A 57,671-nucleotide genomic window follows, 5' to 3' on the forward strand; every position below is an offset into this window, starting at 1 on the left:
CCATCGGCACGATGAGCGTCGGCGCGCGCGGCGTCTTCAACGCCGCTTACGAACCGCTGTTGTTTCAGGTCGATACCATCCCCTTCCCGGCCGCGGGCCACGAGCAGGAAACACTCGACGCCTTCGAACGGCTGGCGCGTAACGACGAGGTTGCCGCGCTGATCGTCGAGCCGCTGGTGCTTGGCGCCGGTGGCATGCTGATGTACCCGGCCTCAGTTCTCGCCGAACTCAAGCGCATTGCCGAGCGCTCGGGGACGCTTTTCATCGCCGACGAGGTCATGACCGGCTGGGGCCGCACCGGCACCATGTTCGCCTGCGAACAGGCGGCGGTCGCGCCCGATATTCTGTGCACCTCCAAGGGTCTGACGGGCGGCTCGCTGCCGCTTGCGGCGACGCTTGCCACCGATGCGATCTTCCGCGCGCATTACTCCAGCGACCGGGCCAGGACCTTCTTCCATTCGAGCTCCTACACTGCAAACCCGATCGCCTGCGCGGCAGCACTGGCGAATGTTGGTATCTGGAACGACGAGCCGGTGGCGGACCGCGTGGCTGCGCTCTCACGGATGCAGGCTGAGAAAATTGCGCGGTTCAACGGAGATTCGCGCTTCGAGAATGTGCGCACGGCCGGCACCATCGCCGCGCTCGACCTCAGCGTCGGCAATGCGGGCTATCTCGCCGAGGTCGGCCCCAGGCTGCGCGCCTTCTTCCTCGATCGAGGCTTGCTGGTGCGACCGCTCGGCAATGTCATCTACCTGCTGCCGCCCTATTGCGTCACATCGGGCGAACTCGACCGGCTCTACGATGCCGTCGACGAGGCGGCCGGACTTGCGACCGACAAAAGATGAACCGCACAGCGCGCATCATAGGCCTTGGCCATCACGTCCCGGCCCGAAAAGTCGCCAATGCCGAGATCGAGACAAGCCTCGGGCTGGAAGCAGGCTGGATCGAAGGGCGCACCGGCATCCGCACGCGTTTCTGGGCAGAGCCCGACGACACGCTTTCCGGACTGGCGGCCAAGGCCGGTGACATGGCGCTTCAGGCCGCCGGCATCGACCGCAAGGAGATCGGCCTGCTGCTGCTCGCCACCTCGACGCCGGACCATCTGCTACCACCGAGCGCGCCGCTGGTGGCGCACAGGCTCGGCCTCGAAAAGGCCGGTGGGGTTGACCTGGCGGGCGCCTGCGCCGGGTTCATCTACGCCATGGCCTTCGCCGACGGCTTCGTGCGCCTGCACAGCAAGCCGGCCATCGTCATCGCCGCCAACATTTTGAGCCGCCGGATCAACCCGGCCGAGCGGGCGAGCGCCGTGCTGTTCGCCGATGCCGCCGGCGCGGTGGTGCTGGCCCCGTCAAATGATCCCAGCCACGGCATACTCGGTGCCTCGGTTGCCTCGGATGGGTCCGCTTATGGCCTGATCCATATCGCGGCGGGCGGCAGCAAGCGTCCCTTCGCGGAAGACATCGACATCGCCGAAACCCGCATGACCATCGCTGACGGCCGCGAGATCTTCGTCAAGGCCGTGGAGATGATGAGCCGCTGCTCCGTCGAGGCGCTGGCAGCGGCCGGCCTTTCAGCGCCGGAGATCGCCCGATTCGTGCCGCATCAAGCAAATGCCCGCATCTTCAACGCCGTCGGCAAGTCGCTTGGCATTGAGGACGGACGCATCGTCAAGACCATCGCCGACTATGGCAACTCGTCGGCCGCGACGATCCCCCTGTCGCTGTCGGTTGCCCACGGCGCCAACCCCTTGCGACCGGGTGAGAAGCTGCTGCTGGCCGCCGCGGGAGCAGGTCTTGTCGGTGGGGCGCTTGTGGTCGGTTTCTAACCCGGCTGATCCCACCCGATGCAAAGCAGCGCCTAAAAAAATAAGTTCCAAGCTCGACGTTTGAGGTCTCATTGCGCTCATAATAGAGGTGACGGGGCAATGTGCGCAGGCAAGCAGTATATCGCCAGGTCCTCTGGATTCAGGCAGCGGCTTGACGCAACGCTTCAGGACGCGGCAGCGCCACCTCGAGATTGTCGATTAGCCGCGTTTCGCCAAGCCACGCAGCGACAAGCAGCCGCGCTGGTCGATCTAACGTGAGCATTGGGGCAAGATCACTATCCGCGCGCAATTCGAGGTAATCGACCTGTGAGAAACCGGCGGCGAGGATCGCCTCGCGCCCGACACTCAGCGTGCGAGGTACAGATTCTCCTGAACTCAGCTGCCCGGCGGTTTGGACCAGGACTTCAGCCAGCCGAGGCGCCCTGTTGCGCTCAGCCAAAGTGAGCCGCGCGTTGCGCGACGACATTGCCAGGCCATCGGCTTCGCGCACCATCGGACCCAGCGATGATCTCAATTGGAATATCGAGGTCACGGACAAGCTGGCGCACGACGTGGAGCTGCTGAAAATCCTTCTCCCCGAAAAACGCCAGGTCGGCCCCAGTCTACGGAAGCAGCTTCGTGACCACCGTTGCCACGCCATCGAAGTGGCCGGGCCGAAACGTGCCGCAAAGCCCGTCGCTCATACCACCGACCGAAACGCTGGTCGCGAAGCCTGGCGGATACATGTCGGCGGCGTTGGGAGCGTAAAGGATATGGGTGCCGACAGATGCGAGCTTCGCCGCGTCATCATGTTCGGTGCGCGGATAGGCGGCCAGATCGGCCGCATTGTTGAATTGCGTCGGGTTGACGAACAGCGTCACGATCACCCGATCAGCCTTGGCCAACGCGGCTCGCACGAGGCTGAGATGCCCCTCATGCAGGGCGCCCATCGTTGGCACAACGGCAATCCTTAGGCCCTCGCGGCGCCAGGCGGCAACGATGCTGCGAAGTTCGGAGACGATGCGGACGATCGGGGTGCTCATAGGGCCTCTCCTCCACTGACTGGGCCCGGTTCATGGCCGAAGACGTGATCCGCGGTCGGAAAGCTGCGGTCGCGCACCTCCTTTGCGTATGCCGCAATCGCTGCCTCGGCGTCGCTTCCCAGCTCTGCGTAGCGCTTGACGAATCTTGGCCGAAAAGCGCCAAACAAGCCCAGCATGTCATCGACAACAAGGATCTGACCGTCGCAGGCCGGCGATGCACCGATACCGATTGTTGGGATCGCCACTTGCTCTGTAATCAGCCGAGCCAAAGCCTCCGGTATCTTCTCAAGAACGACGGCGAAATGCGCCGGCCTCGGCCACCCCGTCGCATCGCGCAGGATCCATCTCCGACGCATAGGCGCGACGATAGCGACCGCTGATTTGGTGGTGGGTTCCGATCTCGGGCGGCGAAGGCGCGAGAAAAAGCTTTCGGCCTGATTGGTGCAGGCGCCGTCGTCTGAATAGGCGTGCTGGTGGTTGATGCGCTCGACGGCGGTCGTTGCCCTACGAAATCGCAGGACTTGCATACCTTCCCATTTGCTTCGGATCCTTAGGTCGATGAACCTACCTCATGGCCGACGTTCGGCGCTCGTGATTGAGCCTGTGCCAAGCGGCGCGAAGAAGCACGTCCATCTCATCTTGTATCTGCCGACGCGAAATGTCGGAAACAAAGACTCACAGATATGATACCGCTCATCCGGCGCGGCCTGGACGCGGTCCCTCGGGATAAACCACTCTCCCGTCGGCGGATCATTCCGAGAGGATGGTTCAGGTTGCTTGACGTAGTAGCCATCCTTAGTAGGTCTCACGTCGCTGGACTCGATTGGATGGCAATCTCGATTGCCGCAGCACCTAAAATGAAGAACAGGGTCCGTCTTGCCTGCGTACCAATCATGGGCGTTGGCATTGCCAGCCAAGATAACCCACACGAACGCAATACCCCCTGGCAACCGCGTCATGGCATGGGCTCTCGCACCTACTAATACCATATTAGTGATAGCCAAACCGCAGGCCTGAAGCCGTATTGACGGGCGCAGAGGTCCCAAGAGCGAAGCGCCACTGACCGACCAGCCCGGCTACGGATAGGCCCGCTAGACGACCTTGTCACACGCAGAGTGGCGTTCTGCGAATGCTGCTGACGCCCGCTGATACCGACAGGCTGCCCTCCGAACAGGTCATCGTCGCAGCCCGATCTTGGATTTTCTGTAGTTCATCGGGATCGGCCATGCTCACCCGTTGATCAACAAACGCCGTCTCAAGCGTGAGCCTTTCGAATAGGTCTCCCTTGCGTTGATCATAAGTCTTAGCAAGCCGCGCACCATCGAACCCCCGGTCATCTCAGCCCTCTTCTCTTTGTCTCGGAAGTACTCTTCTGCAACCGCTTGGTGCATTCGAAAAGAGATCGACTGCACAGGGATGCAGATAAGTTCACGTCATGTGGTCACTTCAGCGCCCGAGGGACTCTCTTGCGGTGGCGCGAATTACTCACTGACAAACTTGACCATTCCGGACTTCACGCAAGCACATGAAGTCCGGAATGATGTAATTGCCACAAAATAAGGTTGCCACCTTTTGCTTTGTTTATTCGGTACTTGACTCTCTGGTTACAGATCCGCTGTGAGCCAACGCTTATTAAACATATCTAACTTATCGCGCGAGCCTGTTTGCGATTTTCCCGTTTATCCTTCGCTGCGATGCTTGCATTTTCGTCTACGCCGGGGTTATGGCAATCACGGGTTGTTAAGTCAAGCTTGTCCTGAACAAGAGAATGTGAGAGTTGTGCGCCGCTCAAATTGTCGCTCAGGCATTACTGTTATCGGTAAAAAACAAAGGAGAGCCGGCCAGTATTACAATTGCGCTTCACGGGTGAATTAGTTGTTTTTGTCGATTCTGCGCTGGGCGGCCCAGAGGGGGGTTATTGACAATGGTTGAATCGATTGAAATGACACTGGAAATATGGGCCTCGGCGCTGCGCGAGGTGAAGTCCCGGATCAGGAGACTTTTCCCTCAGGAACGTGTGGCGATTTCGGCCGGACTTTTCCTTGAAGGTCTGCTCCGGGATGCGCATCGCAAAACCGGGTGGATGCGCGCCGAGGCTGCGGGTGACCCTGGACCGTGGCGTCAACAGGCCATTCTCGGAAGGGGCAGGTGGGACGCAGACGCCCTGCGCGACATTGTGCGCGAATATGCCCTCGAAACGTTGGCTGACGCCGAAGCGGTCCTGGTGATCGATGAGACGGGTTTCGTCAAGCAAGGCAAGACGTCCTGTGGGGTAGCGCGGCAGGTCAATGTCTCGACAGGCAAGATGGCCAACTGCCAGATCGGCGTGTTCGCCGCCTATGCATCCAAGCACGGGAATGCTTTCGTCGATCGTGTGCTGTATCTGCCGAGGGCCTGGACGGAAGACCCTGCCCGCCTGGCGCGGGCCCACGTGCCTGCGGGCAAGGACTTTCGCGACAAAGTCCCGCCTAGCACTTGATATGATCGCGCGTATTGTCTCAGCCGACGTACCCTTCAGTTGGGTAGCCGTCGACTTGGTCTACAGTGGCGTCGACATCGAGATGGCCCTACGACGCTGGTCCAAGGGATACGTGCTCGCCGTTAGCGCAGACCATCATTTCGCTTTCCGAAATCGCCTTTTTCCGGAAGGAGGAACGGCCGAAGATATCGCACGGAACCTCGATCTCTCCGTTTGGTGGAGCTTCCCCCCAGGAGAGGCGCTCCAGGCCTCTAAATCATGGGCTTACTGCCCGTTCACGGACACGGACGTCGCGCAGTTCGATAAAACCCGCTCAGGCCTCTGGACCGCTGGGCTCTTGATCCGACGCGATGCGAACCAGGCTCTCAGCTACTTTTCAACATGGTCTCCAGTGGGAACCGAGATCGAAACCTTTGTCGCAGTGCACCAATGCTGCAGGATTGTCGAGGAAGGCCTACGCACGGCGAAGAACGAGCTGGGTCTCGACCATAACGAAACCCGTTCTTGGCACGGATGGCATCGCCACGTCTCGCTCGTCATGCTTGCATTCGCGATGGTGTCGACCGTTCGCCACAAGGCGAGCCTCGACCCCTCGGGAGCGGTTGGAAGGCTCATGGAAACGAGCCGCCGCTTCGAACGCTTACCGAGGCCTCCCAGGAAACCGAAGCCGGGATCGCTCGGCGCCGCGGCCGCCGTCCCATGGCAAGATCAATCCCGCGAACGTAGCCGCAAGCCCTTGCCGGTCAAAACGCAATAGTAGCGTGAGGTTTCCATCATGAATTTGTCCGTGAAACGAGGTTCACCCCTCTTCCGAGACAGGGCCGACCAGGCCGCCGGATACGCTTGGATTGGGAGAAATGAGGTGGCCATGCGACAAAATGCCATCATCGGTGACTGTATGTGGATCGAGACATCCGACCCTGAGCAAGGGCGTAGCGCGAAGCTCTGAGAGGGTACGGGTTTCGGGTTGGAGCGAGTTTCAGTTGTCTTTGGGGAGAACGCCGTTTGGAAGCCGGGATTCCAGTGAAACAGTCCAGAAAGTTGCAGAACTTGCACCATGCCCAGGCAATGTTGAGACAAATTCGTCAGACGGCGCAGGCAGATGGTGAGAGCCTCCTGACCTATTTGGTCGAGATGGCTTACCTAGAAGCCAGCGATCGAATTCGGGCAATTTGGCATGCTACCCGGGCGGATTCCGGGGGCGGGCGCACTGGCGAAGACAATGGCCCACCGATCTAGGCCCTCCCCTTACTTGGACAAGCACGTAATCTTCGTTGAGAGGTTAGGCTCGATCCTCAATCGACCGGTACTCGAAGTAAAAAAAACGAGATGCAATCCCTTCGATGGCTGCAATGAGACCTAGTGGGAATGTGCAGTTTGCGCCTTTTGAGATGATGCCTCAATTTGCACCGCGCGTTTGGACCACCAGAACGTCTCGAATAGGAAGGCTTACAGAAAGCAAGGAGCATGATTATGATTGACGACAATACCGAGCGCACAAGCGCAGAAGACAACAATACAGAACAGACGGGCGTGATTGAGGAGAATACTGAACACATTAACGTGGATGAGGAGATTGCTGAGGAGCCAGGCGTGGATTTACTGGCCCTTACGGCAGATATTGTCGCGGCTTACGTCCGGATGAATGCGACCCCTGTTGCCGGGCTTCCGGACTTGATCGCTAGTGTCAATTCTGCGTTGAGGGGGATTGTCGTGCTGCCGCCTGATTCAGAAGGCCCCGGGCTCGTTCCGGCAGTCAACCCCAAGCGGTCCGTGTTTCCCGACTATATCATCTGCCTAGAGGACGGAAAAAAATACAAGTCCCTTAAACGGCATCTCAAAGCCCATTTCGGCCTGACACCCGAGGATTATAGAGCAAAATGGGGACTTGCCCCTGACTATCCGATGGTGGCGCCCAATTATGCCGCTCAGCGTTCTCGTCTTGCAAAGTCAGCTGGTCTCGGCCGCAGGTCAGACGTCAAAACACCAGGGTGAAGATTCAACCTCGCTGCTTGCTCGCGCCTTCTGGACTTTTTGCCACGGCAAACGCATCCTCCCCTACGGAGTGATGGTGATGGGAAAGCGGTTCAGCCATGGCGTAAAGGGCGAACAGCATGGTGGCGCACGCTTCTCAAAGCCCGTTTTGCAATCGAGCGCTGATTGGGATCTCGTCTGCCGCCTTATGTCGCGGCCGACGACCGACCGCGGCTGCCGCTCGAACTCCTATGGACGTCATCGAGCGAGCCCACAGGGCGCAAGGCAGGTTATGACATAAGGGAAACGTCAACGACCGGGGCGAGCATATTTGTCGCGTGCCGGTCAAGGAATATTACCTGGCCATGCGTATAAAACCGTGGGCTTCTGCTCCGAATGGGAAGCATGTGGGCCCGGTTGGCGAACGGCCAAAGTATGAAGAGAACGTCCCTTCACGGATGTAGCCGCGAAATCGTGCTGTTGTAGCGATGGGCAACCTCGTCCCTCGTTCCCCGGCGGGCCAGGCGGAACCGCCTTTCTCCTATCTTCGCCATGACAGCGGTGGTCTTGCGGCGGTCCCTCCGCCTTTTTGAGGGACGTGTGCCCCAAATGAGCATTGGAGACGAACAGCGTTTCTCTCTGGCAGCTAAGAACAGCATCCGATACTTATCGTCTACATAATTGATAGACATACTAGACCTCGTGAGCCATTTCCAAGGAGCAAGACGAGGATGTTAGCTGTGGAGAGATTTTCGAGAAGGAGGTTTGGCGCCCTCGTGGCCGCTTTTGCGGTGACCTTGGTTGCTTCTTCCGCCCCTTTCGGGGCCAAGGCGGGCAGTCCGGAGGCGGGTAAGCTGCCGTCCAAAATTCCGGAAGGCACTGTGCTTCGCATCGGCGATCCCGAGACGCAGAGGGCTCTGGAACTTTCCGGACTGATCAATCAACTACCGTTCAAGGTCGAATGGGCCAATATCAGCGGCGGCCCACAGACAATCGAAGCTTTTCGCGCAAACGCGCTGGACGTCGGATCCGTCGCCGACATCCCGCCTATCCACGCGACCTGGACGGGCCTCAAGGTCAAGATCATTGCCGCGAAGTTCCGCAAGGAACCGGTTGCGCACCCGATTTATCAACTCGGCATTGCGCCGGGCGTTGAGGTCAAGACGCTCGCGGATTTGCGCGGCAAACGGATCGCCTTCAGCCCTGGTCAGGCACAAGGCGCGCTGGTGCTGAGGGTGCTGCAGGCTGCAGGCCTTAAAAGAGAGGATGTCACTCTCATCGAATTGCCCAGCAAGGGTGATGCCTATCCGGTGGCACTTGCCAGCAAGCAAGTCGACGTCGCACCGATCTGGGGTGTCCTCGTCAAGCACTATCTGCACCAGTATGGCGCCGACGGCGCCACCACCATCCCACACGGCCTGCGCGACGATCCGGCCCATCTCTATGCTCCACAGGCCGTGCTTGACGACCCGGCCAAAGCTGCCGCTCTCGGCGAATATGTGCGCTACTGGGCTCTTGCGACCCGATGGGTGCAGGAACATCCCAAGGAGTGGATCGCGGGCTACTATGTCGCCACCCAAGGCCTCAACGCAGAAGATGGCCAGTATCTCGTCGACGCCAACGGTCAGTTCGACATTCCCTCGGACTGGAACGATGTGATCGTGCGCCAGCAGGCGACGATCGATCTCCTGACCAGGGAACTGAACAGGCCTAGGATCAAGGCCGAGGACCTTTTCGACAGGCGCTTCGAGACGATCGCCGCAAATGCGTTGAACGCGTCCTGACGCCCGCTTCCCGAGACTGGAGACGACCCAGATGAACGCAATCTCAAATACCGCCGCGGTTGCACTTCCCGTTCCCTACGCATCGGATGAAAGGGGGGTGATTACGCCCGCTGTACAGGCCCGCAAGACCGCGACGAGGCGTCGTCTTGCGCTTGGGCGAGCGATCCCGTTCGGCGCGCTGCTCGGGCCCGCACTTCTTCTCGTGATCTGGTCCATCGGCAGTATCGCCGGCCTGATCGACCCAAGAACGCTGCCGGCGCCCTGGTCGGTTGTTGGCACGGCCATCGATCTCATCGCCGAAGGGAAGCTTCAGGTTCATTTGATGACGTCTGCCTGGCGGGCGGCACAAGGACTGGTGTTCGGCGTCCTGATCGGGACCACCCTCGCCCTCATTTCAGGTTTGTCGCGTCTTGGCGAGGCCATCATCGACGGCCCGGTTCAGATCAAGCGGGCGATACCGACGCTCGCGCTGATCCCGCTGCTGATGCTGTGGTTCGGCATCGGCGAAGGCATGAAGGTGACGGCCATCGCGCTGGCTGTCCTGATACCGATCTATATCCAGACCCACAGCAGCTTGCGCAGCATCGACAGCCGTTATGTCGAACTGGCCCAGACCTTACGAATGGGCTACGGCGAATTCATCCGTGAGGTCATCCTGCCGGGCGCCCTTCCCGGCTTCTTCCTCGGCCTGCGCTTGGCGGTGACCTATGCCTGGCTATCTCTGGTGGTGGTCGAGCAGGTCAATGCCACCAGCGGCATCGGCTATATGATCGATCTCGCGCGCAACTACGGCCAGACCGACATCGTCATCGTCGGCCTCGTCGTCTACGCGTTGCTCGGTCTCGGCTGCGACGGCATCGTCCGGCTCTTCCAGGAAAGGTCGCTGTCATGGCGTCGCACCTTGGCGGATTGAGCGGCGCGCCGCTGGTGCGGGTCGAGAGCCTCGTGAGGAGTTTCGGGCCGCGGACCATTCTGGACGGCCTCAGCCTCGACATCGAAAAGGGAGAGTTCGTTGCCCTTCTCGGCCGTAGCGGGTCAGGCAAGAGTACATTGTTGCGCGCGCTCGCCGATCTTGATGACAAGGTTTCCGGGTCCGGCCGGCTCGAGACACCCGATAAGAAATCGGTGGTGTTTCAGGATGCCCGACTGTTGCCGTGGAAACGCGTGCTGGAGAACGTGGTTCTTGGCCTCGACCTGCCGGACGCCGCCGAACGCGGACGCGCAGCTCTCTACGAGGTTGGCCTGAGCGGCCGCGAGACCGCATGGCCGATCGAACTGTCTGGCGGCGAGCAGCAACGGGTGGCCTTGGCGCGCTCGCTGGTTCGTGATCCTGAACTGCTGCTTGCGGACGAGCCGTTCGGCGCACTCGACGCGCTGACCCGCCTGCGCATGCACGATCTGCTGCGCCAGCTCTGCGCCCGTCACCAGCCGGCCGTGCTGCTGGTCACTCATGACGTGGACGAAGCCGTGACGCTGGCGGACCGGGTCTTGGTGCTCGACAAGGGCGGCATCGCCGCCGACGTCGCCATCGATATCCCCAAGCCTCGCGATCATGGCCACCGCCGGTTCGGTGAGATCCGCTCCGAACTTCTGCGTCATCTCGGCGTCGAGACAAAGCCTGTACTGCCGGTCTGAGGGCGCCCAAGACTTCTCGCTCAGCCTCACCACCCAGGAGACCAACATATGCCCGCCAACTCACGACAGTTGAATCTCAACCTTTTCATCTATCCTGGCGGCCATCATGAAGCCGGCTGGCGCTACAAGGATTCCGCCCCAGATAGAGTGCTGGACATCGCCTATTATCAGGAACTGGCAAAAAAGGCCGAGGCGAGCAAGTTCGACGCGCTGTTCTTTGCCGACGGGCCCGCGCTCGCCGACAACATCCGCTACGCGAGCCGCTTCAGGCTGGAGCCGCTGACCTGGATTTCGGCGCTCGCCGCCGTGACGGAAAGAATAGGGTTCATCGCGACCGCCTCGACCACCTACAACGAACCCTACAACCTGGCCAGGCTGTTTGCTTCTGTCGATCATCTGAGCGGTGGACGCGCCGGTTGGAATATCGTCACGACGGGCGACGCGTCTGCAGCGTTGAATTTCGGCTTTGACCGGCATCCAACCCACGCCGACCGTTATGAGCGCGCCGGCGAGTTCGTTGATGTAGTAACCAAGCTCTGGGACAGCTGGGAGGACGACGCGCTCGTCTCGGACCGGGAGTCCGGCATCTTTGCCGACACCGACAAGATCCACCCGATCAACCACATCGGCAAATATCATCGGGTGAAGGGTCCGCTGACGCTTCCGCGCTCTCCGCAGGGGCGTCCGGTCTACGTCCAGGCGGGTTCGTCGGAAGACGGACGGTCATTCGCAAGCCGCTATGCCGAGGCGATATTTACAGCCCATCAGACTCTCGGCAATGCGCAGGAATTTTATGCTGACATCAAAGCGCGGGTGAAGTCGGTTGGCCGCAACCCTGACCACGTCAAGGTCTTGCCCGGCATCAGCCCGTTCATTGGTTCGACCGAGGCGGAAGCTAGGGCTCTGCAAGACGAGTTCAATGAGTTGACGCAGCCCGAATATTCCCTTCACCAGCTACGCCGCATCGTAGATGCCGACCTTTCCGGCTACAATCTGGACGGGCCATTTCCGCGCGAGCTCATCAGTGTCGAGGGCGAGCGCGGTGCGAGCAGTCGGTTTCACGTCGTACTCGACATCATCGAGCGCGAGAATCCAACCATCCGCCAGTTGCTGCACCGCCTGGCCGGAGCGCGCGGGCATTGGGTCCAGGCCGGGACGCCCGAACAGATCGCCGACAACATCCAGGAATGGTTCGACAATGGTGCGGCGGACGGCTTCAACGTCATGCCGCCCTATCTGCAGGGCGGGTTCGACGTGTTCGCCGAGGAGGTGGTGCCGATCTTGCGCCGGCGCGGACTTTTCCGGCACGACTATGAGGGGGCAACGCTGAGGGACCATTTCGGTCTGCCGCGTCCTGACAATACCTTCAGCCAACTGCAAAAGGCGAGCGCCTGATTATTGTGGTCCAGGTGTCACATTTTTCAAGGCCGCTGCACGGTAGAGTGACCAGCAACGCAGTAAGACGGCGCAGACCGTTACGCTCTTAACAAGAGACCAATCTCCAGAGGGACCTCATCACGATCCGGCCCTCGGCCGGCCGAAAGAGGCCGAATGGCAATGGAGCGCTCACCAGGTGGATTGGATGATCCACACCAGATATCTGCACGGATCACCTCCCAGAAATGGCGGGCCGGTCCTGGAATAGGGCCGCCGTCGCGAGCCTTTCGGGGCCGCGGAGGCTTCTTTGTCTGCTGTCCCCAGGGGGAAGGTTGCAGCAAATGAGAGTTTGCAGCGAGTGCACCATCTCGTTCGACCCCAGTTGCACTCAGCAACGCAGGCGATATCGTTCATTTTGCGATTCGTCGCCTGGAGGATCTATGCGTCAGCAGACAAAGCCGTTCGTTGTCGAGAAGAAGACGTCCCGAAATCTCAAGACCGACAACCAGAAGACATCGATCTGGGGGAAGTTGGATTTGACGCTGAGGCAGGATCTTGCAGCGCAACGAGATGCGCCCGAACAGACGGCCGCTGCAGGGGACATCGCAGGCCGGGACTCGTAGAAGGGAACATCACCTGCGATACTGCGGCTGATGGCCCCTGATGCCTCGACTGGCGAGATGTTGGCGTTCGGCTCTGCCCCTCCCACAACGATCCATGCCCTCTGGGTTCCAGCTGCGACGCCTTCGCCGGCCGGTAATCATCTCAACCCAACGATATCACTGCTTTCATGCCTGTCTTTATCACGACATCAACGCCGTTCCAGCCCATCAGGGTGTCGCCCCTCGCAATTTAGGCCTGGCAATCTTCGTCGCGCTAACATTCGGGCAGCACAAGGGCGTAGTCGGCGCGCCCAATTCCACGTCAGCTTCACAAATCCGTTGCGACGATTTCGTAACATGAAGGGCGCGGCTTTGCTTTGCGGCCGTTCCCCGAACAAGGATGAAAAAATGTCCAAGATCACCGGTAAGTCCGAAATGATCGAAAACGTCGAATTCCCTCCCGTCGACCCGTCCAAGGTTGCCGAGCGAGTCCGTGCTGTCGCGGACCAGAGCATCGAGCAGTCGAAAGAAATATTTTCCAAATTGAGCTCGGACGCTGAAACGGCTCAAACGGCTGTCAAATCGACGTTTGAAATGGCCAGGACCACCGGCAACGAGCTCCTCGTGAGGACCCTTGCCGCACTGCAGGCCAATGCCGAAGCCGGCTTCACGCACCTCGAAGCGCTGGTTGCCGTGAAGTCCCCGTCTGAGTTCCTCGAACTGCAAGCCGCATTCCTGCGCAAACAGATCGAAAATTCGGCCGAGCACGCAAAGGCAATCCAGGCATTGATGTTGAGAGCTAGCGAGGATGTGTCGAAGCCGATTAAAGATGCCTTTGAAAAGGCCTGGGAAATCCGCAAGGCCGCCTGATTGCTTCAAGCAATCCGGGACGAAAGGTCAATACCTCGTCGACTGTCCCATCAGGCAAGACCGGCCCCCGCGCCGGTCTTTTCACATTCGAGCGGACCGCGTTGTCCTTTGCTGCCCGCCTGCGTCGGCTTGACACCATAGCGCTTTGCCGAGACCCGAGACTTCAGCGTCAGTGCTTTGTAAGTTTGTAAGCACCGACCACGTTCTTTATGCGCTGGTGCGGCGGTCAAGGCATCACTGAAAGGAGGCACCGGCAGTTTCAGCCGCAGGCTCACGCCCTACGGAGACGCACCAACGGGAACAAACAGCTTGTCGCCATTATGGTCGACTTCCACCAGCTCCGGCCTTTGGTTCCTGCCCTCCGCAAACCCGCGATGAAAGATGATGGCGTTCATATAGGCGAAGGCCATCGCGAGCGCCGCGGTTCGCAACGGGTAGTCGGCAAGAGAATGCACGAGCAAAAACACTACAGAAAGAAGCGCTGTCTTCTGAAGGGCGTCTCGGCGAATTCTGGTAAACGCGACCAGAAGAAGGAATAAGTAAAACGCCATGAGAGCGGCAGCAATCACGCCGCCTTCGAAAGCAATTTCAAGATACTCGTTATGCGCATGGTTTACATACGCCCTGAATATCATCCCCTCTTTTTCGTATAACTGGTAGGCCTTCTGAAAATTCCCAAATCCGACTCCGGTGACCCAGTTCTCTTTTATTCCTGCCATCGTCGTGCGGGCAAACTCTGCGCGTCCGAAGGTAGGATCGAGATCCTTTGCCTCGATCGTGGCCCATGCTCCCATCCCGTAGACGGAAAGCCCAACGAAAAGGACAAATACGCTAACACCACTTATTCTCGAGCGAGCCGAGAGAAATATGATGGACACAACGGTAGTGGCCAGGCCGATAAGAACGCCGGCGCGGGACCCTGCCGCCAAAAGGAGCAGCAGAAGCGCGATCAAGCCGATCGCGCCGGACAGGAGATGACCGCGGAACAGGCCGTAATAGACAACGAAGGGTATAGAGACGAAAAGCAAAGCTGAAAAATGGTTTCGATTGGCGAAAAGTCCCGCATTGATCGTGAATGGCAACAATCCATCGATTGCGATGTTATCTGACAACGAGTATTGAATCACTCCGGCCAATCCGTTGCAGATTACACCCATGAAAAAGAAGGGAAGCAGGCCGTAGACCTGATCGGGGCGCAAACGCATGACACCCAGGAAAAAGGCTGCCGATGCTGCCACGTACAACAGACACTCGATCGTTCGCCCTACCCCGACGCTGATGAACCGAGTTTGATCAACCAGCCAGGGAGCGCCGAGCAGCAGTTCCGGCCGCAGATCGGCAAAAAGGCTAGCAGGCAGCGGAACGAGTTGAAGCACAACCAGCGCCACCGCCATGATAAGCAGGCAGAGCACCGATCCGGGGATTGTTTGGGTTGACGTTCGAGACAAGGCAACCGCCGCCGAGACAATTGCTGCTATCTCAATCAGCGTGTCGGTGTACAGGCCGCTCGCCGTACCGCCGCCTATCAGCAGGGCGGTGAACAAGACCGAGCCGAGGAGATATTTGTCCCATTCCGACGGCCGCGCACTCAAGGCGAATTTCTCTCAATGTTCAATTTGTGCATGACCAATGTACCCATATAGCGAAACCGCCAACTCTCAGCTATTGCGGCAGTTTCCAACCGCAACAGCTGCATGGGACATTCGTTCGGTCCAACGGAAAATTCCTGGCTGAGACTCTGCCGATTGAAGGTGCCCTCAGGAATGTGAAACCGCGCTATTTCGCCCGTCCGATCCACACACCTGATGGTCCAGAAGAGTTCTTTGGGCAGCTTCAGGTTGCGTCCGGATGCGACCAACGAAATCCTGTAGGAACCGGGCGGCAGCTCGACATATTGCTGGAGAGCAGTGTTCTTGACCGGCGTGTTCAAAAACCGAACCGTTGCCCCTCCCTCGCCTTCAACAGCATCCCGGGATGTCGCGAATGTCACTTCTAGGCCTGACTGATCGCGAACCTGCCAGTCGAAGGGCTTCCCATCATAGCCGGGTTCGAAGGTGCTGTTGAAAACATAGCCACCCAGCTTTCGCTCCTCATCGGACAGAGTGAAAAGAAACAGCCGATAAGCTTGTTCATATTCCTTCTGAACGATATACCCCGTGATCACGGAGGACAGTTCCCCGGATTTCGGTGGGGCATCGGACCGGACCAGGTCAAGGAGCAATTGATTTGCAAAATCGAGCCCTTGGCGCGTCTTTCCCAGGACCGAGAACAAGTTCGCCCGCCACGGCGCTTGCGCCGCAATTGCTGCCAGCATGGCGTGGTATCCGTCCGGGTTCGAAAGGATTGCCGGAAGGCCCTCCGCGACGGCCGGAAACTGATCCGGCCAGCGCCGCAGTAATGTATCAATCTCGCTGATGGCCTTGGACAGATCGCCGATCTCGACTGAATGGCCAATAGATCTCTTGAGCGCGTGGATTTCCGTTTTCGACAGCTTTCGTGCCTGATCGAAAAGCACGTAGGCGTCATCCTGCTTGCCTTGGCGGTATTCGATCTCCCCCATTAAACTATAGAGGCGTGCATCACCAACATTATAGCGAAGTGCCCCGCTCGCCCTGGAATACAGCGCGTCAAGATCGGGCGGGTTAGCCGTATCATTCAGGTCGCCTGCAACGTCGTCTATCAGCGCATCGACATTCAATGGATCAAGCGCCATTGAAATGCCTGGCATGTCCGTTTCAAGCAGTCGACTTAGCCCGGTCGACGAAGCCGCTAACACCAGAACGAATGCGACGAACCAAACGCCTGAACGTCCAAGATTTCGCGCGAGCGGACTGGTCTGCGCCGTCATCTACTTTACCCTCGATTTTCTGGGTAGCGGTGCCATAGTTATAATATTGGTAATTCATGTACTTATAGGCATAGTTGTAGTCGAATTTGTTCACCGCAAACTTCGACATCGCGGCTCCAACCACGTTGGCGCCGGCAGCACGCAGACGCTTCAAGGCTGTCTTCGCCGACTTGCGCGTGACCTGCTTCGTCGAAATGACCATCAACGTACCCTCAGCCAGCCGGCTGAGGATGGGGGCGTCAGATAGGCCAACGATCGGTGGAGCGTCGACTATCACCAGGTCGTAGCGTTTGCTGAGATTGGTCACGATCATCGCCATTCTGGATGACGATAGAAGATCCGCTGGATTGGGCGGAATGGTACCCGATGTCAGAACCGTCACATTGGCATACTTAGTCGACCGGAAGATGCTACCAAGGTCTTCTTTGCGGACGGTGTTTGTCAGGAGGTTGCTCAATCCGATCGTGTTATCGAGACCGAACAGTCGGTGAAGATTGGGCTTTCGAAGATCCGCATCGACAAGCAGCACTCTTGCCCCAAGCGCTGCGAAATCCTGGCCAAGCTTGAACGCCGTCGTCGACTTGCCTTCGGCTGGCTCTGAACTGGTGATCAGAAGCGAGCGCGGCGCACCTTCCGCACCGGAGAACTGCAAAGACGTTCGAAGCGACCGATAGGCTTCGGATAGACCTGACTTCTGGTCCGCAATGCTGGCGATAAGCTCGCGATCGTCGACATGGGGCAAGATCCCGAGGATCGCCAGTCCGAGCTCCTTTTCGACCTGCTCGGGATTGGCAAACGTGTTGTTCAGCAGCTCGATAACATAAATAATCGTGCCACTGATGGCCATGAAGAGAGCCAGTGCAATTGCGAGATTAATGCTTAGGCGGGGGGAATAGGGCGCCGTTGGCTGCGTCGCGACATCCACGATCGCGGCGCTTTGGGTCTTGAGCTCGGAACTCACGCCAACTTCATTTAACTTGGCAATTAGACTATCATACTGGGACCGGTTTGAGTCGACTTCACGCTTCAGGATCGTATATTTAATGTTCTTGTCGTTGAAGGCGACCTGCTGCCGCTCCATATCGGCAAGCTTCTCTTTAAGATCGGCCTCCTTGTCCTGAGCCTGCTGGTATTTTAGCCGCAGTGAATCAGTGATCGCTAGTACACCATTGTTATATACACGCTGCAGTTCCTTGATCTGGGACTGCAATTGCTGCATTTCCGGAAATCCGGGCTTTAAAATGCCGAGCTTCTGCTGATACTGGCTGTTGAGATCAGCCAGCTTATCACTAAGTACCTGCAGGCCCTTGCTTTCTAACACCGCGCCAAGGCTACCACCGCGTCCCTTGTCGATCTGATCGACAACAGATCCAGCTTCGAACCGTTCCTGGGTTGCCGCTTGGAGCGCCGCGTTGAGGGCCTCAATGTTCGACCCGATAAGCGACTTGGCATCACCGGTGACCGTAATGCCAGCATCCCTTGCATAAGCGACGAGCTCTTCCTCGGATTTCTGCAGCTTCTGCTTGACCTGCGACACCTGCTCTTGGATGAATTGCCGCGCCAAGTCAGACGTTTCGCTGGTCTGGTCCACCCGCTGATCGATATAACTCTGTGCAACCTGGTTGGCCACATCGCTAGCGTATTTCGGCTTCTGGTCCAAAAAGGTGATCGACAGCAGACTTGTGTTTGTTACTAGATTAACCGTGAGGTTGTCTAAAACGCGTTTGATCGCAATGGCTTCACGTTGTTCCAGAGTTTTCTCTTCAATTAAGGGATCTTTTGTGATTCTGAAGGCCCGATAGAAAATATTACTAATCGAGAAGTCCGGCGTCGGAAACAGGAAGTCCGGCTTTTCGCTTAGGCCCAGTTGGAAGACAACGCGTTGCGCCAATGCCCGGCTCTTCAACTTTTCTCGGGCAGTCTGAAAGGCTCGGATATCGCTGTTTTCGGAGACCACCTCGATGTCCTGGAAGACCTTGGCCGATGGGACCAAGACCTCCAACTGGGCGGTTGCCTGGTATTTGGGCGTCTGCATCATGGTCACGACGGCGCCGGCAACAAGCCCGGCCGCCATCATCATGGCGATTAGCCATCGATACTGGACAACGTAGAAGAGCAGCTTGAGCGGATTAAATCCTTGATCCTGTTCGGCAAAATCGCGACCGTACGGGCCATGATTTTGGCTACCATCATAGTAGAGATCCGAAGACAAGGCTTGGCCATGTCCGGGAGCTGTCATTTGATGTTGCCTGCTACGATCGAGCATGGTCCGGGCGATCCTGGTTCATAGGCGTCGGCGTTGACATGCGGCCCGCACTACGGCGCAAGCACGCCAATTCTCACTGCAGTTGACGCAACTCCGAGGGCGTCCTTCAGATTGTTCAAAGCGATTTTCGATTTTGATGGAAACACGACCACCTTATCGCCACCGTAGATGCGCGGATTGCGGCTTCTGCCAGCGCGTATGCTCTCGACGTTGTAGTTCGCGACCAGCGTGGTTTGACCGATATTGCGGTAAACAAAGACTTTTCCCGCATCGCCAATAGTATTGAACCCACCTGCAAGTGCGACCGCGTCGATCAATGAAGCGTTGCTCGATACGGGATAGATCCCAGCCTTGTTGACTTCGCCATCAACGGTTATGCGTTGTCCAATCGATTCCTTGATGAAGATTGTGACGTCCGGAGATTGGAGATAGTTCGCGCTGTAGGCGGCTTCGATTTCCTTCTCCAACTGACGGACGGTTTTTCCTGCTGCCGTGACGGTTCCAATGAGGGGAAGCGAAATTTGCCCGCTGGCGTCGACCTGAACCGTCCTATTGAGATTGTCGACTTGGAACACGTCGACCTCGAGCACGTCATTCGGTGACAACGGCTGCTCACTGCCGTTCTGGCTATTTTGAGGAGCGGGAAGATCCTTCACGATCTGCAGAGCGCCACCGCCCGATAAGGGAACCGACGATGATGATGATGTGAGCTGCAGCGCATCGATCGACGCCGGCGCCGTCGGCGAGGTGCTCGTGCAGGCCGAGACGCCGAGGGAACCGAGCATCACGACCATCGTGATCGCGGCGCAGTTCATCAAATCGCGCTTCATGAGGATACGGCCTTTAGCAAACGGCCGAGCCCGCCGAAGCGGCCGACCTTGTCGGGGCTTGGCTTGTTTGCAAACGTTTTTCCAACGGGCTCTAGTGACCGGTTCGCCAAAATGTCGCTCGGCCGCCTCAGTACCATATTGTAGGCCTCGTCTTCCCCACACCGCTTCGCGACAGCGTCATACGCTTGGGAAAGGCCAGGCCGCCGGCGACTAGCACCATGAGTGTCGGATGCGATGATATCCACCCGGCCTTCGTCTATCAGCTTTTCCGAGTAGTAGAGCGCGGCACGCCCGAAGGCGCCAACAATCGAGTCTGCAGTAAGCTGTATGAGGCAGCCGAGCCTATTCAGCCTTTCGACAACGTCGTAGTTCGCTTTGACCCAGGTCAAACGCTCCGGATGGGTGAGGATCGGCACGAACCCGGCCTTTATGAGGCGCAAGGCAAGTTCCTCCAACCGCGGCGGCAACACATGGTGAGGCGGCTCGAACAGAAAATAGCGTGAGCTGTTTAAGGTCGGCACCTTGCCGTTCGTCAGTTGATCTGGAAGATCGGGGGCTATATGGATGTCGGCACCAACATAGAGGGCAAGCGGGATCTCGGCGCGCCGCAACGCTTGCTCCAACGAACGGACCGCTTCGACGATATTCACCGTCCCATTTTCATACATACCGGGTACGATGTGGGGCGTGCACGCCATATGGGTCGTCCCGTCGGCTACCGCCAACCTCGCCATTTCCAGCGATTCAGCAATATTAGGCGAACCGTCGTCGAGACCAGGCAAGATATGGGAATGCAGGTCGATCATAAGCGTTTCTGGCCACGTGAGGGCAAAACAGCGACTTCGCCGAAGAGGAAGACAAACGTGTCACCCGCTTCATTGCGATTGACAACCGTGGCGGGCCGGCCGCCTCATCCAGCTACGTGCCGACAGAATCGTCATCTTCGTGAAGGCTGAGGATGAGCGCTGCCATCGGCACAAAAGCCCAGGCAGCAACAAGCCGATAGCGCAGGCCCATCTTCGCCCAATCTAATCGCCTACCACCTGGAACCCGATACGAACATGCCTAGTGGCTGACGCCGTTATTATTATCCTGCGTTGCCGCAAGAACTCCGGCAGTCAGAAGCGCGCCTGCGAAAAACTGCGCAGGCAACCCAAATGCAGGCTTGCGGGACGGGTCAATGGCACCCGTCTGCTCGGGGCTTACCGAGGAAGCAGCGTGCTCGGGATTCACGACCTTGAGACAGATGCTGTTTTCGACGCGCGAAATGTCGAGGCTCGAATTCGCCGGCACGCTGAGCCTGCAATCGCCAACCTGAACGGACGCGGAGCCCTTGGCGCCAACCACCAACCGACTGCCGAAATCCAACGCGCTTCCCGCCTTGGCTGGCCCATAGCCAGCCGTCTGCGAAACCATGACGTTGCCACTTACACTTCGGATCGATCCAATTGGATTGGCTGGTCCATGATAAGCCGTCGCACAACTGCACGACGTATCCTGGGCGAAAACTGGGGCTGAGCCAAACCCGACCAATGTGACCAAACCGGCCAACGCACTTTTCAAAATAATGTTCATCTGCTTCGATCCTTTGTTTGCGCCGTTCAGACGCGCCCAAGTCAATGCTTGCGATAAGCGACTAACAGTTTTTTAGCCCGATTCCAACCTATTTCGCACGTGCGAGATAAGCTTCTGAGTTAATACGTGTCTGTTTGAGCACAGTATATTAGCTACATCGAATGAGCCAACTTGGCATTTAAATATATAAATAGACGGTGAAACAACGATATAGAAGACGGCGTTACTGTCCTGCTGAGGTCTGTTTGAGGCACAAGAAAATATCTATGTTGTAGTCCGTTGCACATGTGCGGAACGCGCCAAATTATTACAAAATAGTTGCATATCAGACTACTGTTGTTCAATCCAAATTATATCCTGGTTTCGCGAGTGACCGCTAGTCTTTGCTCTAACTCTTCACGAAATCCTCCTACGTTAGGATAAGTCGGCTAGTTCGTTTCGTTTGCGATGTACACAGTGCCTCTTTAGACCGAGATCAACGTGTGCCGCGACTTGATCAATTGCACTTTTCCCATGACTCGCGCCTACAACCGATCGAAAATATACAAACTACCTTTCAAAATCCGAAAGGAGAAATCAGAACGCACCTTCGCGAGCCAGATCAGAAGACAATCCCCGACGCCTCTCTGATACCTCATCGAGAACCTGAACCATTCAGTGCAGCGCTTCTGCAACTGAGGTGCGGCTGCACTTCCACTCGAAGCGGAGCACAGCTTCCGCATGCAATCCATATCCAGACTATCATTCCAACGCCGCCCGGAGAGAACAAGGTCGCTTCTCCTGCATTGGTAGCCAGCGCAGCGAAGGTGATCGCAACAGCCTGCTCTGACCTCCAAATAAGAGGTCGATAAACGACGACGACCACAAGGAGGGCGAACCCGAGAAAGCCCACAACGCCGAGTTCTTCCAATACAGACAGCACGATCACGCCCTTCTCGACGGGATTTGCAATAGGGATGCCCATGAACCGCGTTACGTCCAAGTCCCATGGCGAAGACGGAAGGCCAAATCCGATGCCAAAAATGGGATGGGCGTAGAAATTCGGCATCGATTTGTCGATCACGAGTCCACGCGATTCCATAAGTGCGCCTGAAAAGGTATCGGCATTGTTGAGCTTGAAGGCGAGGCTCTGGATCGCCGGCATGACAGCATCGTAGGCATAGCCCATTACGAAAGCGCCGCCACCGATCAAAAAGAAGGCAGCTATGATCGATCTGAATGCGTGACCTTCACTCGATATGCGCCCAACTATAGCCGCGAAGGGCAGTGCTATCAGAACCGCTAACATGCCGGTGCGTGCTTCCGTGGCAACCAGAGAAACGAGGCATAGGGTAGTGACGACACACCAAAACAGACCGCGAGACCGGCTCGTGTACACCCGAACGATCATCCATGCCGTGAATGGCCCCAGAAAAACGCCGTACGCTTGTGGCTGGTTTAATAGCCCCTGGAAGCCATGATTGTTTGCAAAGAATCCCACAGCGGTGAATAGCAAAGGAAAACTAGCAAGCACGAAGACTGAGCCAAAGGTAAGCATCCATCGGATTAGCCGCTCTTGGTCCTCTTCTTTGGCGAGCTGCACGTTCAATACCGCTGCCGTGAGGCCGATGAGGAATATTATCAACTTAGATAGTGACACATCCTTGGCGTAGCTCGAGATTAGGGTTTCCATTGCGATTATCGCGACAAAGGCGACACCAGCCTTCAGAACAGGGGGCCAAAGCCAAGGTTGCGGCCGCTTTGAAAACAACGCGGTTCCAAATGCTGCAAAAAGCACAAGCCAACGCAGCAGCGCTACGGAATCCGGTGCGGGAAAGAGGGCTGGATTTGCCAAACTTACGACCGCGGAGAGGCAAAGCGCCTCTACCGCTCTCATTGGGCCACCCAGCGCCCAGGCTGCCATCAAAACGTAAGCGCCGATGCAGCCTGCATTTCCGATGGCAGGGAGAGCGATGATGACGAGTGCGCGCAGTGCGGCCATAGAATCGAACTGTCGAACGTCTTTCATACGGTTCATCACAAAATCTTGGGTTCCGTCTTCTGCTGGAGACAATTGTGGAGGGATTTGGTAGTTGCCTAGTGCCGACGGAGAGGGAGAGGCACATGGATCGACGGCAATTTCTAGGTGCCGCTCCTCTTTTTGCAGCGGCTCCGGCCGTAGCGAAGAGTCGGCACGATGTTCTCTCATTCAACGCAGCTGGCGATGGCGTAAAAGATGACACCGCGTCCATCCAGCGCACGGTTGACGAGGTGAAGCTGGTTGGCGGAGGCGTCGTCAGAATCCCCGAAGGCACCTATAAGATCAGTGCGCCGATCCGGGTTTATGGGAACTTTCAGTTCCGCAGCATCAAGATATTTGGGGAAAATGCAGAGATCGTCTCGACCCATGCAGGCCCGGCGTTCGAATTCGATCCTTCAAGTCCGACACCCGCACCACAGGTCAAGCAACGGAGCGAAATGGACGGTTTATCCTTCTCGGGGCCGGGCCGTGATATTGCTGGCTCCAGCGGTATTTCCATTATCAATGGAGCAACTGTACGAGTTCGCAATTGCAAGGTCAGGGGTTACGAGAAAGGCATATCCGGTGTCGGCGCCTTGATTCTGCGCTTCCTTGAAGTGGAGCTCTACGGCAATGCTTACGGCTATCACTTCACCAGCACCAAAACGTTCGGTGCCAATGACATCCATTTCACCTCATGTTTTATCTTTGAAAACACTAAAGCAGGGTTCGCGGAAAACTTCCCGAATAGCGTAATGACTTTCAACCAGTGCGAGATCGAAGGCAACAACTTCGATGGAAATGGCGATGATGGCGTCGTTACCATGGAGTTCTCCAATGCAGGCAAGGTAACCCTGGTCGGATGTCATGTAGAAGAAAATCACGGAAGGGCGAATATAGTTTTTGCTGGAGGCAACCGATCATCGTCCTTAAATATCATTGGCAGCGTAGGAGAATATCTACGGTGGTTGAGATGGCGACGAACTTTGGTCCATTCGGCCATTTGCACGTCATAGGATCTCGCATCACAAGCGGACGCGGAAATCAGATTGATCTTGGTCTTGGGATTTCAGCTTGCATAATTGGCGAGACCGAAGGGGGAATATCTGGCGATCTAAGCAAGCTGGTCGTGATTAAGGATGGCAAGGTCGCCACTGGCGGCATAGAGCCATAGATGGATGGTAAGTTCCCTGGCGCACCTCCAAAAGGAGATCAACAATCAACAAGCTCGATAAGTCGCCTCAATCTGACTAGGCTGGCCACATAGCAAGCCCCTTTGAGTGAGAACAGCCGCCAAGTCCCCCCCGTCTGGCGTAAGACACTGCACAACCATTGCATCGCCCAACCTGGCTCCGGTCTTCCCATCACAGGGAGTGCCTGAGCCGACCGGTTTGCAGTTCAAAACCATTCCCTGAAAATCACGCCGCGCCACTTCTGTTACCAATTCACGCAAAGCCTGCGGTTTTGTCGACGCCGCGCCGCACAGGACAATTTTGCGGCCCCCCACCCGCAGATCGTCTATCGAGGGAATGGTGAGCGGCCCGGTGAATGGCGAAAGCGTGGCGTGGGGCGGTGGGCGTGGGTTACCTCTCTGCGAGAGTATGACAGCCATGAAGCCGACGGCAAACACAAGCCCGATAACGGGAATAGCGACCAGTTTATTCATCGTGCCGGGCGGAGTCCTCGATTCAGATTGCTGACGGCCACTGCGGCGAACTATGGCGTTCAGGTCAAGACCTACCCCTGTGGCGACACCTCATCGAGGTGATCACGCCGGCAGGGTCGCGTGCGCTGTCGATCTGTGAAAGCACGAAAACAGCGACTGGAAGTGGCTAGGCGCCGTACCGACGCTCCAGAGCGGTGGCAATTCGCTCGCAAAGCAACTCTGAGGTCACAACTGTGAGATGGAGACGGAGGCGAACGCCGTATGGATCAACCAGAGTGGTGACAATACCCCGATCGGAGTACTCGGCGAGGTCGAGAACATCGGCGATGGTAAAATCCCCCATTTCGCGCAGGCTCTTGGGATGCTCGTGAGCCGGATTTTCCGCCCAGACCGGCGGCTTTCCGGGCAGGCCCAACCTTATCCGCTGGGATTCGGCGTAGCCCTCGGCAGCGTCCTGAGCGTTGAACGAACACCGGCTTACTCTGCCGTTCTCAACGACCCTGACCACCCACCGACCGTTGACGTGTTTCAATTGCACGTCGTTTGGTTCTCCGGCAACCATGTCCGCAATCCGTTTCATTTAATGACAAGAACAATAAATGGCGCGCCGCTGCATCGCGCCGTTGCCAATTCGATCTGGGACCGGGGCGAGCCTCATCCGGGCGAAGCCCTCAGCGCTATGATCAAGGCACGGAAAGTGCGTCAGCGATCTGCGCAGCCGCCTGCTCGGTGGAAAACCGTTGATCGAACAATCGCCTGCATCGTCCGGGCAACTCGGCATCCGCTTCTACCTGCACCAGCAACCTTTCAGCTTTCGCGACCAGTTCATCCAGCTGATCGCTCTGGCACTCTTCGCCAACCCGCTCGCTTCGGATCAACTCGGCCAAGTCGTTGCCTGGGTTCAAACGCACGAGTGCAGGGAGGCCACTTTGCATATAAGTCAGGAACTTGCCTGGTATGTTGTGAGACCTATGGCGGAGATCCAAAGAGACGATTCCTATCCGGCACTGTGCGTAAAGGTCCGGGATTTCGTCGGGATCAATCTCGTCGAAAAAGACCACGTTGGTGAGGCCGAGAGCTTGCGCTTTTTCTCTAAGTCTTCGGGCCTCGCTGCCTCGACCGACCAGCAGGAAACCCACGTCGGTCCGGGAGGCCATTCTCTGCGCCAAGTCCAATACAATGCCGACGCTTTGAGCCACCCCCATGTTGCCTGCGTACACGAACAGCTTGCGCCCGGCCAAGGGCGTCTCGCTGACACGGATCGAACAACGCACGTTTGAAGGCTTGTCCAGCCAGTTCTGCAACACCTCAAGGACACGCCCCGACCTCCGCCGCCACCGATTGAAGTAAGCCAGGTTGCCCGGCGTCTGGACGCCGATCACATCAGCAATCGAATATTGGTAACGCGCGATGGCATCAAAGAAACGGTACGGCAAACCGCGGCCCATCAGACCCATATCAACGGCCCATTCGGGAAAGATATCACGAATGATAAGATACCCTTTGCAGCCGCTTTCGCGCTTTAGCGCGTTGACCATGGGGCCATGGAAGATTGAGGGAGCATACCAAACGATCCCGTCCCATCGCTGCCCTGCCAGCGGGCTTTTGCGCAGATTGCGCAACATGGCAAAAGGCATAACGAACTCGTTCCAGGTCCGCCTCACATAACCAATTTCCTTGGTAGGCGGCGCTCGCAGGCGCAGCACCGTCACTCCGTCAGAGTCTTCGATCGCCCAGGGGCGGTCCAATTCGGCCGCTGGCAGCATCACCGTCAACTGATGCCCTTGTCGCGCGAATTCCCGCGAGAGGTCTCTCAGTTGCACTGCCCCCGATGTGCGCAGCGGCGGAAAAGTGTCCGCTATCAAAGCGATCCGCATCTGCCCCGGCTCAGTGCTTCTTCCATACAACGCGGTTCACATAATCGGTATAGCTATGGATTATGCGAACTACCTTTTCGCTGACATTGGGTACGTCGTAGTCGGCAACCAAACGAAGCCCGCGCTCTGCCCCTCGGGGCTGGCTTTCCAGGATCGCAAGGCCCTGGCAGACCCGGTCCACGTCCAAGCCCACCATCATTACCGCCCCCTCCTCCATTCCTTCGGGACGCTCATGGGTTTCGCGCAAGGTAAGCGCCGGAAAGTTCAAGATGGAGGACTCCTCCGTGATTGTACCGCTGTCGGACAGAACCGCTTTCGCATTCATCTGCAGGTGCACATAGTCCAAGAAGCCGAAAGGCTTCATGAACTGGATCCTGGGGTTCATTTCGATGTTCAGGGATTCCAGCCGCGACCGGGTGCGGGGGTGGGTCGAAACAATTACCGGAATGTCATGATCCTGCGCTAAACGATTGGCTATCCCAGCTATTCGGGTCATTATGTCCGGATCGTCGACGTTTTCTTCGCGATGAGCACTCATCACGAAGTACTTCCCTTGCTCGAGAGAAAGTCGACCCAAAACATCCGACTTGTTGATTTCATTCATATAGTAGGTGAGCACCTCACGCATCGGGCTGCCCGTTACGATGATCTGTTCGGGCGCAATCCCTTCTCGCAGCAGATAGCTTCGCGCAATCTGGCTGTAAGGCAGATGAATGTCGGCGACATGATCAACTATGCGGCGGTTGATCTCCTCCGGAACCCGCGTATCGAAACAACGATTGCCGGCCTCCATGTGGAAAATAGGTATCTTCAACCGTTTCGCGGCTATTGCCGCGAGGCAGCTGTTGGTATCCCCAAGTAGCAAAACCGCCTCAGGGCGTCGTTCGCGAAGCACCTGATCCGTTGCCGCGATCACACGTCCAATCGTTTTGGCGGCCGTGCTTTCTGACGCTTCAAGAAACACATCCGGCGGACGAATCTTAAGCTGCTCGAAAAAGATTTGGTTCAATTCATAGTCATAGTTCTGGCCCGTATGCACGAGGCATTGGTCACACGATCGATCCAATCGGTCGATTACCCGCGACAATCGGATGATCTCCGGGCGCGTACCGACGATCGTCATAACCCTCAGACTATTCACCATCCGCTCCACATTCTTGCCCCGCAAGGCGGAACCGCGCGCTAATCGGGCTGCAAGGCACTCAGTTATTTCCAGACGAAAAGCGGCATCTGCTAACTACGAGCTAGCGCCCCCTTCAGAGCACTAAGCTTGTTATATTCCAGATAGCTATCATACATTTTCAAGATAAGTATCGACCACGCATCCGGTATAAATCCCGTTGCTCCCCTGAATAAGTCCGAATTCAAGGATCGATCGACAGTGACCGTCGTGTCGGGGATGATATCTATCTTTTTTCCGTAGATCCTCGAGATCAAGGAGAGAAGATCGAATTTGGAAATGGGATCAGCTGAGACATGAAACAGACCCATCAACTCGGCATTTGGCACGACAAGCTCTTTAATCACCCGCGCCAATTCGACCGCTGGCAAACCTGAAAAAATAGCGTTCTTGTAGCCTTTCACCTGGTCAGTCTGGCTCAAAAACCAGTCAACCAGACTTTTCGAACTCTCCAATTCGTGACCGATGATTGACGTGCGGAGTGTCACTGCATTCGGGTAATCCACCTCCCCTAGAAACTTCGTCCTTCCGTACAGATCGTTTGCATCGGCAAAATCGGTTTCCAGGTAATTGCCCTTCGCGCCCGAAAACACACAGTCCGTGCTCACATGCACTAAGCGTGCTCCGGTCATGCGGCAAAGTTGCGCTAGGCGGTGAGGGAGAGAAGCGTTGATTGACAGTGCCGTGAGATGGTTTCGGGAGGCGTCAAGCTGTTTAATGACGCCCACACAGTTTACTACGACATCCGGTTTGGTGTCGGCAAACAGGGCCACCAGATCTCCGTCGTTCCGAACGTCGAGATTGGGTATTAGGATCCAATGCCCATCGGGCAGGAAATAGCGTGCTTTGGCCGATGATCGGAGCGTACCAATCGTTACAAATCGATTGTCGGCGGCGAAAATGCGGAAGACCGCATTTCCCAACATGCCGCCAGCGCCCAGGACGAGGATTCTGTTTGTCTTCACGTTGCGCATCGTCTTTCTGGTGAGCGCTGAGCAATAGCGCTAAATGGACCGCGGAGTCTTATATGGTCGCCTTCGGCTCACTCTTCTGGCTCAACATGCTCCCCGCGGACAATAGCTTGCACAAACCGAAGCTTCATCAACAACGTCTGCATCTCTTTGACACCCAACCTCGCGGTGTTATGTGAATTGTAGTCAGTCGATTCCGAAATCTCGATCTCGCCTTGCTCGAAGAATTTCCCATAGTTCAGATCGCGCAAATCTGGCGGAACGCGGTAGTAGTTACCGAGGTCCTGGGCCGCCACTTTTTCCTCTCGGCTGAGCAGGACTTCGAATAGTTTCTCGCCGTGTCTCGTACCTATTATTCTAATTGGATGGTCGGGAGCGCCCAGGAGCTCCGTAAGCGCTCTAGCTAGGGTCTCAATCGTGGCCGCCGGCGCCTTCTGCACGAAGATCTCACCGGGATTGCCATGCTGGAAAGCGTAGAGCACCAGGTCGACCGCGTCGTCCAGTGTCATCATGAAACGCGTCATGGCAGCATCGGTGATGGTGATCGGCTGGCCCGCGCGAATTTGGTTGGTGAACAACGGGATCACCGAGCCGCGCGAGGCCATCACATTGCCGTATCGGGTAGCGCATATGGCGGTATTGTTGCTCAATCGCGACTTGGCGACGATGACCTTCTCCATCATCGCCTTGCTGATGCCCATTGCATTGATCGGATATACGGCCTTGTCTGTGCTCAGGCAGATCACACGCTCCACACCGGAGTTTATGGCCGCTTCCAAGGTGTTCTCAGTTCCCAGGACATTGGTTTTGACGGCTTCAAGCGGGTAGAATTCGCAGGAAGGCACCTGCTTGAGTGCGGCAGCGTGATAAATGAAATTGGAGCCCCGCACGGCGTTGAGGACCGACTGGTAGTCGCGAACATCACCAATGTAGAACTTAAGTTTTTGGTTGTTGTATTTTTTCCGCATGTCGTCCTGCTTCTTCTCATCCCGGCTGAAGATGCGGATTTCAGCCAGGTCAGAATCCAGAAACCGCCGCAAAACAGCATTTCCGAAGGAGCCTGTACCGCCGGTTATGAGAAGGGTCTTGCCGGTGAACATCGAAAGTCCTTTTCTATTTCAGTTGGCTGCAACGGAACGGAACATTTTCAGGGTGTCCGATCGCGCCTCGTCGGTTGCGGCGTAGCGGTTGGCGAATTCAAGCGCGGCCATTTCGAGTGATCGCTGTTCTTCGGCATCCCTGTCCGCTGCGCGCGCCAGTTGCTGTCGCCATACGTCAACGGAAACGAGGGGGATTACTGTGATTGCGCCCGTTGAAACGGCACGCCAGGGCGTCCGATCGCTAACCAGCACGGGTGTACCGGCACGCAGAGCTTCAAAGATAACATGCCCGAAATTTTCCCCCAAAGTGGGGAATGCGAACAAATCATATGCAGCAAACGTCGCGGAAACCTCATGAGGCTCGAGCGCTCCACGGTATTCGACGGTGATGTGGGTTGGGAGGCGTTTGATGATGGTCTGGCAATTCCGCCAGTATGCAGCGTCCTCTACAGGGCCAAAAATGCTCAGCTTGATCTTGCGATCGACTCGGGAGAGAATCTCGAGGAGGCCTGTGAGATTCTTCATAGGTGAGATGCGCGATATGAAGGCAATGCTTAATTCGCCCGCCCTTTTTCGCTGACGTTTCAGGCGCATAAAGCTTTCACCTGCCGCGGACACCGGATCAGCGGCGAGATGGATTTTGCCTCTTGCATCGGGAAACTGCCGCTGAATATCTTCAGCTTCCAGTAGGGTCGAGGCGTGCCAGTGCACATCGCGATAAAGCCCAACTAGCTTGGCGCAGCTCAGATAAATTCTTTTTTTGAAACTCTTTATCGAGAGCGCGCCTGCAGAGAATTCGCCACGTGGCGCGATGCAGACACTCGCGCCATTTCTCCAGACCAATCGCTGCTTGAGATAAATCGAAATTGATGATCGATAGCCAAAAAAGCTGTTCAGGTACAAAACGTCGAAGCTGTGAAGCTTCGCAGCTTTGGCCACGTGTCCGGCATTGAATTTGCTCGGGTCAGCATAATATATCAAACCGCTCGGCGAGCGCACCCACCTGTTGACACGGACTCCCGGATACGGCTCATCGGAGCCCAAATCACGATCTCTTGTGAAAATCGAAAACTCAATGTTGCTGCGCAGGGCGTCACACATGTTGGCAAGCGTACGAATTGGTCCGCCCGCCTTGAAGCCTGGCAAATAAAAATCGGCAACACAAAGGACTCTGATCTTGCTCATGTCCGCAAAAGAGCCGTTGTCGGCAAACCGCCGCCTTCAGATGTAAGCTGTCGACTTTGAAAGTTGCGCTTTAAGCTGCGCTCTTTATCGCTGGCAGACCGCGCAATAGCTCGGCCTTTAGCAATTCTCGGTAGATATGCTCAGCAGCCCGAGCGGCTGGCACACGGTCCAGCATAAGATTGAGTGTTCCCGGCAACGTCGACAGCCAATAGGCACAGACGAAATCATGATTGTACTGATCGTCCCAACCTATCGGTGAGGCCAGGCCGCCCGAGATTATACGGCGGAGGTTGGCAGGGTTTACTATCGGGACGACGCCCTTGTGGAATTCATAAAACACACGGCCATATAGAAAAACGCGCTTTTTGAGCAGAAGCGCCTCGTAGCCAACAGTGCTGGTGAGGGTGATGACCCCGACAGACGATTTGATCAGCTCCTTTGTCGGCTCTTGCGGCCCTAACAACCTTACATTCGGTAGAGATCGAATACGCCTGTAGAAGTCGAGCGTGGGATATGCCCATGCACTAATATGATCCTTGATATACAAGCGGGTGCCCTCAGGCAGACTGAAGGCAATGTTACGGATCACCTCATACTCGTCGAGGTAGGGTCCCGCGAGGATCGAGGTAGAGGCTTCGGGATGGAAGTGCATCGGGTACAGAAGAAATCGTTCTCCCGCTACGGCCTTTTGATACATGCCGCGAACGGTGCCCGCTTTGAGACGTCGACGGACATTGCGCAGAAAGAGGCTTGTATGTGTGCGCAGGGGATTACCGATCTGGAACGAATTGGTCCGACTGTCGGACACGTGGCGTAGCAGCGCCTTGATCCTGGCAAGACGGTCGCGCCTAAAGTACCGCTTGATCAAGGCGATACGTTCCAGGCCATTGATTTTCATGTAATCGGGAACGATCGTCTCGATGTTGGCGATGTAGTCCCTCACCCAGCGGTGAACATCCGGTTCCACCGTCTTGTAGCCACCTCGGATCGCAGCAAAATTTCTCTCAACAGAGTCATCTGCCAAGGGATCCCCAGAAACTGAAAACCGGCCTGGCAGCCGAGATGCCCCTAGACCAATATAAACGGCTCGCCGTTCCTGGGCTACGAACAGCGCGAAATGTGCAAATGTGTTGGAAACATTTTCATATAGAACGAGTTCCGTCCCATGGTTTTCAAATATCCTCTCGAAAAACGTAAGCAACGCACTTTTTAGCCGATCAAAAAAGTCGAGGTCTGCACTACTGCCCCAGATGCCATAGGTCTGCGCGCGCTCGAAGTCTGACAGGAGGGCAGAGTTCAAATTATAGCCGGAATAGCGTTCTAGGATGTCGAAATCCACCTTATGGTTCGCAAAAAAGGATGAGAAGTCATATACTGCGGCGAAACCCGCCGAATCCAGGCCGTTCTCCTTGCGAGAAAATGCGCTGTCTACCGCGACCGCCACGGTGGCTCCGTCGTTGCGGAAACGCGCCGCGAGCGCATTAAAAAAATGAAAGTAGTTCGGCGCGCTGTTCGAGAGAAGCAGAATGTTCATTTTGCCTGCCAGCTACCAATCAGCTCAGCGCGCACTGCTGTCGGGGAATGAATGTCCTGAGTCACCTGCCGGCCCAATACAGCTTCGAGATTTTTAGGCGCAAGGCCAAAGCCCGGTCTCACACTGCGTATGCTGTCTCGAGTGATGACATCACCTGCCTTCAGGTCCCGTACAAAGTAGAGCGACCGGCGGAACTTCACGTTCCCCTGCTCGCTCGATTTGCGTCCATAATCGACCTTGCCGAGCGCCTTCCAAGCCGTTTTCGTTCCGGCACACAATGCCGCCAGTTCGGCAGGCTCGAGTGAGAAGCTGTCGTCCGGACCGCCGCCGCCGCGGTTAAGGGTGAAGTGCTTTTCAATGATCGAAGCCCCCAAAGCCACACTGGCAATGGCGGTGGTGTTGTCCAGCGTATGATCAGAAAGGCCTGTGACCAGTCCGTAGCGCTCAATCATGTCGGGTATGGTCTGCAGATTATAATCATCGGCCGGTGCAGGGTAGCCGCTGACGCAGTGCAGAATTGCTAATTCGCTGCAGCCGCCCTCACGCGCTGCCTCTATCGCTTCGTGGATTTCCTCTGCATCCGCCATCCCGGTCGAGATGATCATCGGCTTGCCGGTGCTGGCCGCGTATTTGATTAACGCCCAATCAACGGCTTCGAAGGAGGCGATCTTGTAAGCCGGCGCATTCAAGTCTTCCAGGAGATCAATCGCCGTGTTGTCGAAAGGCGAGCTGAAGATCGTAACGCCGAGCTCGCGGCCACGGTCGAAGAGGAGCTTGTGCCAGTCCCACGGCATATGCGCTTCTTCATAGAGATCATAGAGTGTGCGCCCGTCCCACAAGCCGCCGTCGATGCGGAACTCCTCCCCCGTGCAATCAAGCGTGATCGTATCGGGCTTATAGGTCTGCAGCTTGACGGCATCTGCCCCGGCCTTCTTGGCCTCCTCCACAAGGTGCAGGGCCGTTTCGACGCTGCCGTTATGATTGGCGGACAATTCGGCAATGACATAAGGGGGCTCACCCGGCCCGATCCGGCGCCCGGCGATCTGGATACAGCTCAACTGGGTTCTCCAACAGGTTTCATCGATTGATTCCAGTTGCTTCTGAGCAACCCGAAGCAGACGAGGGAGCGATAGGCCCCCTGGAGCCGTTGTTGCTCCCGCAATACGCCTTCCCGAACAAAACCTAAGCGTTCGTGCAGCGCGATAGAGGCCGTGTTGAAATCCACTGCCTGGCCGCAAACCTTATGCAGGTTCAATTCGCCAAAGGCATATTTCAACGCCGCGAAACCGAGCATTTTCCCGGTTCCTCTCGCTGCGTTCGGGTCAGCATAAAATCCCCAGTTCGACGCCCCGGCGTCAGCGACATTGTCGAATTGGACGAAGCCGATAGGTGCTTCTCTATCCACGACTATGAGCAACCGGCGTGTAGCCTCATTGGTCGACCGGGAAAACCAATTCCGGTGCTCCTCCAGGCCAATCTCGTGCTGGGTAAACATGAAACGACGCACGTCCCAATGATTTCGCCATGCGAGCACCATTGGCAGATCGTCAGCCATCATCGCCCGAACGATCGGGTCAGACATATTCTTCCACCATCCGGTCGGCGACCCGGCTAACGCCCTCTCCGTCTGTAATCGCAGCGGCTGCTTTGCTTAGGCCGAAGAGAAACTCACCGATCGTCCCTGACACGAAGCGCTCCTCCAGTACCGAAACGAGTTGCGAGGGATTCCTGACAGCGACCGCGGCGCCCGAGACCTGCAGGGCCGAGGCCACGGAATGTTGGTTGTCCGCGAGCGCAAAAACGAAGCTGGGCAAGCCCACGCAGCAGCGTTCCCAGGACGTGCTTCCTGCCGCCCCGACAGCAAGGTCGCTTTCGGACATCAACCGCGCCATGTCGCTCACGCCAACCAGAACCTGAGTCGAGTACCGCATTGCTTCCGCACGGATCCGCACCGCGTCCTTCCACGGCGCTTGCGGTCCCATGACGACTGTGATGCGCAAAGTCGAAGGTAAGGTACCCTCGTCGAGCGCATCCAGCACAAGGCCAGTGACATTTTGCTTGTCCACGCCACCCATAGTTAGGAGCAGGTGTTCGAGTTTAGGTTGAACCCTACGAGCAAGACTCGCTGCGCGCAGCTCGGCAAACTCAGGCCGCAGTAGCGCATATTCCGGTCCGAGCAATGTGACGGCATCGGCGCCCAGGAGGCTGTCGTAGTCCTCTTTCGTGCGGCCAAGGCTCTGGTCGAGCAACAGATCGCAATCGTGGGGGCGATCAGCCAAGTCATCGATCACCATCAGGTATTGACAGGCAGAACGCAGCGCTTCCTCCCAGCGGCGGTCCAGCCCGTAATGATCCACGACCAGACAGTCCGCAGACCCAATGGCTTGGTGCGTCTCTTGGGCATCTGTTGCCCAGTCCGTCCCCAGCCAGTAGGCATGGGGTGGCGCCTCATGCGTCAGCGTTATGTCCTCTGGAGGCCTTGGCAGCGCAACGGTCCTGTGGCCACGCTCTGCTATCAAATCCATAAGATGGCCAGTGTGTAGGCGGCAGATGAATAGGCATTCTGCCCCGCGCTCCCGCAGCGCGTCAGCCAGCGTGAGACAACGCATGACATGGCCGGTGCCAATCTCGATCGAGGCATCGGTTCGAAAGGCGATCTGCACGGGTTTTAATTACCGCAGAGCATCTTGGGTCATTCCGATCCTGGTTCCGGGCTCAGGATCCGAAACATGCATTCCGCCCGCTCCCAGTCCTCGGGTGTGTCGATGTCTTGCACACGATGACGTGGCAACAACACTGGGACGCTACCTTGCCCGAACACGGGCTTGTTTTTGAGCCAAGCCTCGGAGCGGCCCCAGTAGAATTGACCCGCATCGTGCCAGGCCTCCTCGAGGTCTTGCGAGCGGGTCCCAAGATGCTCCGGTTGGAACATTGCCACGCGTTGGCCTGCGGTGATGCGCAACGCCCTTTGGATCGGAAAGGCGTAACTCGTCACCGAGAAGGCGAAGTCGGCTTCCGTCGACCGAAGCATGTCCAAACCTTGTCGCAGATCGCTCGCCCGTACAAATGGCGCGGTGGCGTAGAGGCAACAGACCTCTTTGGCAGCAGCCCCCTCCGTCGCGAACCATCGGATGGCATGCGCCACGACGGGAACGGTTCCTGTGTGGTCGTCAGAAAGTTCGCCCGGACGCAGGAAAGGCGCTTCGGCGCCGTATTCTTTTGCCAGTTCGGCGATCTCAGCATCGTCCGTGCTGACGATGATACGGTCGAAACAGCCGCTTTGTATGGCCGCGCGGATCGACCATGCGATTATCGGCAGCCCACCAAAGGTGCGGATATTCTTGCGCGGGATGCGTTTCGATCCCCCTCGCGCCGGGATTACAGCGAGCCTCACAGCCCCATGGCCTCGCGTAGCACCTTAACCACGAAGTCCTGGTCCGCGTCGGTCAACGCCGGGTGCATGGGGATACTGATGGCCTCTCGATAGTAGCGCTCAGCCTCTGGGTAGTCGCCGTTCCGGAAGCCCATCATCTGGTAATAGGGTTGGGTGTGCACCGGGATGTAATGCAGATTGACCATGATGTCCTTGGCGCGCAGTGCCTCGAAAACCTCCAGATGCGACGCGCCTATCTTCTCCAGCTGCAGCCGGATCACATACAAATGATATGCGGAATAGCTGTCTGGGTGTTGCCATGGCAGCGTCAGCGGCAGATTGGCCAGGAGCGTGCTATAGCGGTCGGCGATCGCATGGCGCCTCTTCACGTACTGGGTCAGGCGGGCAACTTGACTCACGCCTAACGCAGCTTGCATGTCCGTCATGCGGTAGTTGTAGCCAAGAGCCACCTGTTGATAATACCAGGGGCCGTCCATTGGCTGCGTCATGAGCGAAGCCTCTCGCGTGATGCCGTGGCTTCGCAACAGGCCCAAACGTGTTGCGAGTTCATCGTCGTTGGTTAACGCCATCCCGCCTTCAGCGGTTGTGACGATTTTGACCGGATGAAAACTGAACACCGCGATGTCGCTGTATCGCCCGTTTCCAACCGGCTCCCCCTTGTAGCGAGCGCCGATAGCGTGCGAGGCATCTTCGATGATCTTGAAGCCGTATCTTTTACCTAGGTCGTGAATGGCTTCCAGGTCGCATGGCTGGCCTGTGTGATGTACCGGCACCACAATCTTGGGCAGACGGCCAACCTTTTCGGCTTCGATAAGCTTTTCCTCGAGAGCCCAGGGGCAGAGGTTATAAGTGCGCGGGTCGACGTCCACGAAGCTCACTTGAGCCCCGCAATAAAGCGCGCAATTCGCCGAGGCCACGAAGGTGTTCGGCGTTGTCCAGAGAAGGTCACCCGGCCCGAGCCCCAGCGCCAGACAAGCGATGTGAAGTGCTGAGGTGGCGCTGTTGACGGCCACCGCATGACGGGCTCCCGTGTGCGCAAGCACACTTTGCTCAAATTTCGGAATATTGGGACCTTGGGTTAGATTGACTGATTTAAGAACATCCACAACGGCATCGATGTCAGCCTGCGTGATATCTTGTTGGCCATAGCGGATCATAGGTGACGACCGTATTTGAGCATTGCTAAACCGTTGATTTTAGCGCGATCTGTTTCTGTCGAGCTGGCCGTAGGCGATCGCTTTCCAGATGAGGATCAGCGTGAACGAGATCGTCATTCCAATGGGAACGGCCAGTTCGGCGTGGGTTTTGCCGAGCCACCAAGTGGATCCGATAAATACCGGCAATGCGGCGATGTGACTGTAGATGATGGGCCTGTCGCACCCGCGGGCATAGAGAGCATAGTGAGGCACCATACCCACAGCGTTGACGATCGCTGCAACTGCAACCCATGGATACAAATCAAGCGCGTCCAGATAGACTGTCTTGCCCACCCAACCGAGCAGGTAAGGCAACGCCACCCAACTGACACATCCAAAGGCAACAGAAACAGCTAACGTCTGGAAAAACATCTGCCGAACCGTCGTGCGGGCAAGCTCGTACTCGCGCTTGTGGCTATGGCTGATCAATGCTGGGTAGCTGAACGAAAACACCCCCGCATCTAGAAAGACCATCAGCGTTCCTGCGACGCCAAGGAACAACACATAAGCACCCACCGCTTCTATTCCGCCAAGATCCTCCATCCAATATCGATCGGCGGTCTGGATGCCACGCAAGGCGAGAGTTGAAACCAGGAACGCCGCGCTGACCGAGATCCCTTTTCGAACCCAGCGCCAATCGACTGGCCTTGACCAGCCGCCTATCGGAAGTTGCCTGACTCTCCAAACACCCAATGCTGCCGCAGCTAAGCCCGAGCACGCCCAAAGGGCCATGATCACGTCCAGATTCCGGCTTCCTGGAAATCCGATCATCACGACCACGGCCGCGATTGCCCAACTGCCCTGCCGCACGAACAGGGTTACGCTCGCGGCGACCTGATCCGACAACACGATGAGAAGACGCGAGACCTCCTGGTTGAAATGCTCCAGTGCCAGAATTGGAACGAACCACCATAGCAGCGAGGCTGACCAGCCCTCGCCCTTCAAGATCAAGACAACCGGAGGCAGGACAAACACGTAAAGAAGGCCGCACAAAGCCAATTGGCCTTTCAGCATAGCCCCTCGCTGATCGTCAGAGACTTGCAGGATCTCGCGCGAAGCGAAGATATAGAAGTCAAGGCCAACCAAATAGAGGCCGTAGATGACCGTGGCGGTGAAAAGGCCGTAATATCCGACCGATTTCGGATCCACGTACCTGGCCAGGAAAAATACGAACAGAAATCGTGTAAACAGAGTGCCGAACCGCAGACCGATATTCAGCAGGCGGACCGCCCCGGCAACAAAACGCTCATTACCCTGCGCAATGGATGCGGACGCAATCCTCAATGCCCAGCCTCGGCGTGAGCTTGTAATCTCGCTCATTTAACGAGCGCCAAAGCCAGTGAGGACAGTTCTCACTGTACGGAACACAATTAGCAGGTCCAACCACGGCGAAAAGTTCTTGATATAGTAAAAATCGTAGTGAAGTTTCTCTAATACCTCCCCAACTGCCGCAACATGCCCTTGGTTAACCTGCGCCCACCCGGTGATGCCCGGCCGTACGATGTGCCGATACCGATAGAACGGCAATTCGGCTTCGTACCAGCGGGAGAGAACGAGGGCCTCGGGTCGAGGTCCTATCCAGCTCATTTCTCCGCGCAGGATATTGATCATCTGAGGCAGTTCGTCGATCCTCGATTTCCTCAAAAACCTACCCAATCCTGTGATGCGCGCGTCACCGGCCTTTGTAATGGCCTGTTCCTTTTCGTCAGCAACGTGAGCACTTGTTCTCATCGTTCTGAATTTGTAGACCTGATACACCTTTCCTCGATAACCCATCCGTTGCTGTCTAAACAGGGCAGGCCCTGGTGAGTCCAATCTAATGAGGGCGGCCACCAAGAGGAGCGCTGGCGACAGCAGAATCAATACTGCCAGCGCCGCAATCCAATCGAGCGCTTGCTTGACTTTCAAATAGGCTTGATTGGGATTGATCGAGCCGAGGGTGTTCTCGGAAAGATGCTCGATCTCGACGCGGCCTGTGAGGGACTCGCTGATCTGTTTTGTATGATAGACGGGGGTACCAGAAAGCGCACGATCTGCGATATATCGTTCCCATTCGTTTGAAAGATCGGCCCGAAGGTCCGCGACCACACCGCTTGCATGTTCTACGATTTCGTTAGACGAACGAATCCAATGCCAACTCACGCCCGGTATGTTTTCGAGGCGATCGACATTGCCGCCAGGGATGACAGCCAACTGGTATGGATCCAGTCGTCGGGTCGCAACGCTTAACGCAAAGTACCAAAACGTCGACTGAACAAAGCTGGCGGCCACCTGAAACCGGCTGTAGTCGATGCGCAGAAAGAAAATGGTCAGGAACACGAGGCCGTAAGCTAACGCGAAGGTAGGCAAGATGTATCCTGCTGCAGCTACTCCCGGGAAGGTCCCAATCCTCCGGTAGAGCAAATATCCCGTTAGGTGTGCGATGACCACCGCAACAATCGTGATCTGCATGTTGGACGAGTAGATCACCCCAGGATCAACAGAACTGCGGATAAGCGCCGGAATCAGAACTGCAAATGCCAAACCTCCTGCAAGCTGAAATCGCATTTGCAAAAGGAGATGCCTCTGATTTGGCAAATTGATAACGCGAACATTCATGTTCATGTTTGCTATCCGGCTATTTTGGCGCGTCTGCTGTCACGCGGCAATAACGAGACCTTCGAGATCGCCAGGTTGTTGGACCCGAGCCGGTGACGAGCGCTGCTGGCCGACCTTTGGGTCGACAAGTCTTTGGACATCGTGTGGTTTGGACGGAATAGAACAGATTGTTGCGGTCGACGGCGCCAACGGTGCCGCATTTTGCCCGACAGTGCTATGAGCGGCACAAATGGTTTACTTAGGCGCGGAAATCTCCCCAGTGGCGCGCAAAGTCCCACAACAACTGTGCCAGGTCACGGCTACCGCACTCCCGGGTGCAGCCGGAATTTTTCATGCGTAACAAAGTGGGCGCTCAATCATGCAATAACGCGCTTAGATCACGCAATTGCGACAAGACTGTTGGACTCGAGTTGAATAGGAATTTCGCCGTTCATGATCGCTACTAACACTCTGGCCCGTCCTGTCGAATCAAGTCGGTCAAGGCGACCCATCAGCTCGGCGAAAGGGCCTGATAGAATTCGAACCGAGGATCCCAGCTTGAGACCGCCACTGAAATCAAGCAGACCGTCCTTGCCAGTCAACGCGATGAACCGCTCAACCAAACCGGAAGGAACTGGTGAGGGTCTATCCCCGCGCATGATCAACGAGCGAACACCGATAGTTCCGTTCACTGCGCGCCAGCGCTGCTGTGTAACGTCCAAAGCAACAAACATATACCCTGGGAAATACGCTGCTGTCCGTGTGTAAGTCCGCCGAGCATGACGGATGGTTTTCGCCGCGCGCGGCACGAACGACGTAAATCCCTGCCTTTGAAGATGTTGTTCTGCTATATTTTCTCTGCCAGCAAATACGCCGGCTGCATACCAACGCACACCAACGGGGGTGGCGATGGCGTCCTGCGACGCTCCGTCTCTTCTGACTTCGATTCCCGTGTTAGTCATAGCAGGACTTTCGGTTTACCTTACTCGCCGAGCAAGTGACTCACTTTGCGTTGATATAACTTTGGCGGAAATATTTTTCCAAGGTGCTCTGTGCGTCAGCACGGTGTACGATACTGATTGACGCCACGTTGTGAATCGCGTGTCACTAATATAACTCCTCGCGGCCCGCTTGGACTTCGACACATCACGTACGTTACTCACGGTTCGAGCCGTGCGTCTGCACATTGCTTCTTGATTTCATGGGTATGTAAGGTTGTGCTGCCTGGAGTTCCGTTGTGTTCAGGTTGCGGACCCATATGATGCTCGCCTGAGAAAAGCAAGCGGGGAGTTGGACTGTCGCAGTTGGTATAATCGATTAAATATCATGCTCATTGGGCCAGACAGAAGCCGGAATCGCGGCCAATTTCATGCGGTGCAGATGCTTTTGACGTTTCCACAAACCCTTGTCCCTGCATATTTAATTGCCGGCAGTTGTTTGCGTATTGCTGCAGTCCGTGGCCAAATGACGCGGTCTGGTTTTGCTGTTCTTTCGTTAGGCCAGACCGTCGGGGCGAGGCACCTTGATAAACAGCATAGAAGCGTGGCTGGTCGGCAACACGCGCGGTCCTGTCTTGGTGTAATTGGGAACGCGTGTCTCGGTGTCACGCAGTCGTCAACATGACGACTTACTTGTCTCACTCCTGTTGTAGGACGGCATTTGTCGGCAGCTACTGGCAGTCCTTATTACTGTTGCGTTTTACGCCGGTGCTGAACAGTCGGTTTTATCGCTTTGCTAATATGCTTGGCTGATGATGGACGTTATCCGTATATTGCTTTCGGTGTTGTTGTAACGTAGTTCATCGTTCTGTATTGATGCGGGGAGAACTGTCGACATGTGCGGTATCGTTGGAATTGTTGGGCAATCGCAGGTCGCGCCGCTCATTGTCGATGCCCTGAAGCGGCTGGAATATCGCGGCTACGACTCTGCCGGCGTCGCCACCATCGAGGAGGGCGAACTCGGACGTCGCCGCGCCGAAGGCAAGCTCGTCAATCTCGAACGCCGACTGCAGGAAGAGCCGCTCGAGGGCACGATCGGCATCGGCCACACGCGCTGGGCCACCCATGGCGTGCCGAACGAAACCAACGCGCATCCGCATTTTTCCGACGGCGTCGCCATCGTCCACAACGGCATCATCGAGAATTTTGCGGAGCTGCGCGACGAGCTCACCCGCGACGGCTACAGCTTCTCGTCGCAGACCGACACCGAGGTGGTCGCTCATCTGGTGGCGAGGGAACTCGCCACGGGGCTGGAGCCGGTCCAGGCCGCGCATCGCGCGCTCAAACGGCTGCATGGCGCCTTTGCGCTGGCGATCATGTTCAAGGGCGACGAGGACCTGATCGTCGGCGCGCGCAATGGCCCGCCCCTGGCCGTCGGCCATGGCGAGGGCGAGATGTTCCTGGGCTCCGACGCCATCGCGCTGGCGCCGTTCACCAACGCGGTCACTTATCTGGAAGACGGCGATTGGGCGGTGGTGCGCCGCAACAGCGTCGCCATCTACGACATCGACGGCAACAAGGTCGACCGCAAGCGCCAGCAGTCGCTGTCGACCAGCTTCATGGTCGACAAGGGCAATCGCCGGCACTTCATGGAAAAGGAAATCCATGAGCAGCCGGAGGTGATCTCGCACACGCTGGCGCACTACGTCGATTTCGTCTCCGGCGTGTCGAAGCCGCTGGAGCTGCCCTTCGATTTCGCCAAGATCGGCCGACTGGCGCTCTCGGCTTGCGGCACGGCCTATCTGGCCGGGCTGATCTCGAAATACTGGTTCGAGCGCTATGCGCGGCTGCCGGTCGATATCGATGTGGCCTCCGAATTCCGCTACCGCGAGATGCCGCTGTCGGCAAACGACGCGGCCTTCTTCATCTCGCAATCGGGCGAGACCGCCGACACGCTGGCCTCGCTGCGCTACTGCCGTCAGGCTGGCATGAAGATCGGCGCTGTCGTCAATGTGCGGGAATCGACCATGGCGCGCGAATCCGACGTCGTGCTGCCGACGCTCGCCGGGCCGGAAATAGGCGTCGCCTCGACCAAGGCTTTTACTTGCCAGCTGTCCGTCTTGGCGGCGCTTGCGGTGCGCGCGGGCGTGGCTCGCGGCGCGATCTCGCCCGATCAGGAAAAGCAGCTGGTGCGCGAGCTTTCGGAAGCGCCGCGCTTCGCCACCCAGGTACTGGAGCTCGCAGAGCAGATCGAAGGCATCTCGCGCGAGCTGTCGCGCCACAAGGACGTGCTCTATCTCGGCCGCGACACCAATTTCCCGCTGGCCATGGAAGGCGCACTGAAGCTCAAGGAGATCTCCTACATCCACGCCGAAGGCTATGCCGGCGGCGAGCTGAAACACGGGCCGATCGCGTTGATCCATGAGGACATGCCGGTGATCGTGATCGCGCCCTATGACCGCATCTTCGAGAAGACGGTGTCGAACATGCAGGAAGTGGCGGCGCGCGGCGGCAAGATCATCCTCATCACCGACGCCAAAGGCGCTACGCAGGCAGGCATCAAGACCATGGAGACGATCATCCTGCCCGAGGTGCCGGAGATCATTGCGCCCATCATCTACGCGCTGCCGATCCAGATGCTCGCCTATTTTACCGCTGCGGCCATGGGCACCGACGTCGACCAGCCGCGCAATCTGGCAAAATCGGTGACCGTGGAGTAGGGATCTGAGGGCAAGCACATGTATTTTCCACGATTTTTGGTATTCTCCGCATGCGCGCTGATGCTTCTTCTGGCTTTGGCCTTCATTGCGACCTGGTCGGTCTTTTATTCGGTAATTTTGGCCACCCTTGCGGCTCTCGCGTTGCAGGTCGGATACTTTGTGGCTGTTGTATACCTTGTCATTCGCGGCGATCCGGCTAAGCGGGAACAATCATCTGTAACTGACGAACGCGCGTTAACGTTTCGGCCCAGGCGGAATCGGAGCTCCGTTAAATGCGCAAGGATGTGAAGCCCCGCGGTCGTATATGATGACGTCAATGTTCGTCAGGTCGCGGATTGCCAATCGAAGCCAGGCCGGGATCCAGATCGGCGCGGTCGTCAATATGCGGGATTCGACCATGGCGCGGATCCGATGTCGTGCTGCCACTCTCGACCAAACCCTTTACGTGTCAGCTGCCGGTGGCGGCTTCGCTCGCGTGCGGGAAGGTGCCCACTTTTGCCAAAAAGAAAGCAACTTGGCGTTCTAAGATCTCTGCGCAATGAGCATTGACTTCCTCCATGAGGAAAAGAAAGCACCTAGGCTGCGCCATGCTGAAGGCGGATGGACAATGGCTTTGCGTATCAGAATGCCGGGCGGCACGCTCAAGGTGAAGACCTATCGCGAATTGCGCGACAGCGAACGGGACCGACGCGTGCCAGTATGGAAGTTGGGGGCGTTCTACGTGATCTGGTCGTCAGGCAAGCACGTGACCCGCAACAACAATCATTCAGAACCTTGATACGCACGGCCTGAGCTCGGCCGAAAGTTCCGAACATGCCTTGCGAATGGACCTGCCTGAGCATCAGCCACGTGGCATTGCCGGCGTTCAGTCGTGCCTCTCCACGGCGTGCGGAAGGTCATACGTCCCGAGCAGTTGCACCCCGTCGCTGCCGTGCCAGCTAAAAGCATCGCTAATTGGCATGGGGCAACGTCGCTTCACGTATCAGAGAGATATGCCGTCCCGCAGTCGACATGCGCAATCCGTGCAGCCCCATACGCGCTCGCAAGCTGATCCGACGCCGGCGCGATTATAGCACCCAGCAATTGCCCGAGCCATCTTCTTTCCGGTCATGGATGCTCCGCCAGAGATCGACCATCTGACCGGCTTCGCGAAGCGGAACATGGCGCTGGTTCGAGGGCAAGTTCTTACCGCCAACGACCAGATGCAGGAGGTCTGCAATTATATGGGCATCCTCTTCCTGACCATGGCCCGCCCCAGCGACCTCAACAAAGCCGAATTCGATCATTTCGACCTGGAGAAGCTGGTCTGGCATAAGCACAACACCAAGGGTATCCAGCTGTCGCGCTCGCTCTACGAATACGCCTACCGCTCTGTGCCGATCCATTCCCGGGTTGCCGACATGGTGCAGGCCCAGCGCCTGCGCTGGCCGGAAAGCAGGCTGCTGTTCCCATCGCACACCGACCAGACCCAGCCCCGCGACAATTTCCGCAAGGGGCTCGAGCGGTTCAAGGCCCTCCCTGGGGTGCCGGCCTATTTCCAGCTGTATGACCTCAAGCGGATCGCCATCTCGCTGATGCTGACCGGCCAAGGGGTGTCGCACGAGGCCATCTCGCATTACGTCGACCACAAGGGAAACCTCGAAACAACGATGATCTATGATCTCGGCCTCGTCGACCCCCTGCGTCCCGTCACGCAAAAGCTGGGTGACCTCCTTGGCATCTGAGTGCTTGACGTCATTTTTGGGCTGTGGCGCAATGATGGGCGCCGATGTCTCGGTGCACAATCCACAACAGAAAGATCGGTTTATGGAAGCGATGCAGGCGCTGGTGCTGACCAGCATCCAGTTGCGCGACATGCTGGCGGAGGCCGCAAAGCAAGGAGCAGCGCTCGCAGTCCAGGAACTTCGCGCCGACCTTCGCCAAGCGCCGGAAGACGTCACGCTGCAAACGCTTCGCAGGTACCTCGCTGACCCTGCTTCTGTTGCCAATCCGCATGAACATTGGGCCGACAGCGGCGTCATCCGCCGGGTTCAATCCGCGGCAAGTGGCAAGCCCAAGTCCACGGCATGGTTCATGAAGTTTCAAAGGCAAACCGGCCTCAATCAATGTGCGACCCGGCAAAGTCCCGCCTACGGCCGGCGGCGAGAATGGACATTTGCGGACATCAAGCTGGCATGGGATGCTTATTACCGAAGACGGTAGGGGACGGTGGAAGTGGCAATTGAGGAAGGCAAGTATCCGGGCGAGTTGGCGTCTCCGCAGCAGATTCATGAACTGGCTGAGGAATACCGAAAGGCGGCACACCAGCTCCTTCCCCTCGGTCGGGCCGGCAAACCCCTCACCCGAGCGCCGTTCAGATTGTCGGCAATCCACGCGATCGAACTTTACCTGACCGCATTGTTGCTCCACCGCGGGTACAATCCCAGTCAGATCCGAAAGATGCACCACGACTTGTCGGCGCGGACGGAGCACACCACAGCGGCAGGGCTCCGCCTTCGTGCGAAGACTGCCAAACACCTCCAGTCCCTCAGCCAGAACCGGGAATACCTCGTCACCCGCTACGGGCCGGAAATGTCCGCGACGGCCTCGCAGATCAACCGCCTTACCGCCACCCTTGAAGAGGTGGCGGTAAAGGTCACGGTATTGATCGCCAAATCCCCTAGGCAGCAGGTAGACCCAGTTGCTGCCGAAGAGGTTCAAGTTCGAGACTTGGCAGCCTCGTTGTCTGCGTCGCCCGCCAGTTGAGCGACGTGAGGCATTAGAAATACATCAACGAGGTAGGCGGCGTAGTCCAATGAGATCGGCAGCATGGATGCGGTGATTTCGTTGTCGATACAACTCTCGGCATCCCAATAGCTTCGAGTCAGTTCCTCGTTGGCGGGCTCCATCCGCTCGATGATCCTTTCAAAAGCGGCGTTAGCGGCATCGATAAGCACTGCACGGTCGGGTCCTGTGACTGGCAGGGACGCAATAACGGCATGGGTATCCATGACGGCTGTTTCCTTGATGGAAGGGCGGTCTCTTGCCTCAGCATTTTCGGTCGCCAAGCCGACGCTGGTTCTTAAGGGGGTGGCTGGTCGAGGCGCCAGGCGCCACCTTATGCTCACATGCGCATCGGCAGGATACTCGGGAATCTCGGCGAAGCAATCCAACCGCCTCATGAAAGATTCATGATCCTTTGCTAAAGGCCCATTCGGGGGGAAGTTCAATGGACGAAAATGGACCGTACAGGGAAGCGTATCGCCTTGAGCGCATCGTACGCGGCGCAGCCAGTATCATCGTGACTTTCTATTCAGCCAAAGAGGCACGGACGATCATCCCCAGCTTGAATGATAATTACCGGTTGATGCAGGGTGACAGGCAGATCTGGCCCAGCGAGGGTTCATCCGAACGTCATCGCTAGGCCGCAGGTTAGCGAAGCCGACTTCGATCGCCTAGAAAGGCCTCCTGGCCGGTTTCGGCCGGGCATCTTTTAGCTGTCGGCAAGCGCCAGTTTCGACCGGATCGCGCTGATCGCGTTCAGGATGGCATCCGCGGCATGAACGTCGAGAGCAACATCCAGGATACCTTCGGTCGTCCGTATCGACAGGATACCGAGAGTGCCTTGCTCATCCTTCACGGTGCCGACGTGGATTTCGGTTGGCACGAAAGGCCTTGCCTTATCCGTCCGCTTCATCGTTCACCTATGTTAAGGCGTGAGACACAATGGCTGAAACGGGTCGCGCGTTCAAGCGGCCTTGGGTTGTGGCCTCAATTCATCTTAGATGTTGCGCCTGCAGTCGGGAAATCGTGCTGCCGCTAACCTTGAACGAGCTGGCCACTGCGCCTTTCGCCTCCCCGGCTGCCAGCCGTGCCAGCGCTTCGACACGTTGCTGCATGGACAGTTTCGGTTTGCGGCCAAATTTGACCCCCATCGCCATAGCGCGGGCGCGGCCGTTCGCCGTGTTCTGCAAAATCCTGCGGCGCTGCCATTTGGCCGCCCATCCCACCAGGAATAAGACCAGGTCCGACATTTCCGAGGTGGTATCGATGAACGGCTCGTCGAGGAGCCGGAGCCCGGCGCCAGCCGCCGTCACGGTTCGCAAGATACTGAGCAGGTCGAAGGGGTCGCGGGCCACCCGGTCGCTGACGACGGCATAGACTACATCGCCTGCCTTCAGGCCTCGCAGCAGGCGTTTGAGTTGCGGCCGGTTAGCGTCCTTGCCGCTTTGCTTTTCAAAGAAGATCCGCTGACAGCCTGCAGTCTGGAGCCGATCGATCTGCGCGGTTAAGTCCTGCGCTTCTGTTGAGACTCGCGCATATCCGTACTTCATTCACATGCGCCTGCCTGTTGCTTCAAAACTCACGACATTTGCAAGAGCCGTTACGGGGAAGTTTTTGCCTCGTTTTCGGCTTATCTGTCAGCTACTTTGCTCAAAACTTGAGCAGAAAAGCTCTCCGCGCGCGATGTGGGAGGCGTGCGCAAATGTCGTGAGTTTTGGTTAGAGGATCGGGAATCCCTTCCTCAGCAAGCAGGTGCTTCCTTGTCCCGCAGAGCCGCCACTGCCCGCCTCTTGGGTGGTCCTTCTCTTAGCGTGCACTTTCGTCGCCTTAGCAACCTTCGAAGTTGGCCAACTGCGTGTCTTTTGGCGCTCGCGATAGGGGGCTGCTCCGACGACAAACCCAAGCACATCACCATGGATGCCTCTCACATCCCGCTGGCTGATATCCAAACCCCAACCGTCATTGCGCAGGCCCGCCTCGACACCAATGCCGCAATCACCGGCATCGACGCCGTGGCCGGCGGCGATGCTCCGATGTCGGTCGCCGATATCGAGAAGCGGTTGAAGACATTGGGGTTTGCGGTCAAGGTCAAGAAAGGCAACTTCCCATTGTTCTTCGGCCATGCCGATGGCGTTCAACACGGGACCATCGACCCGGAGGGGCGGTCGACGATCTCAGCCGCCAAGGCGTATTCGCAGGGCGGACGAAACATTTTCGAAACCCTCCGGGTCGAGATGATTTTCAACCATGTGGAAGTGATCGACGACCAGGGCAGCAGTCATCGGAGAGCTTCCGCCGGCAAACTGGAAAAAAGCTCTTTGTAGCCAATCGTCATCATCCAGTTCGCCCGATCGAGATGGCTGCGGGCGGCTCTGCGAGCTCGTTCCGGCTCAAGTTCAGGATCGATGCCGAGGATCTCCAGTGCCATTTCCTCGTAACTCGCATTATCCGCACCGGCGTCCAGGAACTGCATATAGGTTGTGAAATGCTCCCTGTCGTATGTGGTGAGACTATCCGACCACGGGACTTCGGTCGGAACGGCTGTGTCCGACGACTGGCGTGATTTGAATTCCATCGACATCTCGCTTTCAGTCAGGTGCAAGCCCACCCCACACGCCAGAGTAGCGCCAATCGGGACGCTTTCAACCCCTCTGGCTTTACTTGGGAATTCGATCGGCTGGACTCGGTCGATCTCGCCTGCAGGTTATTCACGCGCAAGAACGGCCAGCTTTTTGTCGAGCTGGGGATCGGTGTAGCCTTCCTCCAGAACCCTTAGGATCAGCTTCATAGCGGCTGCCTGCATGCCCCCGCGGTCGTCCTCGGGCAGGAGATCAAGAACAATTGCAATAGTGGCCGGATCTTCGGAAACGAGCGACGGAACCAGTTCCTCATTAGGGGTGATCCTCTCCGTGCCGATGATATCGGCCACGATCGGCAGATAGAATTTTCGGACATGGTCCTTGTGATAGGTATCCGCCCTCTCAATCTTTTCTAACTTTTCGGCGTCGCCTGAAAACGCCTCACGTAGGGCCAAGACGACCGCATCGCGGATTTGGTCAGCCTTCACCGCTACCTCTTTGGCCGGCCCGCCGACACTCACGGCAAATTGGATGAGTTCATCGAGGCTTTGCCGGGCTTTATGCAGGTCGCCGACTGTCATTGGCGAGGGCAGATCCCCAATGTCCTTTGCGAGAGCGGTCAGTAAGCCTTGGGCCAACAGGAACTTGTCGTGGTCGGTCTTCCTGGCTTCAGAAAGCTCTTCTGTCGAAACGATCCGCCTGGACGGCCCAAAATATGGGTTGTTCCATCGTTTGATCAGATAGGCTTCGCGCGCACCGGGGCTGTCCGACCATTCCAGTTCGTCTTTTTCAGCTAAATGGGTCCGTCTGGGCTCGCCTTTAGCTCCATAGACCGCATATTTGACGGCCTCTAAGCCGGCGGCCTCCCGCTCGGCAGGGGTCTTGGCCTTGCCCCACTGAGCCCCGAGCCGCATTGCATGCCGCGCTGCGGCTCTTGGACGGCTTTGGAGCTGCCATTGCTGGCGGGTATCCCACATAGTCGCGAAGCGCGCGCCCTGGCGGTTTCGCGACTCAACGCCGTCCCGATGGACGGCGTTGACCGACGCCGGGTGCGTCTACACCCGGATACGCCCGAGTCGCCGAGCCTCGCTGGCATAGACCGACAGCGGCTTGTCCGCGTCGAAATACAGGTCCCGCTCAACCGGCAGGCCAAGTTGCCCGCGCAGCGCGAACAGCTCAGAGAGGCTGACGTTGCCCATTTCCGGGCAGCCAAGCCCGAGATCACAGAGGCCAAACGCGACATCCGGGTTATCCGGGTCGATTTCGGTCAGGAGCCAGGTCGCGCCGGCGTCGGGGGTGAACAGCTTGACGACCGGGACGAAGTCGATTTCGTGTGCGGTCCCGCGGAGGGGCTGCTGCTGGCGACCATTCGCCAGCAGCTTTTCCCGCAGACTCTGGGTGAGGATCTGCACGGGCGCCTCCTACTCGTCGGACTTCGGTGCGCGGAGGACAACGCGGCCGTCGATGGGCAAGGCCTCGAGGAGGAGCGCGCCGCCCTCGCCGTCGTCATGGGCGAAGAAGGAGCCGATGCGGGTCCAGAAGCCCTTCTGGCCTTCCTTGCCGTCGCGTACGGTATAGGCGTGGTAGAGCGGCGATTTCGGCTCGGGTTTCGTTTCGGAGTTACGTCTGTTGGTCATGGTCTTTTCCTTTGGTTGCTGGTTTCTGTCCCGGAGGACGGTTCCAAAGGAGACGGCGCACTGAGCCGGCTTGTCCCCAACACGGGAGCGCAGCGAATGGAGCGGGCAGGAACAGGAAAAGACGGCTGGGCCGGATAAAAGGAACGTCATCAGCTCCGGGCAAGACAGCAACAGGAAAGGCCGTTAGCCGACAGACAAGGGCAGAACGTCAAGCCGGCTTGACGCCAGAGCGTCACATCAGACGACAACGAGCCCAGGAACTTTCGCCATGGAGCAGCTGCCACGTGTAGCCATGGAGCTGCGCGTCGATCAGGCCGCCCCTCCCGGTCCCGGTTGTCGTGAGATGCATACCTGCGGCCCGATGCGGTTCGAAGGAGGTGCAACCGGGAATGAGAAGCTCCGGCAGTCTGCTGGGCCATGCTGCAGGCATGGTGCAGGCTTAAAATCGCGATTAGGCGAGGCAAGGCAAGAATACGTTCGTCATCCCGTGCGAGACGAGATTGCCGTCAATCGAAATATCCTTTTCGATTCCGTGCGCGGAACAGGAAGTGAGTAATGCAACTCACAATGCAACTGTAATACTAGCGTCTCTTTCGGTCATTGCTACCCGACGACAGTAATGTTACCCGGTATTTCGCGAGGTGACCTCCGGCTGCGCAGGCTGGCTGTGGGAGGACGTGAGCCGATCTTACCTTGATGGGTGTTCTATGCATGGGGGAAAAGAATCCAGGGAGCAGCGGCGTCGGCGCGTTCTCAAAGGAGCGTCCATTCTCACAGGCATTTCAAATTCGGAAGTCAAGTGCACCGTTCGCAACATGCATTCGCAAGGCGCGGAGCTGCAAGTGTCAATTGACGCGCGCGTTCCAAATGAATTCCTTCTTTACATCCCGACTGATGGGGTAGGTTATAAGGCGGTGGTCCAGTGGCGCCGAGGGGACAAGCTCGGAGTTATGTTCTTGGGCACAGAGCCTAAGCCACATTGGCACTACGGTTGAGTGTGCGACCGGCTTGAGCCTATTCCAGCCAAATAATGGAAACAGGATTCTTTGCACCCTCAACCGTGCGACGTAGACCACGACGTGACCTATCCTCAGTAGAAAGTCGCGAACGCTGCGAAATTGCGCGTGTAGAGCTCTTAGCCAGAATATTCGCATATTGCACATTCCGGATTTGGCGGGTATGGGAATCTGGGGGGAATTGAGGAGAACAAAGATGTCCCTGGAATCAGGCAATAATCTCATCGAACTTACTGCTGATATCGTTTCCGCTTATGTCCAGAAGAACCCGGTGCCGGCATCTGGATTGCCGGATTTGATCGCTAGTGTGAATTCGGCATTGTCTAATATTGGAAATGCAACTCCGCCTGAAGCGCCTAGCCTAAAGCCGGCAGTTAATCCCAAAAAGTCGATTTACCCGGATTATATCATCAGCCTGGAAGACGGTCAGAAATACAAGTCACTTAAGCGCCACCTTGCAGTCAGGCACGGCATGACGCCTGATGAATACCGGACGAAATGGGGATTGGCAAAAGATTATCCCATGGTCGCCCCGAATTACTCGGCAGCCCGATCAGCGCTCGCGAAATCGCTAGGCTTGGGGAGAAAGGCGGCTCCAGTCAAAAAGTCTTCCTCGAGGCGCAAGGCGAACGCCTAAGGCATGGACAGACTAGGTCGGAGCTTTTGGCCCGAGCAAAGAATCACCGCAATCACATCGACGCCGCCCACGATTGGCGTACCTCACCAGAACAAGGAAAGTCATAAGGGGAAGACGGCGTTCTCGTTTCTCTCTCGTAGGGAGAAAAGATAGACCGTAAAGCAATATAATTTGGTAAAAAATGGCCGCGAATGCGGCCCTTTTTGTTGGTAACCTTGGTCGTTCCCTCGGAAGAAGGTCTTTTCGGCCGCCTCTGTCGCGCAGCCGTCACAATTCGCACCTAAACGAAAACCGATGCGTCCCGTGACTGACATTTCGGGACGCCTTGACAGTCAGTTGGGGATGTCAAAATGCAAGACAGCAACCTGTCGGGTCGCTGCATCTGCGCTGCCATTTTCGCTTCCCGCTGTAGCCGTTCAAATCTCGGCCGCAGCCGGTGACGGGAGCGAGGGGCGCGCAAGACAGTTACATGACCAGATTTCAAAATCGAACACACGGGGTCTCGCAGGATGCCTTGGCAGACCTGGTGGCGGAAGCCGTGCAACAGGCCCTGATCCAGCACGGCATTGTTCTCGACACACAAACTCTGGTTTCAGTCAGCGCCATCGCCGGCAGCCTCGCCGCCTCCGTCCCCTTCCTTCCACAAGCAAAGCGACTCGCGATCGGCTCTTTCAAGGGCGAATGCGCTGCGCTCGCCCCGGAATTCTTCCGGAGATTGGGGGAGTTCGCACGCGGCGGCTCCGCCGGTGCCAATCGCGCGGATGATGGCGCGATGCCAGCAATCGCAGCACCCTCATCAGCGAAGCGGACAAACGATCTGCAATCGGCGCTGATTGAGGACTGGGCGGGCGAAGTCGCCGGATCGACCTTTCTGGAAGAGCATTTCCGCATACCGCGCTCGACGCTGCATCGCTGGCAAAGGCGCAATGAGGTTATTGCCTTGCGCAAGGGCGGCCGCAAACATGTCTTCCCGCTCGCCCAGTTCGTCGACGGCAGACCGGCATCGGGGATTAGCGAAGTGATGTCGGCAATCGGGAATCCACGGCTGGCGTGGTTCTGGCTGACGCGCCCTTCGCCGCAACTCCACGGACGCATTCCGATCGAGGTGCTCAAGCAGGACATGGTATGTGACGTCGTGTCGGCTGCCCGCAAATTTTCATCGACTTGAGCTTCTTCCCCGGGCCTATGCCGTCGCTGCAGCTTCCGGCACACGCAAGAACAGGAAGTTCAACGTGATGTTCCACGGCACCTTCAGCCTTGGCATCGTGTAAGCTGGCACGATCCCATCCTGCACTGAGCGCCTCTTTCTGGTATGGTGGCCGATATGGGGCGTGTCGGCGAACGGCAGCGCCAACGCCGCACAATCCCGAGCTTCGGACAGATGGCTCTAAAGAGATAGGCGCTCTCTTAGCGCTGGTCAGTGCGCTGGTCAGTCGGATGGCGGCAATGCCTCGGGTTTCTTGAAAGGTGAGCGCGCAGAGTGCGAATCCCTTTTCCGCCCAACATGATATTCTTCATAAAATCCTCTAAATCGGTTTAGTGAATATATAGTTCAAATCTAAATTCGTGTTTCACTCGTGCCAGTTGTTTAATATGTGCCATTTTCATGTAGAAAACGTGATATTTGCGCAACAATACTTTCATAAGATTCCAAAAGGCCTGCTTCGAAGACAATCTCTGTTGAACGCCGCCGCGGGTTGGGCCATGTCGGGGGCGAAAGGGCGGCGCGATGCGCTTCTTTTTCAATAGTTGGGGATGGGGTGGCAACGCTGCCCTTCAGCAAAGAAATCAAACCCGTTTTAACTTTTGTCTGGAGATCTGAAAAATGAACATCAAGAGCCTTCTTCTCGGCTCAGCTGCGGCCCTGATCGCAGTTTCCGGTGCCCGCGCCGCCGATGCGGTGACCGTCGCCGAGCCGGAGCCCGCTGAGTACGTCAAGATCTGCGACGTCTACGGCGCTGGCTACTTCTACATTCCCGGCACCGAAACCTGCCTGCGCATCGGCGGCTATGTCCGTTACGACATCGCCGGTGGCGACATCGGGTCGTTCGATGGTGCTAAGAACGTCGATCACCAGGACGGCTCCATCCAGGACACCTGGAAGAAGAATGCCCGTTTCTCGCTGAGGACCTGGACCGGCCAGGAAACCGAACTCGGGACTCTGAAGACCTACACCGAGACCCGCTTCAACTTCGGCAACCGCAACGCTACAGCATCCGTCGTAAGGGGCGTCGTCACCGACAACCCCGCCGTCAACAAGGGCGTTACGCTGAACTTCGCCTGGATCCAGCTCGGCGGCCTGCGTGTCGGTAAGGACGAATCGGCCTTCGATACATTCATCGGCTATGCCGGCAACGTCATCAATGACACGCTGGTTCCCTATGGCGATTTCGACACCAACGTCGTCCAGTATTACTTCGACGCCGGCAACGGCTTTTCGGCGGTGGCTTCGCTCGAAGAGGGATCCGGCACTGTTGGCACGATCGACAGCTATGTTCCGCACGTGGTCGGCGGCGTGAAGTACACACAGGGCTGGGGCGCGATCAGCGGCGTCGTCGCCTACGACAGCAACTACGAAGAAGTGGCCGGCAAAGTTCGTCTGGACGTCAAGCCGATAGACAACTTGTCATTGTTCATCATGGGCGGCTACGGCACCGACGACAACCTCAACGATGATGCGGGCAACGTCATCGATGCTCACGGTCGCGGCTTCTACAAGCAGTGGAGCGGCAACTGGGCAGTCTGGGGCGGTGGTACGTATACCATCAACGAGAAGACCTCGTTCAACGCCCAGCTCTCCTATGATGAAGGCAAGAACTTCGGAGTCGCAGCCAACATCGCCTATGAAATCGTCAAGGGCTTCAAGGTCACGGCCGAAGTCGACTATCTGCATGTTGGCGATGACACCGTCACCAACTGGACCAAAGCCGACAAGAAAAACAACATTGGGGGCATCCTCCGCTTCCAGCGTTCATTCTAACGATCACCCCTGAACCACAGCGTTGGCAGCACGCGAATGCGTACGCGGTGGCTTCCCAACCCAGCCTGCGCTGGCTAATGGGATACAGAAAACAGATCGGCGGTAGTTAGGTCTTCGCCCCCCATGACCCAGCATGCCGGCCGATGCGAAGGGCGCCCTTGAAGAGGCGCCCTTCGCACCCTTGGCAATCGTCCCGATCCCGCCGCTCTCGCCGCGCCATTTTGGCCAGAAAGATTATTGCAGGGGCAAGAAGCGCCTGGCGCTCAGGGTAACGTAGCGTCTCGGTTACCATCACATCGACGAGGAACGAGCAATCATCTCCAACAACTGATCCAACGCCGCCGGCGCAGCGATGGAGGATGGGGACGGCTTCAACGTCATGCCGCCCCTATCTGCAGGGCGGGTTCGACGTGTTCGCCGAGGAGGTGGTGCCGATCTTGCGCCGGCGCGGACTTTCCCGGCACGACTATGAGGGGGCAACGCTGAGGGACCATTTCGGTCTGCCGCGCCCGGATAACACATTCAGCCAACCACAAAAGGCGATCGCCGAACTGTCATCACATCGAGTCAGGTCCGCGACTGACAATTGGGCAGCCAGCGGGGATCAGTAATGCAAGACGGCAATCTATCGGGGTCGCATTCTTTCCTTTTATAGCCATTCAGCTATCGGCCGCGGTTCGGCAAGGAGCTCGGCCAGTAGGCGGTTGAACGACCAGATCTCCAAAACCTGCTGGACGGAATTTCGCGGGAAACGTTGGCCGGCTTGGTGGCGGATGCAGCACTGCCGTCATTCCATGCCGCACGGCTACTCGTTTTCCCAGCACGATCGCCGGCAGCGTGCCGCCGCGTCGCCACCATGTGGTCTGCCGGTCGAAGAACAACAAAGAGAGGCCGCGTAACGGCCTCCTGATCGAGATCCGACCTGCTCTTATGCCAATCACGCTGAACATGTGCCTGCGTAAAGTGTCGAATTGGTTGAGCGGAAGGGGCCCACCCGATGCTTCCGCTCAGCATCGAATGACCCCATTATAGCCGACGTTCCGCAAACTCCATCCGATTGGCGGCTTCTTTTTGAAATCTGCTCCCTCTCTTAATTCGACCAAGTCGATAGAGTTTGGTGACACAGACCGTTATGAGGGAGCCGGCAAATGTCGAGCAAGTTAGTGTTAGGAATATCGGGCAATCTTACCCGCCCTTCAAAGACAAGGGGGTTTGTTGACCACATAGTCGGACAAGTAGCGAAGAAGATTGGCGCATCCTCAGCTACTTTCGACATCCAGGATTTAGGCCCTTCCTTTGCGCACTCCAAGCGGCTTGGCGACCTTGATCCGTCGGCCAGAAACATCGTCGAGCAATTGTCTAGCGCCGCTGTCCTGGTGGTCGGCTCGCCGACGTTCAAAGGCAGCTACACTGGACTGTTCAAGCATTTCTTCGATCTGCTGGAGCCATCCTCGCTTAAAGGAAAGCCAATTATCCTTGCGGCGACTGGAGGCGGAGAACGTCATTCCCTCGTCGTGGAACATCAGCTTCGGCCGCTCTTCGGCTTCTTCGAGGCATTGACCATCCCGACAGGCATCTACGCGTCCGACCGCGACTTCGCCGATGGCGTCATCATATCCGAAGCCATCCGCAACCGCACGGAACAAGCCATATTCGAAGCGTGTCGGCTGGTCGCAGAGACGGGCAACGTCAGCCTGGCCGCCTAGGCATTGTGCGGCCGAAAAGGACGGCGCCGGGAACTTGTTAGCCACGCCGCCGAAATCCACGCCGATCGTCCGCTCCGGCAAAGCGCCGTGCTTCTCGTGAATTGTCATCGTTGCTGAAAAGGAGACTGAAGGTGAGCAAGGTTGGGAAGCTGCGGCTTGGCGCCTTTATGTATCCAGCTGGCCACCATGTGGCGGCATGGCGCCACCCGGACACCGCCGCGGATGCGACGACGAGCCTCACGCAGCGCATCGCATTTGCCCAGGCGGCAGAACGCGCGAAGTTCGACCTGATCTTCCTGGCGGATGGGGTCGCGGCCCATACGGATGATCTCAAATCCCTCTCCCGGACCGACGAATGGGCCGTTGGTTTCGAGCCTCTGACGCTGCTGTCGGCACTTGCCGTCGTGACGGAGCGCATCGGCCTGGTGGCAACAGCCTCCACCACATTCAATGAGCCGTTCAACCTAGCCCGCAAATTCGCCTCGCTCGATCAGATCAGCGCCGGCAGGGCCGGCTGGAACCTCGTGACCTCGTCCAATCCACTCGAATTGGAGAATTTTGGCAACATCAGCCAGTTCGCCCATCAGGACCGCTACGCACGCGCGGAAGAGTCCGCTGATGTCGTGCTCGGCCTTTGGAACAGCTGGGAGGATGACGCCTTCCTGCGCGACAAGGATAGCGGGCTCTTTTTCGACCCGCAGAAACTGCATATCCTCGGGCACCGCGGACGGCATTTCCGGGTGCGCGGGCCGCTGATGGTCTCGCGCTCGCCGCAGGGTCACCCGGTCGTCGTCCAGGCCGGCTCTTCCGAGGCGGGCAAGGAGTTGGCGGCCCGCACCGCGGAGGTTGTCTTCACCGCCCAGCGGACGCTCCCGGAGGCGCAGAGCTTCTATGCCGACCTCAAGGGACGGCTTGAGAAGTATGGCCGC

At 57.3% G+C, this 57,671-nt stretch carries 50 protein-coding genes and 6 pseudogenes (1 of these 56 running past the window's edge); 24 read left to right on the forward strand and 32 right to left on the reverse strand.

The features are described 5' to 3' along the window. Together EN745_RS00430 and EN745_RS00435 are read left to right on the forward strand one after the other, a co-directional pair. Positions 1 to 845 (forward strand): aminotransferase class III-fold pyridoxal phosphate-dependent enzyme (locus EN745_RS00430; RefSeq protein WP_127420271.1); only part of this gene is annotated, 845 nt, incomplete at its 5' end. Then, on the forward strand, positions 842 to 1,825 hold the full coding sequence (locus EN745_RS00435; protein WP_127420272.1) for a beta-ketoacyl-ACP synthase III: 984 nt from the start codon (positions 842 to 844) through the stop codon (positions 1,823 to 1,825). The genes EN745_RS00430 and EN745_RS00435, both read left to right, overlap by 4 nt. A 139-nt stretch (positions 1,826 to 1,964) precedes the next feature. On the opposite strand, the pseudogene panC reads toward EN745_RS00435, so the two are convergent. The 3 pseudogenes from panC to EN745_RS00450 all read right to left on the reverse strand — a co-directional run. Next, a pseudogene (gene panC / locus EN745_RS00440) lies at positions 1,965 to 2,847 on the reverse strand (pantoate--beta-alanine ligase). After that, a pseudogene (locus tag EN745_RS00445) lies at positions 2,844 to 3,149 on the reverse strand (3-methyl-2-oxobutanoate hydroxymethyltransferase); the annotation flags it as partial. The pseudogenes EN745_RS00445 and panC, both read right to left, overlap by 4 nt. 40 nt (positions 3,150 to 3,189) lie before the next feature. Then, positions 3,190 to 3,335, reverse strand: a pseudogene (locus EN745_RS00450) (transposase); the annotation flags it as partial. 1,436 nt (positions 3,336 to 4,771) lie between these two features. On the opposite strand from EN745_RS00450, the pseudogene EN745_RS00455 reads away from it, so the two are divergent. The 8 genes and pseudogenes from EN745_RS00455 to EN745_RS00495 all read left to right on the forward strand — a co-directional run bounded on the left by EN745_RS00455 (position 4,772) and on the right by EN745_RS00495 (position 13,568). Then, positions 4,772 to 6,083 (forward strand): annotated as a pseudogene (locus EN745_RS00455) (IS701 family transposase). 716 nt (positions 6,084 to 6,799) lie between these two features. Continuing rightward, entirely contained in the window at positions 6,800 to 7,321 is a 522-nt protein-coding gene (locus EN745_RS00465) for a MucR family transcriptional regulator (RefSeq protein ID WP_127420273.1), read from the forward strand. A gap of 710 nt (positions 7,322 to 8,031) precedes the next feature. Next, positions 8,032 to 9,084: an ABC transporter substrate-binding protein gene (locus EN745_RS00470; protein WP_127420274.1), complete on the forward strand. Its 1,053-nt coding sequence runs from the start codon at positions 8,032 to 8,034 to the stop codon at positions 9,082 to 9,084. A 31-nt stretch (positions 9,085 to 9,115) separates the two neighbouring features. Next, a complete protein-coding gene (locus EN745_RS00475) occupies positions 9,116 to 9,997 on the forward strand; it encodes an ABC transporter permease (RefSeq protein WP_127420275.1) in 882 nt (293 codons plus the stop codon). Continuing rightward, the gene (locus EN745_RS00480) at positions 9,973 to 10,719 is read left to right on the forward strand and encodes an ABC transporter ATP-binding protein (RefSeq protein ID WP_127420276.1); all 747 of its coding nucleotides are present in this window, start codon (positions 9,973 to 9,975) and stop codon (positions 10,717 to 10,719) included. The genes EN745_RS00475 and EN745_RS00480 overlap by 25 nt, the downstream gene beginning before the upstream one ends. A 48-nt stretch (positions 10,720 to 10,767) precedes the next feature. Next, complete coding sequence (locus tag EN745_RS00485) at positions 10,768 to 12,114, forward strand: LLM class flavin-dependent oxidoreductase (RefSeq protein ID WP_127420277.1); 1,347 nt, start codon at positions 10,768 to 10,770, stop codon at positions 12,112 to 12,114. A 422-nt stretch (positions 12,115 to 12,536) separates the two neighbouring features. Then, positions 12,537 to 12,719, forward strand: coding sequence for a hypothetical protein (locus tag EN745_RS36665; RefSeq protein ID WP_127420278.1), 183 nt, complete (start codon positions 12,537 to 12,539; stop codon positions 12,717 to 12,719). A gap of 387 nt (positions 12,720 to 13,106) precedes the next feature. After that, entirely contained in the window at positions 13,107 to 13,568 is a 462-nt protein-coding gene (locus EN745_RS00495; protein ID WP_127420279.1) for a phasin, read from the forward strand. Positions 13,569 to 13,846: 278 nt separating this feature from the next. Here EN745_RS00495 and EN745_RS00500 read toward each other — a convergent pair whose 3' ends face one another. The 7 genes from EN745_RS00500 to EN745_RS00530 all read right to left on the reverse strand — a co-directional run bounded on the left by EN745_RS00500 (position 13,847) and on the right by EN745_RS00530 (position 23,104). Beyond that, positions 13,847 to 15,160: an O-antigen ligase family protein gene (locus EN745_RS00500; RefSeq protein WP_127420280.1), complete on the reverse strand. Its 1,314-nt coding sequence runs from the start codon at positions 15,158 to 15,160 to the stop codon at positions 13,847 to 13,849. Beyond that, entirely contained in the window at positions 15,157 to 16,416 is a 1,260-nt protein-coding gene (locus EN745_RS00505; protein WP_127420281.1) for a hypothetical protein, read from the reverse strand. The genes EN745_RS00500 and EN745_RS00505 overlap by 4 nt, the downstream gene beginning before the upstream one ends. Beyond that, positions 16,304 to 18,682, reverse strand: a complete 2,379-nt coding sequence (locus EN745_RS00510; RefSeq protein WP_127420282.1) for a polysaccharide biosynthesis tyrosine autokinase — start codon at positions 18,680 to 18,682, stop codon at positions 16,304 to 16,306. The genes EN745_RS00505 and EN745_RS00510 overlap by 113 nt, the downstream gene beginning before the upstream one ends. A 50-nt stretch (positions 18,683 to 18,732) precedes the next feature. Continuing rightward, positions 18,733 to 19,512, reverse strand: a complete 780-nt coding sequence (locus EN745_RS00515; RefSeq protein WP_127420283.1) for a polysaccharide biosynthesis/export family protein — start codon at positions 19,510 to 19,512, stop codon at positions 18,733 to 18,735. Continuing rightward, positions 19,509 to 20,318: a CpsB/CapC family capsule biosynthesis tyrosine phosphatase gene (locus tag EN745_RS00520; protein ID WP_127420284.1), complete on the reverse strand. Its 810-nt coding sequence runs from the start codon at positions 20,316 to 20,318 to the stop codon at positions 19,509 to 19,511. Before EN745_RS00520 ends, EN745_RS00515 begins: the two co-directional genes overlap by 4 nt. Before the next feature lie 259 nt (positions 20,319 to 20,577). Beyond that, positions 20,578 to 21,087, reverse strand: coding sequence for a hypothetical protein (locus EN745_RS00525; RefSeq protein WP_127420285.1), 510 nt, complete (start codon positions 21,085 to 21,087; stop codon positions 20,578 to 20,580). 634 nt (positions 21,088 to 21,721) lie between these two features. Further along, positions 21,722 to 23,104: an O-antigen ligase family protein gene (locus EN745_RS00530; RefSeq protein WP_189362913.1), complete on the reverse strand. Its 1,383-nt coding sequence runs from the start codon at positions 23,102 to 23,104 to the stop codon at positions 21,722 to 21,724. An 86-nt stretch (positions 23,105 to 23,190) separates the two neighbouring features. On the opposite strand from EN745_RS00530, the gene EN745_RS00535 reads away from it, so the two are divergent. Continuing rightward, positions 23,191 to 24,102, forward strand: coding sequence for a glycosyl hydrolase family 28-related protein (locus EN745_RS00535; RefSeq protein ID WP_127420287.1), 912 nt, complete (start codon positions 23,191 to 23,193; stop codon positions 24,100 to 24,102). 816 nt (positions 24,103 to 24,918) lie between these two features. On the opposite strand, the gene EN745_RS00540 is transcribed toward EN745_RS00535, so the two are convergent. From EN745_RS00540 to EN745_RS00610, 15 genes are all read right to left on the reverse strand, one after another. Further along, complete coding sequence (locus tag EN745_RS00540; protein ID WP_127420288.1) at positions 24,919 to 25,314, reverse strand: hypothetical protein; 396 nt, start codon at positions 25,312 to 25,314, stop codon at positions 24,919 to 24,921. A 121-nt stretch (positions 25,315 to 25,435) separates the two neighbouring features. Continuing rightward, positions 25,436 to 26,629 carry a glycosyltransferase family 4 protein gene (locus tag EN745_RS00545; RefSeq protein WP_127420289.1) on the reverse strand — a complete coding sequence of 398 codons (1,194 nt, stop codon included), beginning with the start codon at positions 26,627 to 26,629 and terminating at the stop codon, positions 25,436 to 25,438. Between the two features lie 10 nt (positions 26,630 to 26,639). Further along, positions 26,640 to 27,752, reverse strand: coding sequence for a UDP-N-acetylglucosamine 2-epimerase (non-hydrolyzing) (gene wecB / locus EN745_RS00550; protein ID WP_281034756.1), 1,113 nt, complete (start codon positions 27,750 to 27,752; stop codon positions 26,640 to 26,642). A 110-nt stretch (positions 27,753 to 27,862) separates the two neighbouring features. Further along, positions 27,863 to 28,783, reverse strand: a complete 921-nt coding sequence (locus EN745_RS00555; RefSeq protein ID WP_127420290.1) for an SDR family oxidoreductase — start codon at positions 28,781 to 28,783, stop codon at positions 27,863 to 27,865. A 68-nt stretch (positions 28,784 to 28,851) separates the two neighbouring features. Further along, positions 28,852 to 29,880 (reverse strand): polysaccharide biosynthesis protein, encoded by a 1,029-nt coding sequence (locus EN745_RS00560; RefSeq protein ID WP_126089433.1) that lies wholly within the window; start codon positions 29,878 to 29,880, stop codon positions 28,852 to 28,854. A gap of 18 nt (positions 29,881 to 29,898) precedes the next feature. Next, positions 29,899 to 31,065 carry a glycosyltransferase gene (locus tag EN745_RS00565; RefSeq protein WP_127420291.1) on the reverse strand — a complete coding sequence of 389 codons (1,167 nt, stop codon included), beginning with the start codon at positions 31,063 to 31,065 and terminating at the stop codon, positions 29,899 to 29,901. A 70-nt stretch (positions 31,066 to 31,135) separates the two neighbouring features. Then, positions 31,136 to 32,599, reverse strand: a complete 1,464-nt coding sequence (locus EN745_RS00570; protein WP_127420292.1) for a hypothetical protein — start codon at positions 32,597 to 32,599, stop codon at positions 31,136 to 31,138. After that, positions 32,596 to 33,657, reverse strand: coding sequence for a pseudaminic acid synthase (pseI, locus tag EN745_RS00575; protein WP_126089436.1), 1,062 nt, complete (start codon positions 33,655 to 33,657; stop codon positions 32,596 to 32,598). Before pseI ends, EN745_RS00570 begins: the two co-directional genes overlap by 4 nt. Further along, the gene (gene pseH, locus EN745_RS00580) at positions 33,654 to 34,181 is read right to left on the reverse strand and encodes a UDP-4-amino-4,6-dideoxy-N-acetyl-beta-L-altrosamine N-acetyltransferase (RefSeq protein ID WP_210213718.1); all 528 of its coding nucleotides are present in this window, start codon (positions 34,179 to 34,181) and stop codon (positions 33,654 to 33,656) included. The genes pseI and pseH overlap by 4 nt, the downstream gene beginning before the upstream one ends. Continuing rightward, complete coding sequence (pseG, locus tag EN745_RS00585; RefSeq protein WP_127420293.1) at positions 34,174 to 35,262, reverse strand: UDP-2,4-diacetamido-2,4,6-trideoxy-beta-L-altropyranose hydrolase; 1,089 nt, start codon at positions 35,260 to 35,262, stop codon at positions 34,174 to 34,176. Before pseG ends, pseH begins: the two co-directional genes overlap by 8 nt. Positions 35,263 to 35,291: 29 nt before the next feature. Beyond that, positions 35,292 to 35,993: a pseudaminic acid cytidylyltransferase gene (gene pseF / locus EN745_RS00590; protein WP_127420294.1), complete on the reverse strand. Its 702-nt coding sequence runs from the start codon at positions 35,991 to 35,993 to the stop codon at positions 35,292 to 35,294. Beyond that, positions 35,990 to 37,150, reverse strand: coding sequence for a UDP-4-amino-4,6-dideoxy-N-acetyl-beta-L-altrosamine transaminase (gene pseC / locus EN745_RS00595; RefSeq protein WP_127420295.1), 1,161 nt, complete (start codon positions 37,148 to 37,150; stop codon positions 35,990 to 35,992). The genes pseF and pseC overlap by 4 nt, the downstream gene beginning before the upstream one ends. A gap of 39 nt (positions 37,151 to 37,189) precedes the next feature. After that, positions 37,190 to 38,509 (reverse strand): hypothetical protein, encoded by a 1,320-nt coding sequence (locus EN745_RS00600; protein WP_126089440.1) that lies wholly within the window; start codon positions 38,507 to 38,509, stop codon positions 37,190 to 37,192. Continuing rightward, the gene (locus EN745_RS00605; RefSeq protein ID WP_245487574.1) at positions 38,510 to 39,793 is read right to left on the reverse strand and encodes a sugar transferase; all 1,284 of its coding nucleotides are present in this window, start codon (positions 39,791 to 39,793) and stop codon (positions 38,510 to 38,512) included. Between the two features lie 371 nt (positions 39,794 to 40,164). Continuing rightward, positions 40,165 to 40,728, reverse strand: coding sequence for a transcription termination/antitermination NusG family protein (locus EN745_RS00610; RefSeq protein ID WP_127420296.1), 564 nt, complete (start codon positions 40,726 to 40,728; stop codon positions 40,165 to 40,167). An 872-nt stretch (positions 40,729 to 41,600) separates the two neighbouring features. On the opposite strand from EN745_RS00610, the gene glmS reads away from it, so the two are divergent. From glmS to EN745_RS00635, 5 genes are all read left to right on the forward strand, one after another. Then, positions 41,601 to 43,424: a glutamine--fructose-6-phosphate transaminase (isomerizing) gene (glmS, locus tag EN745_RS00615; protein WP_127420297.1), complete on the forward strand. Its 1,824-nt coding sequence runs from the start codon at positions 41,601 to 41,603 to the stop codon at positions 43,422 to 43,424. A 538-nt stretch (positions 43,425 to 43,962) separates the two neighbouring features. Beyond that, entirely contained in the window at positions 43,963 to 44,202 is a 240-nt protein-coding gene (locus EN745_RS00620; RefSeq protein WP_127420298.1) for a hypothetical protein, read from the forward strand. 382 nt (positions 44,203 to 44,584) lie between these two features. Further along, on the forward strand, positions 44,585 to 45,148 hold the full coding sequence (locus EN745_RS00625; protein WP_189362914.1) for a hypothetical protein: 564 nt from the start codon (positions 44,585 to 44,587) through the stop codon (positions 45,146 to 45,148). A gap of 34 nt (positions 45,149 to 45,182) precedes the next feature. Then, positions 45,183 to 45,626, forward strand: coding sequence for a hypothetical protein (locus EN745_RS00630; RefSeq protein WP_245487575.1), 444 nt, complete (start codon positions 45,183 to 45,185; stop codon positions 45,624 to 45,626). A gap of 12 nt (positions 45,627 to 45,638) precedes the next feature. After that, on the forward strand, positions 45,639 to 46,169 hold the full coding sequence (locus tag EN745_RS00635; protein WP_245487576.1) for a hypothetical protein: 531 nt from the start codon (positions 45,639 to 45,641) through the stop codon (positions 46,167 to 46,169). On the opposite strand, the gene EN745_RS00640 is transcribed toward EN745_RS00635, so the two are convergent. From EN745_RS00640 to EN745_RS00655, 3 genes are all read right to left on the reverse strand, one after another. Beyond that, positions 46,121 to 46,414, reverse strand: coding sequence for a hypothetical protein (locus tag EN745_RS00640; RefSeq protein ID WP_127420299.1), 294 nt, complete (start codon positions 46,412 to 46,414; stop codon positions 46,121 to 46,123). The genes EN745_RS00635 and EN745_RS00640 overlap by 49 nt on opposite strands. Positions 46,415 to 46,896: 482 nt before the next feature. Beyond that, a complete protein-coding gene (locus tag EN745_RS00650) occupies positions 46,897 to 47,070 on the reverse strand; it encodes a hypothetical protein (protein ID WP_245487577.1) in 174 nt (57 codons plus the stop codon). Positions 47,071 to 47,179: 109 nt separating this feature from the next. Further along, the gene (locus EN745_RS00655) at positions 47,180 to 47,737 is read right to left on the reverse strand and encodes a recombinase family protein (protein ID WP_127420302.1); all 558 of its coding nucleotides are present in this window, start codon (positions 47,735 to 47,737) and stop codon (positions 47,180 to 47,182) included. 312 nt (positions 47,738 to 48,049) lie between these two features. Between EN745_RS00655 and EN745_RS00660 the strand changes: the two genes are divergently transcribed. Then, positions 48,050 to 48,511: a hypothetical protein gene (locus EN745_RS00660; protein WP_189362915.1), complete on the forward strand. Its 462-nt coding sequence runs from the start codon at positions 48,050 to 48,052 to the stop codon at positions 48,509 to 48,511. Here the strand turns inward: EN745_RS00660 and EN745_RS00665 are convergent. The 4 genes from EN745_RS00665 to EN745_RS00680 all read right to left on the reverse strand — a co-directional run bounded on the left by EN745_RS00665 (position 48,466) and on the right by EN745_RS00680 (position 50,403). After that, on the reverse strand, positions 48,466 to 48,762 hold the full coding sequence (locus EN745_RS00665; protein ID WP_127420304.1) for a DUF2285 domain-containing protein: 297 nt from the start codon (positions 48,760 to 48,762) through the stop codon (positions 48,466 to 48,468). The two genes, EN745_RS00660 and EN745_RS00665, sit on opposite strands and share 46 nt — an antisense overlap. Positions 48,763 to 48,891: 129 nt before the next feature. Next, a complete protein-coding gene (locus EN745_RS00670; protein ID WP_127420305.1) occupies positions 48,892 to 49,680 on the reverse strand; it encodes a hypothetical protein in 789 nt (262 codons plus the stop codon). A gap of 141 nt (positions 49,681 to 49,821) precedes the next feature. Further along, entirely contained in the window at positions 49,822 to 50,178 is a 357-nt protein-coding gene (locus tag EN745_RS00675; protein ID WP_210213719.1) for a DUF2958 domain-containing protein, read from the reverse strand. Between the two features lie 9 nt (positions 50,179 to 50,187). Continuing rightward, positions 50,188 to 50,403: a hypothetical protein gene (locus tag EN745_RS00680; RefSeq protein ID WP_127420306.1), complete on the reverse strand. Its 216-nt coding sequence runs from the start codon at positions 50,401 to 50,403 to the stop codon at positions 50,188 to 50,190. A gap of 707 nt (positions 50,404 to 51,110) precedes the next feature. Here EN745_RS00680 and EN745_RS36670 point away from each other — a divergent pair. The 7 genes and pseudogenes from EN745_RS36670 to EN745_RS00715 all read left to right on the forward strand — a co-directional run. Then, positions 51,111 to 51,398 carry a PilZ domain-containing protein gene (locus EN745_RS36670; RefSeq protein WP_127420324.1) on the forward strand — a complete coding sequence of 96 codons (288 nt, stop codon included), beginning with the start codon at positions 51,111 to 51,113 and terminating at the stop codon, positions 51,396 to 51,398. 217 nt (positions 51,399 to 51,615) lie between these two features. Further along, on the forward strand, positions 51,616 to 52,056 hold the full coding sequence (locus EN745_RS00690) for a MucR family transcriptional regulator (RefSeq protein WP_127410395.1): 441 nt from the start codon (positions 51,616 to 51,618) through the stop codon (positions 52,054 to 52,056). A gap of 469 nt (positions 52,057 to 52,525) precedes the next feature. Next, positions 52,526 to 53,224, forward strand: a complete 699-nt coding sequence (locus tag EN745_RS00695) for an antitoxin Xre/MbcA/ParS toxin-binding domain-containing protein (RefSeq protein WP_127420307.1) — start codon at positions 52,526 to 52,528, stop codon at positions 53,222 to 53,224. A 657-nt stretch (positions 53,225 to 53,881) separates the two neighbouring features. Further along, a complete protein-coding gene (locus EN745_RS00700) occupies positions 53,882 to 55,036 on the forward strand; it encodes a porin (protein WP_127420308.1) in 1,155 nt (384 codons plus the stop codon). Between the two features lie 364 nt (positions 55,037 to 55,400). Continuing rightward, positions 55,401 to 55,647, forward strand: a pseudogene (locus EN745_RS36675) (hypothetical protein); the annotation flags it as partial. Between the two features lie 537 nt (positions 55,648 to 56,184). Beyond that, positions 56,185 to 56,742, forward strand: coding sequence for an FMN reductase (msuE, locus tag EN745_RS00710; RefSeq protein WP_127420309.1), 558 nt, complete (start codon positions 56,185 to 56,187; stop codon positions 56,740 to 56,742). 167 nt (positions 56,743 to 56,909) lie between these two features. Continuing rightward, a pseudogene (locus tag EN745_RS00715) lies at positions 56,910 to 57,671 on the forward strand (LLM class flavin-dependent oxidoreductase); it runs 560 nt beyond the window's last position.

This window comes from Mesorhizobium sp. M4A.F.Ca.ET.022.05.2.1, from assembly GCF_003998845.1.
Taxonomy (GTDB): Bacteria; Pseudomonadota; Alphaproteobacteria; order Rhizobiales; family Rhizobiaceae; genus Mesorhizobium.

Excerpts from the sequence above, each read along its gene's own strand:
- EN745_RS00435 (WP_127420272.1), top strand. The coding sequence starts at position 842 with ATGAACCGCACAGCGCGCATCATAGGCCTTGGCCATCACGTCCCGGCC.
- EN745_RS00465 (WP_127420273.1), top strand. The coding sequence starts at position 6,800 with ATGATTGACGACAATACCGAGCGCACAAGCGCAGAAGACAACAATACA.
- EN745_RS00470 (WP_127420274.1), top strand. The coding sequence starts at position 8,032 with ATGTTAGCTGTGGAGAGATTTTCGAGAAGGAGGTTTGGCGCCCTCGTG.
- EN745_RS00475 (WP_127420275.1), top strand. The coding sequence starts at position 9,116 with ATGAACGCAATCTCAAATACCGCCGCGGTTGCACTTCCCGTTCCCTAC.
- EN745_RS00480 (WP_127420276.1), top strand. The coding sequence starts at position 9,973 with ATGGCGTCGCACCTTGGCGGATTGAGCGGCGCGCCGCTGGTGCGGGTC.
- EN745_RS00485 (WP_127420277.1), top strand. The coding sequence starts at position 10,768 with ATGCCCGCCAACTCACGACAGTTGAATCTCAACCTTTTCATCTATCCT.
- EN745_RS36665 (WP_127420278.1), top strand. The coding sequence starts at position 12,537 with ATGCGTCAGCAGACAAAGCCGTTCGTTGTCGAGAAGAAGACGTCCCGA.
- EN745_RS00495 (WP_127420279.1), top strand. The coding sequence starts at position 13,107 with ATGTCCAAGATCACCGGTAAGTCCGAAATGATCGAAAACGTCGAATTC.
- EN745_RS00505 (WP_127420281.1), bottom strand. The coding sequence starts at position 16,416 with ATGACGGCGCAGACCAGTCCGCTCGCGCGAAATCTTGGACGTTCAGGC.
- EN745_RS00510 (WP_127420282.1), bottom strand. The coding sequence starts at position 18,682 with ATGCTCGATCGTAGCAGGCAACATCAAATGACAGCTCCCGGACATGGC.
- EN745_RS00515 (WP_127420283.1), bottom strand. The coding sequence starts at position 19,512 with ATGAAGCGCGATTTGATGAACTGCGCCGCGATCACGATGGTCGTGATG.
- EN745_RS00520 (WP_127420284.1), bottom strand. The coding sequence starts at position 20,318 with ATGATCGACCTGCATTCCCATATCTTGCCTGGTCTCGACGACGGTTCG.
- EN745_RS00525 (WP_127420285.1), bottom strand. The coding sequence starts at position 21,087 with ATGAACATTATTTTGAAAAGTGCGTTGGCCGGTTTGGTCACATTGGTC.
- EN745_RS00530 (WP_189362913.1), bottom strand. The coding sequence starts at position 23,104 with ATGAACCGTATGAAAGACGTTCGACAGTTCGATTCTATGGCCGCACTG.
- EN745_RS00535 (WP_127420287.1), top strand. The coding sequence starts at position 23,191 with ATGGATCGACGGCAATTTCTAGGTGCCGCTCCTCTTTTTGCAGCGGCT.
- EN745_RS00540 (WP_127420288.1), bottom strand. The coding sequence starts at position 25,314 with ATGGTTGCCGGAGAACCAAACGACGTGCAATTGAAACACGTCAACGGT.
- EN745_RS00545 (WP_127420289.1), bottom strand. The coding sequence starts at position 26,629 with ATGCGGATCGCTTTGATAGCGGACACTTTTCCGCCGCTGCGCACATCG.
- wecB (WP_281034756.1), bottom strand. The coding sequence starts at position 27,752 with ATGACGATCGTCGGTACGCGCCCGGAGATCATCCGATTGTCGCGGGTA.
- EN745_RS00555 (WP_127420290.1), bottom strand. The coding sequence starts at position 28,783 with ATGCGCAACGTGAAGACAAACAGAATCCTCGTCCTGGGCGCTGGCGGC.
- EN745_RS00560 (WP_126089433.1), bottom strand. The coding sequence starts at position 29,880 with ATGTTCACCGGCAAGACCCTTCTCATAACCGGCGGTACAGGCTCCTTC.
- EN745_RS00565 (WP_127420291.1), bottom strand. The coding sequence starts at position 31,065 with ATGAGCAAGATCAGAGTCCTTTGTGTTGCCGATTTTTATTTGCCAGGC.
- EN745_RS00570 (WP_127420292.1), bottom strand. The coding sequence starts at position 32,599 with ATGAACATTCTGCTTCTCTCGAACAGCGCGCCGAACTACTTTCATTTT.
- pseH (WP_210213718.1), bottom strand. The coding sequence starts at position 34,181 with ATGTCTGACCCGATCGTTCGGGCGATGATGGCTGACGATCTGCCAATG.
- pseC (WP_127420295.1), bottom strand. The coding sequence starts at position 37,150 with ATGATCCGCTATGGCCAACAAGATATCACGCAGGCTGACATCGATGCC.
- EN745_RS00600 (WP_126089440.1), bottom strand. The coding sequence starts at position 38,509 with ATGAGCGAGATTACAAGCTCACGCCGAGGCTGGGCATTGAGGATTGCG.
- EN745_RS00605 (WP_245487574.1), bottom strand. The coding sequence starts at position 39,793 with ATGAACATGAATGTTCGCGTTATCAATTTGCCAAATCAGAGGCATCTC.
- EN745_RS00610 (WP_127420296.1), bottom strand. The coding sequence starts at position 40,728 with ATGACTAACACGGGAATCGAAGTCAGAAGAGACGGAGCGTCGCAGGAC.
- glmS (WP_127420297.1), top strand. The coding sequence starts at position 41,601 with ATGTGCGGTATCGTTGGAATTGTTGGGCAATCGCAGGTCGCGCCGCTC.
- EN745_RS00620 (WP_127420298.1), top strand. The coding sequence starts at position 43,963 with ATGAGCATTGACTTCCTCCATGAGGAAAAGAAAGCACCTAGGCTGCGC.
- EN745_RS00625 (WP_189362914.1), top strand. The coding sequence starts at position 44,585 with ATGGCGCTGGTTCGAGGGCAAGTTCTTACCGCCAACGACCAGATGCAG.
- EN745_RS00630 (WP_245487575.1), top strand. The coding sequence starts at position 45,183 with ATGGGCGCCGATGTCTCGGTGCACAATCCACAACAGAAAGATCGGTTT.
- EN745_RS00640 (WP_127420299.1), bottom strand. The coding sequence starts at position 46,414 with ATGGATACCCATGCCGTTATTGCGTCCCTGCCAGTCACAGGACCCGAC.
- EN745_RS00655 (WP_127420302.1), bottom strand. The coding sequence starts at position 47,737 with ATGAAGTACGGATATGCGCGAGTCTCAACAGAAGCGCAGGACTTAACC.
- EN745_RS00665 (WP_127420304.1), bottom strand. The coding sequence starts at position 48,762 with ATGGAATTCAAATCACGCCAGTCGTCGGACACAGCCGTTCCGACCGAA.
- EN745_RS00670 (WP_127420305.1), bottom strand. The coding sequence starts at position 49,680 with ATGCGGCTCGGGGCTCAGTGGGGCAAGGCCAAGACCCCTGCCGAGCGG.
- EN745_RS00680 (WP_127420306.1), bottom strand. The coding sequence starts at position 50,403 with ATGACCAACAGACGTAACTCCGAAACGAAACCCGAGCCGAAATCGCCG.
- EN745_RS36670 (WP_127420324.1), top strand. The coding sequence starts at position 51,111 with ATGCATGGGGGAAAAGAATCCAGGGAGCAGCGGCGTCGGCGCGTTCTC.
- EN745_RS00690 (WP_127410395.1), top strand. The coding sequence starts at position 51,616 with ATGTCCCTGGAATCAGGCAATAATCTCATCGAACTTACTGCTGATATC.
- EN745_RS00695 (WP_127420307.1), top strand. The coding sequence starts at position 52,526 with ATGACCAGATTTCAAAATCGAACACACGGGGTCTCGCAGGATGCCTTG.
- EN745_RS00700 (WP_127420308.1), top strand. The coding sequence starts at position 53,882 with ATGAACATCAAGAGCCTTCTTCTCGGCTCAGCTGCGGCCCTGATCGCA.
- msuE (WP_127420309.1), top strand. The coding sequence starts at position 56,185 with ATGTCGAGCAAGTTAGTGTTAGGAATATCGGGCAATCTTACCCGCCCT.